The following is a 51,255-nucleotide window of genomic DNA, read 5'->3' on the forward strand; positions in this document are numbered from 1 at the left end:
CCCCCTCCCCCCCCCCCCCCCCCCCCCCCCCCCCCCCCCCCCCCCCCCCCCCCCCCCCCCCCCCCCCCCCCCCCCCCCCCCCCCCCCCCCCCCCCAGCACCATCTCAGCCAGCCGGAACGGTCAGCCGCACAACCCCGTCCGGCCCGGCCACCAACACTGGCGTCTCCGGCCCCCCAAGATCCCGCACAGCTGCCCGGTCCGCCTCGGACGCGGCCTCCGCCTCCGTCACGACCGCCGCCGCCTCCAGCGACTTCGCCCCGGAGGCCACGGCCATCGCCACCGCCGTCTGCAGCGCACTCAGCTTCAGCGATTCCAGGGCGACGGTGCCAGCCACATACGTACGTCCCGTCTCGTCCCGCACGGCGGCGCCCTCCGGCACACCGTTGCGGGCCCGGGCCGAGCGGGCCAGGGTGACGATCTTGCGGTCCTCGGGGTCGAGCGCACTGGTGTCGGTCATGACCTGAGCATACGAAGAAGCCCGGCCGCCCCCGCTCACACCCCCGGCGGCTTGGGGAACCCCTGCGGCCACACCTGGGCGCCGCCCGCCGTCGCACCGCCGTCCACCGCGATCTCCGTGCCCGTCTGGTACGGGAAGGCGTCGGACGCCAGCGCCAGCACCGCGCCGGCGATGTCATCGGCCGTGGCCATCCGCCGTAGACCAGGGACGTTCAACGGCCCCCACGCCTTCTTGAAGGCCTCCCAGTCCGCGTCCTCGACCCCCGCGGGCCGCACCAGCGGGGTGTCGGTGGTGCCGGGCCGGATCGCGTTGATCCGGATGCCCTGGTCGCCGTAGTCCATGGCGGCCGCCCGGACGATCCCCTCGACGCCCCGCTTGCCGGCCGCGTACGCCGCGTGCCCGGGGCGGACCCGTTCGGCGCCCGCCGACGAGGTGCACACGATCACTCCCCCGCCACGCCGCAGCAGATGCGGGATCTCGTACTTCACCGCGAGGAACACCCCGCGCTCGTTGGTGGCGAGCAGGTCGTCCCACTCGGCGACGCTCATCTCGTGGACCTTCCTGGAGATCTCGATCCCGGCGTTGTTGAAGGCGATGTCGAGCCCGCCGTACCGGCCCGCGACCCCGTCGACGAAGGCCTCGACCTGTTCCGCCGCACGGACGTCCGCGTGCAGGTAGAGGGCCTCGCCGCCCGCGCTCCGGATCTCCCGCTCGACCTCGCGGCCCAGCTCACGGCGGCGCCCGCAGAAGCCGACCTTGGCGCCCTCGGCGGCGAAGGCCCTCGCGGTGGCGCGGCCGATGCCCGAGGTGGCACCGGTGATGGCGACGACCTTCCCGGCGAAACGGCCACCGCCCCGCTCGGCGGCGCCCGCCCGGGGAGCCGAGGCGACCCCCACAGCGGCGGCGAGCGCTCCCGAGAGCGCGGTACGACGGTTGAACGAGGTTACGGACACGGCGGAACTCCTCCGGCATGAAGCAACGATCGGTACGCCCCCGACTCTCCGACGCCGGGGCGGGGCCGGGCATCTGTCACTTCGACCGGTGTCGGCCAGTGCCGCAACACCGCACGGGCAAACGGTGCCTGCCGGGGCACTAGCCTCAAGGCGTGGGAAAGACACGGACGTTGTACGGCCGGGAGGCTGAACAGGCCCTGATACGGGGTCTCCTGGCCGATGCGGCGGCAGGGCGCGGACGGGTGCTGCTGGTGCTCGGGGAGGCCGGGATCGGCAAGACCGCGCTCCTCGACGACGCGGTGGCCCATGCCGGACGGGAGGGCCGGGGCACGGCGGTGCTGCGGTGCGCGGGCGTCGAATCGGAGGGTGCCCCGGCCTTCTGCGGGCTGCTGTCGCTGCTGGCCGGGGTGCTGGACCGGCTGGAGGCGCTGCCGCAGTTCCAGCGGGCCGCGCTGGAGGGGGCGCTGGGGCTCGCGCCGGCCGCCGACGTGGGTGAACTGTCGGTGCGTACGGCCCTGCTGTCGCTGCTGCGGCTGCTCACCTCCGACGGGCCGGTGCTGCTCGCCGTCGACGACCTGCAGTGGCTGGATCCTCCTACACGGGCGGCGATCCTGTTCGCGGCCCGCCGCCCGTTGCCGCGACTGGCCGTGATGCTCGCTTCGCGCACCGGGCCCGACCTGGACCGGGCCGTACACGACCTGCCCGCCCTGGACCTGGCGGGCCTCGCGCCGGAGGCCGCCCGGGCGCTGCTCGCCGCACGCGGGGTGCGGGACATGGACACGGCCCCGCTGCTGGCCGCCGCCGAGGGCAACCCGCTCGCGTTGGCCGAACTGCCGGTGCCGGACGGGACGTCGACCGGTCCGCCCCTCGCTGCCCGGCTGCGAGAGGCGTTCACCCACCGGGCTCGCGCCCTGCCCGCCGAGACCCGGACGCTGCTGCTGGTGGCGGCCGCCGAGGAGCGGGGCCGTACGGACGCGGTGCTGACGGCAGCGGCCCGGCTGGGCGCCGGCGAGGAGGCGTTGGCCGCCGCCGAGCGTGCCGCACTGCTGGAGGTCACCGGCTCCGCCGTCCGCTTCCGTCACCCCCTCGTCCGTACGGCGGTCTACGCGGACGCCCCGTTCCCGGACCGGGCCCGCGCCCACCTCGCCCTCGCCGAGACGCAGACGGGGCACGACGCCCTGTGGCACCGGGCGCTGGCCCGCACGGGCCCCGACGAGGAACTGGCCGCCGCGCTGGAGCGGTACGCGGACGCCATCGCCGGGCGGGGCGGACTGGCCGCAGTGGCGTCGGTCCTCACCCGCGCGGCGGAGCTCGGCACGAACCCCGAGGCCCGGGCCCGGCGCCTGGCCGCGGCAGCACACGCCGCGTGGAAATCGGGCCACCCTGACACGGCCGGGTGCCTGGCGGCCCGCGCGGCGGCCCAGTGCCCTGAGAGGGGCGCCGGAGCCCTCGAACTCACCCGGCTCAAAGGCCTGATCGCCCACTCCGGCGGCGACCAGGAGGACGCCTTCCGGAAGCTGACCGAGGCCGCCGAGGCGCACGCCCCGTACCGTCCTCAGGCCGCGGCCGCCCTGCTCTTCATGGCCTGCGACGCCGCCGAGCACACGGGCCGCCACGAGGACCTGCGTCGAGCCGCGCTGGGCATCGGCGAGTTGGAGGTGGAGCCGCGTTACCGGACGTACGGGCGCCTGCTGGCGGCGGCGTACGACGCGAGCCCGCTCTCCCCGGAAGACCCCTGGTCGATCCTCCGGGCCGCCCCCGACGACCTCGGCACCAGCCGGGTCCACCGCTGGCTGTGGCCCCTGGCGATCACGCGGGACGGGCCCGACGCGCCCCGGGTCCGCGACTTCGCCGAGACCGCGTGCGAGCGGATGACGGAGGCGGGCAGCGCCGCGCTGCTCCCCCGGCCGCTGCTGTGGCTGGCCGACCTGGAGTGCCGTACCGGACGGCTGACGGAGGCCGCCGCGCACGCCGAGGAGGCGCTGCGGCTCGCCCGGGACCTCGCGCACCCGGTACCGGCCGCCGACGCCCTGGCTCTGCTGGCCCGCGTCGCCGCCCTGCACGGCGACGAGTCCCGCTGCCGTGCGTATGCCGAGGAGGCGTCCGCCACGGCGCTGCCGCTGCACAACCGTGCGGCGGCCGCCGAGGCAGCGTGGGCCGAGGCGCTGCTCGCGCTCGCCCGCGGTGACCACTCCGAGGTGTGCGAGCGGCTGCTGCCCGTGCACACCCCGGGCTCGGCCCGCGCGCACCGCCGCATCGCCCGCCTGAGCGCCGCCGACCTGGCGTGGGCGCTGCTGTCCGGCGGCGACCGGGCCGCGGCCGTCACGACGGCCAAGCACGCCACAGCCTGGGCCGAGCACAGCGGCCTGCCGTGGGCCCGCGCCCAGTCCGCCCTGTGCCGGCTGATGACGGCCGCGGAGGGCACGGACCCGCGCGACCTGCACGGCCACTGGGCCGCCGCGGACCGCGGTTTCGCCGACCAGCCGTTCTGGCGGGCCCGGGCCGCGCTCGCGTACGGGGAGCGGCTGCGCCGGGACCGGCAGGCGGTGGCCGCACGGGAGTCGCTGCGGCTCGCGGTCGACCTGTTCGACGGGATCGGCACGCCGGTGTGGCGGGATCGCGCCCGGGGCGAGCTGCGGGCCTCGGGCGGTTCCGCGCGCCGCGGCCACGGGGACGCGGCGGTCCGCCTCACGCCACAGGAACTGCGGGTGGCCCGGCTCGCCGCGCGGGGCCTGTCGAACCGGGAGATCGGCGCCCGCCTCAGCATGAGCCCGCGCACCGCCGGCTACCACCTCTACAAGGTCTTCCCCAAGCTGGGCGTCACGGGCCGGGCCGAGCTGCGCGACCTGGAGCTGTGAGGGTGCTCAGGGCCGGTCGAGGCGCAGGCGGTCGGCTCGTGGCAGGCCCGCCACCACCAGGTCGTAGGAGTCCTCGATCAGCTCCCTGACCATCTGGTCGGGGAGTCCGCCGTCCACCGTCACCGTGTTCCAGTGGCGCTTGTTCATGTGGTAGCCGGGGGCGATCAGGCCCGGGTGGTCGGTGCGCAGACGGACCGCGTCCTCGGGGTCGCACTTGAGGTTGACCTTGAGGGGCCGCTCGTCCGTCCAGCTCAGTGCGAACATCTTGCCCCGGACCTTGAACACCGAGATCTCCGGCCGGAAGGGAAAGTCCTCCGTCGCCGCGTTGAAGGACAGGCAGAAGGCGCGCAGGTCCTCAGGGGTCACTCGGGTTTCGCCTCCTCCTGGTCCGGCCGCTCGACCTTGCCGTCCGGCTCGACCAGGACCGTCACGATCTTGTTGCGGCGGCCGGCCGCGGCCTCCGCGGTCAGCCGCAGTCGGCGCCCGTCGGGAAGGTCGACGTGCGAGGACGCCCCGGCGATGGGGACACGGCCCAGGGCCTTCGCGAGGAGTCCACCGACGGTTTCCACGTCCTCGTCGTCGAACTCCTCCAGGCCGTACAGCTCGCCGAGGTCGGTGATGTCGAGGCGGGCGGTGACGCGGAAGCGGTCCTCGCTGAGGTCCTCGACGGGCGGGAGCTCACGGTCGTACTCGTCGGTGATCTCGCCGACGATCTCCTCGAGGATGTCCTCGATGGTGACGATGCCGGCGGTGCCGCCGTACTCGTCGATGACGACGGCGACGTGGTTGCGCTGCTGCTGCATCTCGCGCAGCAGGTCGCCCGCGTTCTTGGTGTCGGGCACGAAGGCGGCGGGCCGCATGGCCGTGGAGACGAGTTCGCTCTCCGCGTCGCGGCTGATGTGGGTCTTGCGGACCAGGTCCTTCAGGTACACGATCCCGACGATGTCGTCCTCGCTCTCCCCGGTGACGGGGATGCGCGAGAAGCCGGAGCGCAGGGCGAGGGTGAGGGCCTGACGGATCGTCTTGTAGCGCTCGATGACGACGAGGTCGGTGCGCGGGACCATGACCTCCCGTACGAGTGTGTCGCCCAGCTCGAAGACGGAGTGCACCATGCGGCGCTCCTCGTCCTCGATGAGGGACTCCTTCTCGGCGAGGTCGACCAGCGCACGCAGCTCCGCCTCGGAGGCGAACGGGCCGCGACGGAAGCCCTTGCCGGGGGTGAGCGCGTTGCCGATGAGGATCAGCAGCGGCGGGATGGGGCCCATGATCCTGGCGAGCGGCAGCAGGACGTACGCGGCCGCCGTCGCGGTGTTCAGCGGGTGTTGACGGCCGATGGTGCGCGGGGAGACCCCGACGGCGACGTACGACACCAGGACCATGACGCCGATCGCGACGAGGAGGGCCTCTGCGGTGCCGTCGAACTCCCTCAGACAGCCGTACGTGATCAGCGCGGCGGCGGCCATCTCGCAGGCCACGCGCACCAGCAGCGCCACGTTGAGGTAGCGGGTGGGGTCGGCGGCGACCTGGATCAGCTTGGCGCTGCCGCGCCGCCCGGACTTCACGGCCTCCTCGGCGCGGAAGCTGGAGACGCGCGCGAGGCCCGCCTCCGCGCAGGCGGCGAGCCAGGCGACGACGACCAGGGCGATCGCGCCGGTGACGAGGGCGAGGCTCATGACACGGTCGGGGCCGGGGACGGGCCGGTCAGGCCCTTCTCCGCACGCCAGCCGTCCACGATGGCCGCCTGCAGGCCGAACATCTCGGCCTTCTCGTCCGGTTCCTCGTGGTCGTAGCCGAGCAGGTGCAACACGCCGTGGACGGTGAGCAGCTGGAGCTCCTCGTCCATGGAGTGCTGCGTCTCCGCCTCGGCGCCCTGCTTGGCGGCCACCTCGGGACACAGCACGATGTCACCGAGGAGGCCCTGCGGGGGCTCGTCGTCGTCCTTCGACGGCGGACGCAGCTCGTCCATCGGGAAGGACATGACGTCGGTGGGCCCCGGCAGGTCCATCCACTGGATGTGCAGCTGCTCCATGGCGCCTTCGTCCACGACGATCACCGAGAGCTCGGAGAGCGGGTGGATGCGCATCCGTGCGAGCGCGTAGCGGGCGATGTCGAGGATCGCCTGCTCGTCGACCTCGGTTCCGGACTCGTTGTTGACGTCGATCGACATGGTGCGGTTTCTGTCTACTTCCCCTTGTGCCCGGACTGCCTGCCCCGGCCACCCTTGTGGGTGCCGTTCTCGGTGCCGTGCGTGGTGTCGTACTTCTCGTACGCGTCGACGATACGGCCGACGAGCTTGTGCCGTACGACGTCGTGGGACGTAAGGCGTGAGAAGTGGACGTCGTCCAGGCCTTCCAGGATCTCCTGCACCTGGCGCAGACCGGACTTGGTGCCGGTGGGGAGGTCGACCTGCGTCACGTCACCCGTGATCACGATCTTCGAGTCGAAGCCGAGCCGGGTGAGGAACATCTTCATCTGCTCGGGGCTCGTGTTCTGGGCCTCGTCCAGGATGATGAAGGCGTCGTTGAGCGTACGGCCACGCATGTACGCCAGTGGTGCGACCTCGATCGTTCCGGCGGCCATGAGGCGTGGGATCGAGTCGGGGTCGAGCATGTCGTGCAGCGCGTCGTACAGCGGGCGCAGGTAGGGGTCGATCTTCTCGTAGAGCGTGCCGGGCAGGAAGCCCAGGCGCTCCCCCGCCTCCACCGCCGGGCGGGTCAGGATGATGCGGTTGACCTGCTTGGACTGCAGGGCCTGCACCGCCTTGGCCATGGCGAGGTAGGTCTTGCCGGTACCGGCGGGGCCGATGCCGAAGACGATCGTGTGCTTGTCGATCGCGTCGACGTACCGCTTCTGGTTGAGGGTCTTGGGCCGGATGGTGCGGCCCCGCGAGGACAGGATGTTCTGCGTCAGTACCTCGGCCGGGGTCTCCTGGCCGTCGCTCTCCCCGTTCTCGCTCGCCCTGAGCATGGCGATCGAGCGTTCCACTGCGTCCTCCGTCATCGGCTGCCCGGTGCGGAGCACCAGCATCATCTCGTCGAACAGGCGCTGGATGAGGGCCACTTCAGCAGGGGCGCCGACCGCGCTGATCTCATTGCCCCGGACGTGGATGTCGGCCGCCGGGAAGGCCTTCTCGATCACGCGCAGAAGAGAGTCACCGGACCCCAGGACGGTCACCATGGGGTGCTGGGCGGGGACGGTGAACTGTGCTCTCGCCTGCCCCTGCGCGGGAGTGTGAGCTGTGGGTGTCTGAGTCATGGGCCGGCGCTGAAGGCCTGCGGTTCCTCCTCATCACGGCCGCGTAGCTGAGAGCGGCCTCGCGGTATCCAGAGTACGACGGTCCACTGACAACACCGTAGGGCTTTTCGGTGCCGATCCCTGTCACGGCCGCAAGCCTCACGCCGACCTGCGGAACCCGATCGTCGGCACCGCCCTGCGCAGCGGCCACGGCCGTACCGCCCCCTCGGGGACGAGGTCCGCCAGGAACGCGTACCGGCGCAGTGCGGTCGGGTCCTGGCCCTCGACCGACTGCACCCTGCTCCACCAGGCGGCGACCTCCGCCCACCCCGGTGCCGAGAGGGACCCCCCGAACTCCTGGACCGACAGGGCGGCGGTCAGGCCGGCGAAGGCGAGGCGGTCGGCCAGCGGCCAGTCGGCGAGTGTGCCGGTGACGAAGCCGGCCACGAAGACGTCGCCCGCGCCGGTCGGGTCGAGTGCCTCGACGGCGATCGCGGGGACCTCGGCCGTCTCCCCGGTCCGCCGGTCCACCGCGTACGCGCCCTCCGCACCGAGGGTGACGACGGCGAGCGGCACGTGCTCGGTGAGGGCGTGCGCGGCGGCCCGCGGGCAGGTAGCGCCCGTGTACCGCATGGCCTCCGCCGCGTTCGGCAGGAACGCCTCGCAGTGTTCGAGGTCGGCGAGACCCGCCAGGTCCCACGCCCCGGTGTCGTCCCAGCCGACGTCGGCGAAGACGCGGGTGCCGTGGTACGCGGCCTGGGCGATCCAGGGCGCCCGCTTGCCGGGGGTGAGGGAGGCGACGGCTGCGCGGGCGCGGGGCGGGTCCTCGGGGGCGGGCCCCTCGGGCGGCGGTTCGTGGCCGTGGGAGACCATGGTGCGCTCGCCCTCGTAGGCCATGGACACGGTGACCGGGGAGTGCCAGCCGGGGACCGTGCGGGACGGGGAGAGGTCGATGCCCTCGCCCTGCGCGAGCGCGTCCCAGCAGTAGTCGCCGTAGTGGTCGTCGCCGAAGGTGGCCGCGAGCGACGTGCGCAGGCCCAGGCGGGCCAGGGCGGTGGCCATGTTGGCGACGCCGCCGGGGCTCGACCCCATCCCGCGCGCCCAGGACTCGGTCCCGCGCACCGGGGCGGAGTCGAGCCCGGTGAAGATGATGTCGAGGAAGACGGTGCCGGTGAGATAGACGTCCCAGGGCGGGTCGTCCGGTGTGCGCAGGGCGACCAGGGGGTCGACCTGGGGCTGCTTACGGGGGTCCTCTCCGGCGGACGGGGTCACGATGCGCTCCCTGACGATGGTGCGGATCCAGCCAGTCTGCACCAGACGACCGACGGCGGGGTGGCAGTGGTGGCAGTCCCGCCTCTTCCGCCCCTTCGCGTCAGGCGGCCGCCGGTCCCGGACGGGCCGTTCGCGCCGCACCCGGTGTCGCCCGGGGTTCCGGTGTCACCGGGGCCTTCGCCGGCTTCGTACGGACGCGGTCGTTACGGCCGCCGCCGCGGGCCGGCAGGACGCTGAGCGCGGCGAGGAAGACAACGACGGTGAGGCCGACCAGGCCGCCCTTGGTGGAGCCGGTGGCGTCCTCGATGAGGCCGAAGGCGGTGGGGGTGACGACCCGCCGAGGTTGCCGATGGAGTTGACGAGCGCGATGCCGGGGCGGCGGCGCGGGCGTCGAGGTAGCTCTGCGGGATGGTCCAGAAGATCGGGGAGGCCGGTTCGAAGCCCATCGCGGCCAGGCACAGCGCGCCCACCCCCGCCCACGGCGACACGAACACGGCGAGCAGGGTGCCGCAGCCGTCGAGGACCAGCAGGGCGATCAGGATCGGGCGGCGCTTGCCGACGCGGTCGGAGACGCGGCCGCTGACGTGGACCGCGGCGATCGCGCACAGCCACGGCACCGAGGTGAGCAGGCCCACCTGGAAGGAGCTGAGCCCGCCGCCGTCCACGATCGACGGCAACCGTGCGTTTCGAGGAGCGCGCCGGAGACGGGGCCGACGATCACCGTGGCGGTACCGATCGATGGTTGCGGCCCCGAGGGGGTGCCAGCGGCCCGGCGCTCACCAGCGCGGCACGGTCGGTGTGACCCACTCGGGGTCGGCGATCCGCATCGCTGCCGCGTCGTCGCGGTCGCGCAGGGAGCCGTCGTCGTCGAGCCAGCGCTGGTGAAGGAACGCCAGGCGGGAACGGTCGAGTTCGACGCCGAGGCCGGGGGCGTCGGAGACGCGGACCTTGCCGTCTTCGAACGTCAGCCGCTGGGTGAGGACGTCCTCCGACTGCCAGGGGTAGTGGGAGTCGCAGGCGTGGTGGAGGTCGGGGACGGTGGACGCCACGTGGGTCATGGCGGCCAGGGAGATCCCGAGGTGGGTGTTGGAGTGCATGGAGATGCCGACGCCGAAGGTGCGGCAGATGGCGGCCAGCTGCTGGGTGTTGCGCAGGCCGCCCCAGTAGTGGTGGTCGGAGAGGACGACCTGGACGGCGTCGCGTGTGAAGGCCTCCTTGATCTCGGCGAAGGTCGTCACGCACATGTTGGTGGCGAGGGGTACGTCGGTGTGGGCGGCGACCTCGGCCATGGCGGGGGTGCCGAGGGCGGGGTCCTCCAGGTATTCGAGGACATCGCCGAGTTCCTTGGCCACTGTCAGTGAAGTTTCCACGGACCAGGCGCCGTTGGGGTCGAGGCGCAGGGGGTGGCCGGGGAAGGCCTCGGCGAGGGCGCGGATCGCGGCGATCTCCTTCTCGGGCGGGAAGACGCCGCCCTTGAGCTTGAAGGAGGTGAAGCCGTAGCGCTCGGTGAACCTGCGGGCCTGCTCGACGACTCCGGCGGGGTCGACGGCGGCACCCCAGTCGTCCTTCTCGGACTCCACGCTCTCGGGGTGGTCGGCCCACTTGTAGAACAGGTACGCGCTGTACTCGACGGCGTCGCGCACCTTGCCGCCGAGCAGGGCGTGCACGGGCAGGCCGAGGGCCTTGCCGAGGGCGTCGAGGCAGGCGACCTCGAAGGCGGAGATGACGGACAGCCGCAGCTTGTCGGCGGTCTGGACGCCGCGCAGTCCGCCGACGTCGACCTGGCCGGAGACGCGGGAGTTGTCCACGGCCACCTCCTCGGCGACGACGAACAGCCCGTTGAGGTCGCTGACCTGCCGGCCGACGAGTTTGTCGGCGAACGGCCGGGCCAGCTCCAGGTACTTGGTGTCGCCGTAGGTCTCCCCCACGCCCGTGGTCCCGTCGGCCGTCACGACCTCCACGATGAGGCGGGGGGTGTACGGCTGGTGCACGCCCTGCGTGTTCAGCAGGGGCGGGTCGGCGACCAGGATCGGCGTCAGCCGGACCTCGGCGATGGTCAGGTCGCGGGTCACAGGGCGGCTCCTACGAGGTCGAGTCCGGCGGTCAGCAGAGTCTTGAGGTCGGCGAGGTCGGTTGCCGAGGGGTCAGTGAGCGGGGCGCGCACCGGGCCCACCGGGCGGCCGCGCAGGCGGGCCGCCGCCTTCACCAACGACACGGCGTACCCGGGCATCCGGTCGCGGAGTTCGACGAGCGGGACGTAGAAGTCGCGCAGCAGCCGGTCGGTGGTCTTGTCGTCGCCCGTGTGCAGGGCGGTGAAGAAGGCGTTGGCGATCTCGGGGGCGAAGGCGTGCACGGCGGAGGAGTAGGCGGGGACGCCGACGGTGGCGTAGGCGCGGGCCTGGATCTCTGCGGTGGCGGCGCCGTTGAAGAAGAGGAAGTCCTCGGGGGCGGCGAGGGTGAGGCGCTGGAGGCGGTCGAGGTCGCTGTGGCCGTCCTTGAGGCCGATGACGTTCGGGATCTCGGTGATCCGGCTGAACGCCTTCACGCCGAAGGCGACCTGGCCGCGCTGGTAGGCGATGAGCGGCAGCCGGGTGCGGGCGGCGATGTGCTCCAGCTGAGCGACGAGGCCGTCCTGCGGGGCGGCGACGAGGTAGTGCGGCAGGACGAGGAGGGCGTCGGCGCCGGCATCCTCGGCGATGCGCGCGAAGCGGGCGGCCTGGGCCCAGCCGTAGCCGACGCCGGCGACGACGGGCACCCGGCCGGCCGACTCCTCGACGGCGATGGTGACGACCCGGCGGTACTCGTCCTCGTCGAGGGAGAAGAACTCGCCGGTGCCGCAGGCGGGGAAGACGGCGCCGGGGGCGGTGGCGATCTGGGCGGCGACATGGGTGCGGAAGCCGTCGGCGTCGAGTGAGCCGTCGGCGTGGAAGCTCGTCAGCGGGAACGACAGCACGCCGCCCGCCATGCCGTCCCGCAACCGCCGGGCCGTGTCCGGGTCGAGGGTCACCCTCGCTCATCTCCCTATGTAGACGTCATCTACGTATGAGGATGGAGGTTAGATACACGAACACCGGCCGTCAATGGGCGCGCCCGCGCCTCTACGATCGGCACATGTCGGAGACAGGAGGCGTCCGTGAGGTGAAGTCGGCGGCGCGCACGGTCGCGCTGCTGGAACTGCTCGCGGCGCGCGGCGACCGCCCGGCGCGGCTGCAGGAGCTGGCGGACGAGCTGGGCGTGCCGCGCAGCTCGATGTACGCGCTGCTGCAGACCCTGATCTCGCGCGGCTGGGTCCGCACCGACGTCACCGGCTCCCTCTACGGCATCGGCATTCACGCCCTGCTGACCGGCACCAGCTACCTCGACTCCGACCCGCGCGTACGGCTGGTGCGCCCCTATCTCGACGAGGCGTCCCAGGCGCTGGGCGAGACCATCCACCTGGGGCGGCTCGACGGGCGGAACGTGACATATCTGGCGACACGGGAGTCGCACGAGTACCTGCGGACCATCAGCCGGGTGGGGCGCAGGCTTCCGGCCCACGCGGGCGCGCTGGGCAAGGCGCTGCTGGCGGAGCACCCGGACGAGGAGCTGCCCGAGGAGCCGTACGAGGCGCTGACCCCGAACACCCACACCGCCCGCGCGCCCCTGACGGCTGACCTCGCGGCCGTACGGGCCCGTGGCTACTCCGTGGACCGCGAGGAGGGCGTCCTCGGCATCGTCGGCTTCGGGTTCGCGCTGCGCTACGACACTCCCGCGCAGGACGCCGTCAGTTGCTCGGTGCCGGTGGCCCGGCTGACGCCGGAGCACGAGGAGCGGATCGTCGCGGTGATGCGGGAGATCCGGGCGAAGATCGAGGCGGCGGCGCCGGGGGCGGGCGGGGCCGTGAACTGGCGCTAGGAAGCGCCCAGTTCACATGACAGGGGCCACTTCTACTACCCGGTCCCTCCCGCCCCAAACGTAAAGTGATCCACATCACCAGGCCCGGGTTTCTTTCCCGAACCATGTGCTTGATACAAATTGGCCGCGCGTTCCCGTCCATCGACGGCCGTCGCCATCCCCCCTCTTCTTGAGCCGCTTTCGCATGCCCTGGGAACGCCCGTGTTCGCCCCCCGCACCACCCCCTGGCCCCTCGTCGCCCTTTTCACGGCCGGGTACCTCGCCCCGTATCTGCTCCCGACAGTCGTCGGACGGCTGGACGCGGGACTTCCCCTGTCGGCCACCCAGGCCGGTGCCGTCGGCAGCGCGCTGCTGCTGAGTTCGGCCTCCGCCGGGTTCGTACTGGCCTCCCGCGTCGAGCGGATCGGGGCCCGCACCCTCGCCCGCGTCGGTCTGCTCCTCGCCGTCCTCGGATACGGCGGGGCCGCCCTCACCGGCAACGTCCCGGCCGTCGTCGCCGGTGCCATGGTCGGCGGCTTCGGGTCGGGTACGGCCACGACGGTCGCCGCGACCCGCATAGCCGCCCAGCGCGACCCGCACCGGGCCTCCACGCTGGGGCTGCTCGCGGTGTCCGCGCTCGCGGGCACCGTCTATCTGACGGTCCCCCACCTCGGGGCCGGACATGGGCAGCCCCTCGCCGCGATCGCGCTCACCTCGCTCGCCGTCTGGCCGCTGACGGGCGGTCTCCCCGGCCGCACGGCCGCGCCGCACGCCCGCCGCCGGCGCGAACGCCTCCCCCACCTGCGCTCCGGGCTGCTCCTGGCCGCCGCCATGCCGTGCTGGTCCCTCGCCCAGAACTCCCTGTGGGGCGTCAGCGGCCGGATAGGGCTCACGCAGGCGCACCTCACCGAGGCGACCGTCGGGGTGGTGTTCGCCGTGGCCCTGGGGGCCGGGCTGCTCGGTGTCCTCGGCGCGGGCGCGATGGGAGCGCGGTTCGGGCGGGCGCTGCCCATCGGGGGCGGTACGACCCTCATCGCCGGGTGCATCGTCGCCAGCGCGTCCGCGACCGGCCTGGCGAGCTTCGCGGCGGGCGAGATCGCCTGGAACGCCCTCTACCCGGTCGTCCTGTCGTACCTCATCGGCCTCGCCGCCTCGCTCGATGCGCGCGGCCGCTGGGCGGTGCTCGTCGGCTCCGCGTCCTCGCTGGGCACGGCGGCGGGGCCGCTGACCGGGAGCGTGTTGTCCGCGCAGGCCGGGTTCCCGGTGATGGGCGCGGTCCTCGCCGTCGGCCTGCTGGTCGTCGCCGTGCCCATGACCGCCGTCGCCCTCCACACCGGCGGACGCCCGCTGCTGCCCGGCACGGTCCGACGCCGCGGCGGCACCCCGGCCGCCGTGGTCGCCGCGGCCCCGGGCACCCCCACGGGCACGGTGCCACGGATCGGCGCGCCGGAGCAGCCGGTCGTCGAGATCCACGTCGAGCCGCCGGCCGTCGCCGCCCAGGGCGCCTACGACACGGCGGGCCCCCGACGGGCGGGTGCCGGGCCGAGCTAGGCATCCACCAGAGGTGGCCGGAGATCAGGAGAACTCGTACGCCTCCACCTCGGCCAGGTAGCGCGCCCGGCGTTCCTCGTCATGCTCCAGGAAGGAGGCGAGGAAGGAGTTGCGGGCCAGCTCGCGCAGCCGGTCCTCGCCCAGGCCCAGCGCCTGCCGTACGGCGTGGAAGTTGTCGTCGACGTAGCCGCCGAAGTAGGCCGGGTCGTCGGAGTTGACCGTGCAGACCAGGCCGGCGGCGAGCATGGCGGGCAGCGGGTGCTCGGCGAGGACGTCCACGGCCCGCAGCCGCACGTTGGACAGCGGGCACAGGGTGAGCGGGATCCGCTCCCGCACCAGCCGCGCGACGAGGGCGGGGTCCTCCATGCACCGCAGCCCGTGGTCGACGCGCTCGACGCCGAGCACGTCCAGGGCCTCGGTGATGTACTCCGGCGGCCCCTCCTCACCGGCGTGCGCCACGCGTCGCAGACCGAGGGCCGCGGCCGCCTCGTACACCTCGCGGAACTTCACGGGCGGGTGGCCGACCTCGGCCGAGTCGAGGCCGATGCCGGTGATCCGGTCGAGGTAGGGGCGGGCGGCCTGAAGGGTCTCCAGGGCCGACGCGGCGGACTCGTCGCGCAGGAAGCACAGGATCAGCTGGGTGGAGACCCCGTGGCCCGCCTCACTGGCACCGAGCGCGCGCCACAGCCCCTCGACGACCGTGCCCATCTCCACCCCGCGGGCGATGTGGGCCTGCGGGTCGAAGAAGATCTCCGCGTGCCGCACACCCTGCGCGGCGGCGCGGGCGAGGTAGGCGTTCGCGAGGTCCTCGAAGTCCCGCTCCGTGCGCAGGACCGCCATGAGCTCGTAGTACAGGTTCAGGAAGGACTGAAGGTCCTCGAACTGGTACGCCTTGCGCAGCTCTTCGGTGTCCGCGTACGGCAGCTCGACACCGTTGCGCGCGGCGAGCTCGAACGCCAGCTCCGGCTCCAGGGTGCCTTCGATGTGCAGGTGCAGTTCAGCTTTGGGGAGGGACATCCAGGCATGGTACGAGTGTTTTGACTGCGCTTCGTCATCGGCGCTTGGGGACCGGCACGCGCAGCAGATCGTGCGCCACGGTCAGCTCCCCCTCGAAGCCGGCGGCACGCGCCTGCCGTTCGAACTCGTCGGGCTCGGAGTAGCGCTGGCTGAAATGGGTCAGCACGAGATGCCGTACGCCGGCGTCCCGCGCCACGCGCGCCGCCTGACCGGCGGTCAGATGCCCGTGCTCGACGGCGAGTTCCACATCGTCGTCGAGGAAGGTGGACTCGATGACGAGCATGTCGCAGCCCTCGGCCAGCGCGTGTACGCCGTCACACAGCCGGGTGTCCATGACGAACGCGAACCGCTGCCCGCGCCGTACCTCGCTGACCTCTTCCAGCGTCACCCCGCCGACGGCGCCCTCCCGCTGGATGCGGCCGATGTCCGGCCCCTTGATCCCGCGCGCGGCGAGCCGCTCGGGCAGCATGCGGCGGCCGTCGGGTTCGACGAGCCGATAGCCGTACGACTCCACGGGGTGGGACAGCTTGCGGGCCTCCAGGGTGTAGCTCTGGGTCACGGCCATCACCCCGTCCGCGGCGACCGGCGCCTCGGCGAGCTCGACGCTCTCGCGGTAGGCGGTGGCGTACCGCAGCCGGTCGAAGAAGCGTTGGCCGGAGCGCGGGAAGTGGGCGGTGACCTGATGCGGGACCTTGTCGAGGTTGATGCGCTGGATGACCCCGGCGAGGCCCAGCGAGTGGTCGCCGTGGAAGTGCGTGACGCAGATCCGGTTCAGGTCGTGCGCGGCGACCCCGGCACGCAGCATCTGACGCTGCGTGCCCTCGCCCGGGTCGAACAGAATGCCGTCGCCGTCCCAGCGCAGCAGGTAGCCGTTGTGGTTGCGGTGCCGGGTCGGGACCTGGCTCGCGGTGCCGAGGACCACCAGTTCACGTACGGACACGACGCACTTACCCCGGGGGCCATTGCAGGCCACGACCACCCAGGACATGGGCGTGCGCGTGGAAGACGGTCTGCCCGGCGCCGCTGCCGGTGTTGAAGACGATCCGGTAGCTCTCCAGCTTCTCCTCGTCGGCGATCACCTGCGTCTCCCGCAGCAGGTCCGCGGCGAGCTCCGGCGCGCCGGCGGCGAGCGCCGCGGCGTCCGCGTAGTGCGCCTTCGGGATCACCAGCACATGCGTCGGCGCCTGCGGATTGATGTCCCTGAACGCGACGGTCGTCTCGGTCTCCCGCACGATCGTCGCCGGGACGGCCCCGGCCACGACCTTGCAGAACAGACAATCGTCCTGCGGCTCCCCTGCCATGCGGCCTCCTCACGCCGTTGATCGCCTACTGGTGCATGGTATCCATCCGCCCAGCCGCGGACAGTCGTGCCGCTGGGCGGCGCGGGCCTACGGCAGAACGGGTGGCACCTTTGCCGGGGTCTCCTCCAACGACGTCAACGCCAACCGGACCGCCTCGTCCAGCTGTACGTCCCTCCCGGCCCCCCAGTCCTGCGGCGCCTGCACCACCTCCACATCCGGATCCACCCCGTGGTTCTCCACCCCCCACTCATAACCCTCGAGCCAGAACGCGTACTTCGGCTGCGTCACCAACGTCCCGTCCACCAGCCGGTACCGGCTGTCGATCCCGACCACCCCGCCCCACGTCCGCGTCCCCACCACGGGCCCCAGCCCCAACGCCTTGATCGCCGCGTTCACGATGTCCCCGTCCGACCCGGAGAACTCGTTCGCCACGGCCACGACAGGCCCCCGCGGCGCGTCGCGCGGATAGCTCTCGGCCCGCATGCCGCGTGGCAGATCCCATCCCACGATGCGCCGTGCCAGCTTCTCGATCACCAGCTGGGACGTGTGTCCGCCCCGGTTCTCGCGGAGGTCGACGACGAGCCCCTCCCGTGCCACCTCCACCCGCAGGTCGCGGTGGATCTGCGCCCAGCCGGGCGCCTGCATGTCCGGCACGTGGAGATAGCCGAGCCGCCCACCGGACTTCTCGTGGACGTACGCCCGCCGGTCCGCGACCCACGCGTGGTACCGCAGCGATTCCTCGTCGGCGACCGGCACGACCACGGCGTGCCGCAGCTCGCCCCCGCCGGACGGTGACACCGTCAGCTCGATGGTCCGCCCCGCCGTGCCGACGAGCAGCGGTCCGGGCCCGGCCACCGGGTCCACCGGCACTCCGCCCACCGCGACGACCGCGTCCCCGGCCCGCACGGCGACGCCGGGTGCGGCGAGCGGGGAGCGGGCGTCGGGGTCGGAGGTCTCGGAGGGCAGGATGCGGTCGATGCGCCAGCTGCCGTCCTCGTGCCGGGAGATGTCGGCGCCGAGCAGGCCCTGGCGGGCCCCGTGGCCGTGTCCGCCGCGCGGAACGACGTACGCGTGCGAGGTGCCGAGCTCGCCCTGCACCTCCCAGAGGAGGTCCACGAGGTCGTCATGGGTGGCGACGCGCTCGACCACGGGCCGGTAGCGGTCGAGGACGGCGGCCCAGTCGACGCCGTTCATGTCGGGGTGCCAGAAGTGGTCCCGCATGATGCGGCCGGTCTCGTCGAACATCTGCCGCCACTCGGCCGCCGGGTCGACCGTCTGCCGGACGCGGCCGAGGTCGACGGTGATGTTCGAGTCGCTGTCGTCGTCGCCGGAGGCCCGCCGGTCGCTGGGTACGACCTTCAGCTTGCCGTCGGTCCACAGCAGCAGGCGTTTGCCGTCGCCGCTGACCTCGAAGTGGTCGGCGTCGGCGGCGAGGTGCTCCAGGCGCTGCTGGGCGAGGTCGTAGCGCTCCAGCTCGGTGTGGGGGTCCGGGTCGTCCGGGGTGGCCCGGGAGGCGCCGAGGACGCCCTGCACCGGGTGGCGCAGCCACAGCACGCCGTCCTTCGCCGCCCGCAGGTTGGTGTAGCGGGCGGCCTCGACGGGGAACGGCACGATCCGGTCGGCGAGGCCGTCGAGGTCGATGCGGGTGGCCGGGGTGCCCTCGCTGTCGGGTGTCTCGTCCTTGTCGGGGGCCTCGAAGGGCCGGCCGTGCCGCTGCGGCCCGAAGGGGGACGGGGTGGTCGCGGCGAGAGTGATCAGGTGGGGTCGGGTGCCGACGACGAACGCCAGGTCGAAGACGTGCTCGTCGTAGACGGGGTCGAAGGAGCGGCTCGACAGGAAGGCGAGGTGCTTGCCGTCGGGCGTGAACGCGGGGTCGTAGTCCTGGAAGCGCAGCGGGGTCGCCTCGGTGACCGACAGGTCGGTGGTGTTGGCGAGCTTGAGCTGGCTCAGGGGGCGGGGCCCGGGGTGCGACCATGCGAGCCAGGCCGAGTCGGGTGAGAAGACCAGGCCGGAGACGTCCCCGTCCTCGCTGCGATCGACCTCGCGGACCTCGCCGGTCTCCCGTTCGACGAGGAGGAGGCGTCCGTCATGGGCGGCGACGGCGGCGCGGCTGCCGTCGGGGGCCATGGCGAGCTCCAGGACCCGGCCGAGGCGCCCGGTGGCGAGACGGCGCGGGGTGGCGCCGGGGGCGAGCCCGGTGGCGGGCGCGAACTCCAGGGCGTCCTCGCCCTCGGCGTCCGTCACCCACACCACCCACTCCTCGCCGTCCGCGCGGAAGGTGCGGGGCGAGCGGGCCCGGACGCCGGGCTGGGCGGCGAGCGTACGGGTGGGGCCGGCGCGGTGGGTGACCCAGTGGACGGAGCCGCGCACGGAGACCGCGCTGCCGCGCGCGGTGTGGTCGGGGGCGGCGGACCCGAACCAGCGGGCGGCGTTCACCTGGAAGGGCCGCCGGTCGGTGCGCTGGCCGCCGAGCCGGATGTCGAGGCGGCGCGGCTCGGCGCCGTCGAGGTCGTCGAGGAGCCACAGTTCACCGGCGCTCGCGTACACCACCCGGGTCCCGTCGCCGGCCGCGTGCCGGGCGTAGAAACCGTCGAGTGGCGTGTGCCGGCGCAGGTCGGAGCCGTCGGCGAGGGAGGAGTACAGCGCGCCGGTGCCCTCGTGGTCGGAGAGGAAGGCGATACGGTCCCCCACCCATCCGGGGTATTCGAGGTTGCCGTCCAACTCCTCGTGCAGCCGCGTGAATACGCCGGTGTCCTCCCGGTCGATCCACAGCTTGCCCGCCGTACCGCCCCGGTAGCGCTTCCACCAGGCGGCCTCGCGGCCCATGAGCGCGGACAGCAGCACGGTGTGCGGGCCGTGGGCGACATCGCCGACGGGCCCGTACGGCAGGGTGGTGGCGGGGCCGCCGTCGAGCGGGAGGGCGCGGGCCCAGGTGCGGCGCATGCTGGCCTCGCCGTGGGCGGTGACCGCGAGGACCCGCCCGTCCGGGGTCCAGCCGCGCACCTGCGTCTTCGCGTTGCCCCAGTACGTCAGCCGGGTCGTGGGCCCGCCGTCGACGGGGGCGATGTGCACCTCGGGGGCGCCGTCGCGGGTCGAGGTCCAGGCGACGGTGGTGCCGTCGGGCGAGATGCGCGGATGGGTGACCGGCATGTTGTCGGCGCTGACCCGCCAGGCCCGCCCGCCGTCGAGGGGGGCGAGCCAGACGTCGTCCTCGGCGGTGAAGGCCACCAACCCGCCGTGCGGGTGCGGAAAGCGGAGATAAGCCGATGAGGCGGCGGATGCCGCGGTCGCGGACTGTGTCACACGGTCACCCTATGCAGCGCGGATGCGCGGGGACAGAGGTTTGGATCACTTGGCCGCCTGCTTCTCGCGCTCACTTGCCCTGGACGGGACGGCAGTTCGGATACTGGTCGCACCAGATGGTGGTGGTGACGGTCACGGTGACGGTGGCCCCGGGCCGCTGCCCGCCTCCGGGGCCCGGGTTGACGGGCGAGGGCGTTCCGTTGCAGTTGCCGAGGCCGCTGACGTGGAACCTGACCTTGCCGCCGACCTTGGCGGTGAGATCACCGCGCACACAGGCGCCGCTGACGGCACGCGTGACCTTGCCGGTGACGGTGATGTCCTTCCCGTCGCCGGTCTCGCCCTCGCAGTCCACGGAGGCGACGGTGTCCTCACTCGCCGAGGGCGCGGAGGGCGACTTGTTCCCGGCCTTGTCGCCGTAGTCGGCCGTGCAGGTCAGCCAGCGCACGTCGATCTTCTGCCGTTCGAGCTCCTTCGTCGCCGTCTCGTCGGTGGTGTACGCCACCGTCGCCGCGCTCAGTCCGCCCGGATCGCACGCCACGGCTCCCCCCACGGCCATCAGCGCGAGGCCGGCGACCGCGGCCGCCCGTGTTCCGCGCGGCCGGACCTGAATCCGCCTCAAAGCCCCCATGGTCGGACAGCGTGCCACTGTCCCGGCCGACGCGGAAGGGCGCATACGGCCACTCCTGCACCGGCGCGCGACGGTCAGCCGAGCAACAGCAGCCACTCCTGTAGTTCCACCAAGTTGCCCTCGGGGTCCCTGAGATGGGCGACCCGCATGCGGTCGGTCATGGGCGCGGGGCCGTGTACAAGGGTGGCACCGCGGGCGGTGATCTGCTCGCAGTAGGTGTCCAGGTCGTCAACGCGCAGCACGACCAGGGAGCGGTGGCCGGTCGCCGTGTCACCGAGCTCGTCGAGGACCTCGGCCATCATGGTCCGGTCCTGCAGCGCGACGCCCGCCGATCCGATGGCGGGGCTGAACTTCTCGTACGGCCCCTGTGTGGAGCCCGACTGAGGCTTGAGGCCGAGGACGTCGGCGTAGAAGCGGTAAGAGGCGGCGAAGTCGGTGACCAGCAGCCGTACTTGAGCCAGTTCCATCGTGGTGTCTCCCGGGTCTCCCGGTGTCTCCTGGTGTCAGGACCAGCGGCCGGTGCGGCCGAGGAGCAGGGCCGCGGCGGCGGTGCCCGCGGTGGAGGTGCGCAGGACGGTCCGGCCGAGCCGGTAGGGCCGTGCGCCGGCCTCCTCGAAGAGCGCCAACTCCTCGGGGGAGACGCCTCCTTCGGGGCCGACGACGAGCACGATCTCGCCCTGGGCGGGCAGTTCGGCCGTCGCGAGCGGGGTGTCGCCGCTCTCGTGGAGTACGGCGGCGAAGTCGGCGTCGGCGACCAGCGCCGCGACCTGCTTCGACGTCGCCGCGTCGGCGACCTCGGGGAAGCGGACCCGGCGGGACTGCTTGCCGGCCTCCCTGGCCGTGGCCCGCCACTTCGCGAGAGCCTTCAGCCCGCGCTCGCCCTTCCACTGCGTGATGCAGCGGGAGGCGGCCCACGGGACGATCGCGTCGACGCCGGTCTCGGTCATGGTCTCCACGGCGAGTTCCCCGCGGTCGCCCTTCGGCAGGGCCTGCACGACGGTGATCCGGGGGGCCTCGGCGGGCTCCTCGACGACGTCCTTCAGGCTCACGACCAGCCGGTCCTTGCCCTCGGCGACGACCACCTCGCCCTCCGCCCAGCGCCCGGCGCCGTCGGTGAGGACGACGGCCTCACCGGGCCGCAGCCGCTTCACGGAGACGGCGTGCCGCCCCTCGGGTCCGTCCAGGACGAACTCCCCGGCACCGGCCGCACCGAAGTCCTCGACGACGAACACGGGCGCCGTCATCGGCCCGCGTCCTCACCCGGGCACCCCGACAACGCCGCCCTGGCCGCGCCCAGTTCGTCGGCCAGCACCTCGACCAGCCGCCCGGCGGGCAGGTCCCGGGCCATCCGGTGCCCCTGCCCGGCCCACAGGGCCATGCCCTGCGCGTCCCCGGCCTTGGCTGCCGCCTTGCGCAGCGGGGAGGTGAGGTGGTGGACCTCGGGGTAGGCGGCGGGCGCGTACGGGCCGTGCTCGCGCAGGAAACGGTTCACCAGGCCGCGCGCCGGACGCCCCGAGAAGGCGCGGGTGAGTTCCGTCCGTACGAACAGCGGGTTGGTCAGCGCCTCCTTGTGCACGGCCTGCGCGCCGGACTCCGGCGTCGCGAGGAACGCCGTGCCGAGCTGCGCCGCGCTCGCGCCCGCGGCCAGCACGGCGGCGATCTGGCTGCCGCGCATGATGCCGCCGGCGGCGACGAGGGGAAGGCTCACGGCCTCCCGGACCTGGGCGAGCAGGGACAGCAGTCCGAGAGCGGAGCCGTCGGTCTCCGGGAGGTCCCGGTGGGTGCCCTGGTGGCCGCCGGCCTCCACACCCTGCACGATCACCGCGTCGGCGCCCGCCCGCTCCACGGCCACGGCCTCGTCGGGGGTGGTGGCGGTGACGAGGGTGAAGGTGCCGGCCCGGCGCAGGGACTGAAGCACCTCGGGGGTCGGCACGCCGAAGTGGAAGGACGCCACCGGCACCGGGTTGTCGAGGAGTACGGCGAGCTTGGCCTCGTATCCGTCGTCACGGCCGCTGTCCGGGTCGCCGAGCTCCGTCTCGTACCAGGCGGCCTCGCCGGCGAGCTGGTGGGCGTAGACGTCGACGGCGCCGGTCTCGGCATACTCCGGCTGCGGCATGAAGAGGTTCACGCCGAAGGGCCGGGAGGTGAGGCTCCGCAGCTGTTTGATCTCCTGGTACAGCCCGTCGGCGGTCTTGTACCCGGCGGCGAGGAACCCGAGCCCGCCCGCCTCACAGACGGCGGCGGCGAGCTGCGGCACGGAGACACCGCCCGCCATGGGGGCCTGCACGATCGGCTGGGGAAAGAGATCGGTCAGCGCGGAGGACATGACGGCATGTTGTCACGTCCTCCGGACGGGACCGAATCGGGCCGCCTCTCTGGCACAGGCCAAGTGAAGACAGCCCGTCCGGCTTTCGAGGACGAGGTCCGTTCAGGGCCGAACGGGGGTCTGGGGGCGCAGCCCCCAGCACCACGGTCACCGCCCGTTGAACGCGTCCTTCAGCCGTGAGAACAGGCCCTGCTGCCCCGGCTGACTGTGCCCACCCGGGGGCCGACCCCCGGCCCCCCCCAGCACCAACCACAGCCCGCGTCACCGCCCGTTGAACGCGTCCTTCAGCCGTGAGAACAGGCCCTGCTGCCCCGGCTGGAACTGCCCCTGCGGCCGCTCCTCGCCCCGCAGCTTGGCCAGCTCCCGCAGCAACCGCTCCTGCTCAGGATCCAGCTTCGTCGGCGTCGTGACCTCGACATGGACGATGAGATCGCCCCGGCCGCCACCCCGCAGGTGGGTGACGCCCCGGCCGTGCAGCGGGATCGACTGGCCGGACTGGGTGCCGGGCCGGATGTCGACCTCCTCGAGGCCGTCCAGCGTCTCCAGCGGCACCTTCGTGCCGAGAGACGCCGCCGTCATCGGGATCGTCACCGTGCAGTGCAGGTCGTCCCCGCGCCGCTGGAAGGTGGCATGCGGCAGCTCGTGGATCTCGACGTACAGGTCACCGGCGGGACCGCCACCGGGCCCGACCTCGCCCTCGCCCGCGAGCTGGATGCGCGTGCCGTTGTCGACACCGGCGGGGATCTTCACCGTCAGCGTGCGACGCGAACGCACGCGCCCGTCGCCCGCGCACTCCGGGCACGGCGTCGGGACGACCGTTCCGAAGCCCTGGCACTGCGGGCAGGGGCGGGAGGTCATGACCTGGCCCAGGAAGGACCGCGTCACCTGCGACACCTCACCGCGGCCGCGGCACATGTCACAGGTCTGCGCGGTCGTGCCCGGCGCCGCGCCCTCACCACTACAGGTGGCGCAGACGATCGCGGTGTCGACCTGGATGTCCTTGGTCGTGCCGAAGGCCGCCTCGTCAAGCTCGATCTCCAGCCGGATCATCGCGTCCTGGCCGCGCCGCGTACGCGAGCGCGGGCCGCGCTGGGACGCCGTACCGAAGAAGGCGTCCATGATGTCGGAGAAGTTGCCGAAGCCACCGGCGCCGAAGCCGCCCGAGCCACCGCCGCCCGCCTGTGACAGCGGGTCGCCGCCGAGGTCGTAGACCTGCTTCTTCTGCGGGTCCGACAACACCTCGTAAGCGGCGTTGATCTCCTTGAACCGCTCCTGGGTCTTCGGATCGGGGTTGACGTCCGGGTGCAGCTCGCGCGCGAGCCGCCGGAAGGCCTTCTTGATCTCTTCCTGCGACGCGTCGCGGCGCACGCCGAGAACGGCGTAGTAGTCCGTGGCCACTTACGACTCCGCCAGGATCTGTCCGACGTACCGTGCCACTGCGCGTACCGCTCCCATCGTTCCCGGGTAATCCATGCGGGTCGGTCCGACCACGCCGAGCTTGGCGACTGCCTCGCCGCCCGAACCGTAACCGACCGACACCACAGACGTGGAGTTGAGCCCCTCGTAGGCGTTCTCGTGACCGATGCGTACGGTCATGCCCGAATCTCCCGCCTCGCCCAGGAGTTTGAGGAGCACGACCTGCTCCTCCAGGGCCTCCAGGACGGGCCGGATGGTGAGGGGAAAGTCATGTCCGAAGCGGGTGAGATTGGCGGTGCCGCCGATCATCAGCCGCTCCTCGTTCTCCTCGACAAGCGTCTCCAGCAGGGTGGAGAGCACCGTCGTGACCGTACCGCGGTCCTCGACGTCGAACCCCTCCGGGAGGTCCTCGACCAGTCGCGGCACGTCGGTGAACCGGCGCCCCGCGACCCGGCTGTTCAGCCGCGCCCGCAGGTCCGCCAGGGACGCCTCGCCGAAGGGCGCCGGGCAGTCCACCATCCGCTGCTCGACCCGGCCGGTGTCCGTGATCAGCACGAGCATCACGCGCGCGGGGGCGAGCGAGAGCAGCTCCACGTGCCGCACGGTCGAACGGGTCAGCGACGGGTACTGCACGACGGCCACCTGCCGCGTCAGCTGCGCGAGCAGCCGCACCGTACGGGCGACGACGTCGTCGAGGTCGACAGCGCCCTCGAGGAAGTTCTGGATGGCGCGCCGCTCGGGCCCGGTCATCGGCTTCACGCCGGCCAGCTTGTCGACGAACAGCCGGTAGCCCTTGTCGGTGGGGATGCGCCCGGCGCTGGTGTGCGGCTGGGCGATGTACCCCTCGTCCTCCAGGGCCGCCATGTCGTTGCGGACCGTCGCCGGGGAGACGCCGAGGTTGTGCCGCTCGGTGAGCGCCTTCGAGCCCACCGGCTCCTCGGTGCCCACATAGTCCTGGACGATGGCGCGCAGCACCTGGAGCCTGCGTTCACTCAGCATCGCGCGCACCTCCCGTACTCGTCCCCTCGACATCCGCCTGGCACTCTGCGCGTGCGAGTGCCAGCGTTCCCCGGCCAGTGTACGGCTGGGGGGTACACCCGGGGCAAGGCTGGTACCCGGCACCGCACGCTGGAGAGTGCTCCGGGCTAGCGTCGCCGTATGACCGTGACTTGGGAAGAGCTGGGCTGGGAGCGGGTGGCGGCCGGGGTGGGGCGGTGTCGGCTGCCCGGGTGGGACTGCACGGCGGGGCTGGTCGTCGGGCCTCGCGCGGTCCTGGTGATCGACGCGGGGTCGAGTCTCGCGGAGGGGGCGCGGCTGCGGTACGCGGCCCAGGAGCTGGCCGGCCGACGTGTGACTCATCTCGCTCTCACCCATCCCCACTTCGACCATGTCTTCGGGGCGGCGGCGTTCGCGGGCGCGGAGGTCTTCGGCGCGGTGGGCCTCGACACGGTGTTGGCGCAGGGGCGTGCGGAGCTGCGCACGGACGCCCTGCGCAACGGCCTGGACCCGTCGGCGGCGGACGAGGCGGTGGAGACCCTCGTCCGGCCCCACCACCACGTCTCCGGCGAGTGGACCCTCGACCTCGGCGACGGCCGCCAGGCGCTGCTCGCGAACGTCGGTCCCGGGCACACCGCCCACGACCTCGCGGTGCTCGTCCCCGGCGCCCCGGAGGTCGTCTTCTGCGGTGACCTCGTCGAGGAGTCCGGCGAGCCCCAGGCCGGTCCCGACGCCGTACCGGCCCACTGGCCGGCCGCCCTCGACCGGCTCCTCGACCTCGGCGGTGAGGACGCGCTGTACGTGCCGGGTCACGGAGCGGTGGTGGACGCGGCGTTCGTGCGGGCGCAGCGGGACGCGTTGGCGGCGCGTTTCGGCGTGTCGCGGTGATCGTGGGGCGGGTTCTCCTATCGTCATCCGAATGCGCCAGTACTCGACGGATCTGACCCCGCCGTGGAAGAAGCCCCAGCCCGTGCCCGAGGTACCGGCGGACCCGGGCCTGGTGGTCGAGGAGCCCGGCACCGGCTTCTGCGGCGCGGTGATCCGCTGCGAGGCGGGCACCGTCACCCTGGAGGACCGCTTCGGCAAGCACCGGGTGTTCCCGCTGGAGCCGCGGGGGTTCCTGCTGGAGGGCAGGGTGGTGACGCTCGTGCGTCCGCCGTCATCGGCTCCGGTACGTCCCACCCGTACGGCATCCGGTTCGGTCGCCGTCCCCGGCGCACGCGCGCGGGTGGCTCGCGCCGGGCGGATCTACGTCGAGGGCCGGCACGACGCGGAACTCGTCGAGAAGGTCTGGGGCGACGACCTGCGCATCGAGGGCGTGGTCGTGGAGTACCTGGAGGGCGTGGACGACCTGCCCGCCATCGTGGCCGAATTCGGCCCGGGGCCGGACGCGCGACTGGGGGTGCTGGTGGACCACCTGGTGCCGGGTTCGAAGGAGTGGCGCATCGCCGAGTCGGTGACGAGTGAGCACGCGCTGGTGGTGGGACACCCGTACATCGACGTCTGGGAGGCGGTGAAGCCGTCGTCCCTGGGCATCGAGGCGTGGCCGCGCGTACCGCGCGGGCAGGACTGGAAGACGGGGGTGTGCCGGGCGCTGGGGTGGCCGGAAAACACCGGCGCGGCTTGGCAGGGGATTCTCGGGCGGGTGCGGTCTTACCGGGACCTGGAGCCGGAGTTGCTGGGGAGGGTGGAGGAACTGATCGACTTTGTCACGGGTAGCGGTGGGGCCTGACGTTGGGGAAGGTTCCGAACTCGGTGGTGTCCAATTCGAGCCCGAGTTCCTCCAGCGGTAGTGGTGCCCCGAACCTGGTGATCTGCTGCCGCTGGTAGTCGGCATCCTCTCCCTTCCCAACAGGCCTCGTCAGCAGGACGCACTGGGCCATGATCGGATCCACGATGAGGTAGGCGGGCACTTCGCCGGCGGCGTAGATCGACCGCTTGATTTCATAGTCTCGCTGGACGCTGGTCTTGGAGACGACCTCGACGACCATCGTGATCAGGTGGCACGGCAACAGCCGTCCCGAAGCGGGCATGACATCGCGCTCGACAACCACCAGGTCCGGTACCGGCTCACTGGCCTCATCGAGGATGTCGACGTCCTGGGTCTGCAGGCGGGACCAACGCTTCCGTGGGATCTGATCCAGCACGTCTTCCACGATCATGTTGTGCACCAGATCAGGGCTGGCCATCATCACGATTTCCCCCCGGAGAAGCTCGACCTTGACGCCCTCGGGAGGCTCAAGCTCCTCGAAGTACTTGGTCATCCCACGCTCGTCCACAGCGGTCATCTCCGTGGCCCTCCACATCCGCCGCGTACTTTTAACGGCAGCCTACGAACCAGGTTAGGGACCGAACCGGCGTTCCGCACCGATTCACTCCGCCGGGTGATCAGTCCACCAGATCCCGCACCACGGCGTCCGCCAACAGCCGCCCCCGCAAGGTGAGCACCGCACGCCCCTCCTTGTACGGCCTCTCCTTGAGCAACCCGTCGCCCAGCGCCCGACGTGAAGCCTTCAGCCCCTCCTCCCGCAGCAGCTCCAACGGCACGCCCTCCCGCAGCCGCAACTCCAGCAGGATTCGCTCCACTCTGCGGTCTTCCTCCGACAACAGCTCACGACCCGCACCTGGGGAACGGCCGGCGGCCAGCGCCGCCGCGTACGCCCCCGGATGCTTCACGTTCCACCAGCGCACCCCGCCCACGTGGGAGTGCGCCCCGGGGCCCGCGCCCCACCAGTCGGCGCCCCGCCAGTACAGCTCGTTGTGCAGGCACCGGCCGGCGTCCGACGTGGCCCAGTTCGACACCTCGTACCAGTCGAAACCGGCCGCCGACAGCATCTCGTCCGCCATCAGATACCGGTCGGCGTGCACGTCGTCGTCGGTCATCGGGACCTCGCCGCGGCGGATGCGGCGGGCGAGCTGCGTACCCTCCTCGACGATCAGCGCGTAGGCCGAGATGTGGTCCGGGCCGGCCCCGAGCGCCGCCTCGAGCGACGCCCGCCAGTCGTCGTCCGACTCCCCCGGCGTGCCGTAGATCAGATCAAGGTTCACGTGCTCGAAGCCCGCCGCCCGGGCCTCCGCCACGCACGCCTCCGGGCGACCCGGCGTGTGCGTGCGGTCCAGGATCTTCAGCACGTGCTGCCGGGCGCTCTGCATCCCGAAGGAGAGCCGGTTGAAGCCTCCGTCCCTGAGTCGCGCGAGGTACGCCGGGTCCACCGACTCGGGGTTCGCCTCCGTCGTGACCTCCGCGTCCGCCGCCAGCCCGAACTCGTCGCGGACCGCCTCCAGCATCCGTACGAGGTCGTCCGCGGCCAGCAGGGTCGGCGTACCGCCGCCGACGAAGACCGTACGGACCTCGCGCGGGTCGTCGCCGAGGACCTTGCGGGCCAGCCGGATCTCGTCGATCAGGGTGTCGGCGTAGTTGTCGCGGGAGGCGAGGACGCCGCCGGTGCCGCGCAGCTCGGTGGCGGTGTAGGTGTTGAAGTCGCAGTAGCCGCAGCGGGTCGCGCAGTACGGGACGTGCAGATAGAACCCGAGGGGGCGCGCGGCGGCGCCGGTGAGCGCGTGCGCGGGGAGTGCGCCGTCGTCGGGGACGGGCTCGCCGTCGGGGAGTGCGGAAGGCATGCCTTCCATTGTCCAGCACCCGGCCTGTCGCTCGTCCTACTCGGCCTGCAGCACCAGCAGCGCCAGGTCGTCCTCCGGCGGCTGCCCGCCGAACTCGTGCACCAGCCGCTTGATCCGGTCCGCGATCAGCTCCGCGTCCAGGCCCGCGCATCCGGCGAGCGCCGCGGCGAGGCCGTCGCCGTCGTCGAACTGGCGGGAGCCGCAGCGCCGCTCGGTCACCCCGTCGGTGACGCACAGCAGACTGTCGCCGGGCCGCAGCTCGACGGTGTCGCAGGTGTACGTGACCTCCTCGATGACCCCGAGCAGGGTCTGCGGCTGCGCGACCGTACGGACGCTGCCGTCCGGTCCGAGGAGTAACGGCAGGGGGTGCCCGGCGGAGGCGAGGGTGCAGCGGACGCCGCCCTCGAAGGGGGCCAGCTCGCCGTAGAGGAGGGAGAGGAACCGGGTCTGCGGGCCGTCGCCGGGCACGGCGGGGCCGACGAGCGCGCGGGCCGCCGCGTCGGCGGCCTCGGTGGCGTCGTCGAGGAGGAGCTGGTTGAGGCGGTCGAGGACGTCGGCGACGCCGTAGCCCTCGCGGGCCAGCAGCCGCAGCCAGGGGCGGGCCAGGCCGATGACGACGGCCGCCTCGGGCCCCTTGCCCTGGACGTCACCCACGGCGAAGCACCAGCGGCCGTCGCCGGCCGGGAACAGGTCGTAGAAGTCGCCGCTGGGCCCGCCCTTGTCGCAGGGCTCGTAGACGAGGGCGCTGCGCACCCCCGGTATCTCGGCGACGGCGCCGGGCAGCAGGCCGCGCTGGAGTACGGCGCTGATGGTGGCCTGGCGGGCGTACTGGCGGGCCGCGCCGATGGCGAGCGCCACCCGGCGGCCGAGGTCCTCGACGAGGCCGGTGACCTCGTCGGGGAAGCGCGGGGTCGCGGCCCGCCCGATGACCAGCGTGCCGAGCGGGCGGCCGCCCGCGACGAGGCGGTACGCGAGGGCCGCGCCGTCCTCTCCGGCCGCGCCGAGCGCCTCACCGGGCCAGGGGAACGGCACGGGCCCGGACCGTAACGCGTCGGGCCGGCGCGGCGGGTCCTTCTCCAGGGTCCGGCGCAGTTCCTCGATGCGGTTCTCGCTCCCGTGCCAGACCCGGGCGAGGCGCGGCCCCGGGCCCACGGTGCCGTCCCCCGTCCAGCCGCCGCGGCCGCTGAGCTCGTCCTCCAGCCACACCGCGCACCAGTCGGCGAGGCGCGGCACGATCAGCTGGGCGGTGAGCGCGGCCACGAGGTCCTCGTCGAGTTGCCCGGCGAGCAGGTCGGAGGCCTCGGCCAGGAAGGAGAGGGCGCCGCGGTTGAGCCAGTCGCGCTCGGGGGCTCGGCGGGGTGCGAAGGCGTCCCAGCCCGCTGGGGTTCCGAGGGCGTGGGGGGCATGGGAGGCATGGGGGCCATCGAAGGCCTGGGCAAGTTCGGGGGCTTGCGGGACATCGAAGTCCTGGTGAGCTTCGGGGGCGTGCACACCGGCGCCCCTCCCGGCGTACACCGGCGTGTGCGCGGCGCTGAACATCTCCACCGCACCGGACGTCTCCATCGCACCGGCGTACGCCCCGCTCAGCCCGCTCGCACCCTCCGCCACGTCCTCGGCGTGCGCCTCCCCCTCCGCCGGTACCCGCGCCCACACCGTCTTGGCGCCCTTGCGGAAGGTGACACCCCAGGTCTCGGAGAGCGCGGAGACGAGCCGCAGGCCGCGCCCGTACTCCGGGGTGTCGTAGGGCGTCTCGGGGGCGCCGTCGTGCGGGGCGCGCGAGGGGTGGTGGTCGGAGACCTCCACCACCACCGCGCCCGTCTCCTCCAGGCCGCACATCAGCTCGACGTCGGTGCCGGCGTGGACGACGGCGTTGGTGACGAGTTCGCTGACGACAAGCATCGCGTCCTCGACCAGACGTCCGCTGACGTGCTCGGTCCCGGGCAGGCCGAGGTCGGTCCACTCCTCCAGCGCGGCGCGCAGCAGTGCGCGGGCGTATCCGGGCGCGAGGGAGCTTCCGGACAGGGCCGTGCGCGCCTGCGCACGCGGGTGCGTGGGCGCCTCAGCGGCATGCGCAGGCACATCTGAAGCAAGGGAAACGGTCTCCCGTTGCGTCGGAATGGCCCTCATGGACAGCTCCCGAGCAGTTCGGAGGAATACGCCTCGGACGATGCGGACAGAGTTACAGACTGGCCGCGCCCATAAGCGCCGAGTTACCGAAGTGGGCTGTCATGAGTGAGAACAGTGCTACGCGTGTGCTCGAAGACGGACAGAAAGAGGACCGGATTCGAGCATCCGACCTGCGTCCACTGCTCACCGCGAAGGCGCGGCGTGTCAAGCACGAACCGGTGCGGTACGGCCGACTCGACGAGCGGCTCTCGGCCGGCCCGGGTCAGGGCGGCCTGTTTTCGGACTGGCGGCGCGCTGGGCGCTCCCGCTCACCGCGAAGGAACGGAGCAGGAGGCGACCCATGGGTGAGCGAGCGGGCGACGACCGCGCCGGCATTCTCCTTGTCGACGACATGGAGGACAACCTGATCGCCCTGGAGGCGGTCCTCGCCTCCCTCAACGAGCCCCTGGTCCGCGCCCGTTCCGGCGAGGAGGCCATGAAGGCCCTCCTCCGCCGCCGCTTCGCCCTCGTCCTCCTCGACGTCCACATGCCCGCATGGACGGCTTCGAGACCGCCGCCCACATCAAACGCCTCGACCAGACCAAGGACGTCCCGATCATCTTCCTCACCGGCGCCGCCGACGACGCCGGCTACGCCTTCCGCGGCTACGCCACGGGAGCGGCCGACTTCGTGAGAAAGCCGTTCGACCCGTGGGTGCTGAGAGCGAAGGTGAGGGTGTTCCTGGAACTGGAGGAGCTGCGCAACGAGGTGAGAGAGCTCCGCCGGCTCATGGGCAAGGGGCAAGGCAACTGACCCGCCCCCTACGCCTCGCGCGCGCCCGCGTACATCTCGTCGATCAGGTGCTTGTACTCCCGCTCCACGACCGGCCTCTTCAACTTCAGACTCGGCGTGATCTCCCCGTGCTCCACATCCAGATCCCGGGGAAGCAGCCGGAACTTCTTGATCGTCTGCCACTTCTGAAGCCCGGAGTTGAGTTCCTCGACGTATCCCTGGACGAGCGAGACGGTCGCCGGTGCGGCGACCACCTCCGCGTACGACTTTCCGCCCAGCCCGTTCTCCTCGGCCCACCCCAGGATGGACGGCTCGTCCAGAGCGATCAGCGCCGTGCAGAAGTTCCGGTCCGCGCCGTGCACGAGGATGTTGGAGACGTACGGGCACACCGCCTTGAACTGCCCCTCGACCTCCGCGGGCGCGATGTACTTGCCGCCGGACGTCTTGATGAGGTCCTTCTTGCGGTCGGTGATCCGCAGGTAGCCGTCGGGTGAGAGCTCACCGATGTCCCCGGTGTGGAACCAGCCGTCCGACTCCAGCACCTCGGCGGTCTTCTCGGGCAGCTTGTGGTAGCCCTCCATGATGCCGGGGCCCCGCAGCAGGATCTCCCCGTCGTCCGCGATGCGGACCTCGGTGCCGGGAAACGGCTTGCCGACCGTGCCGGTGCGGTAGGCCTCGCCGGGGTTGACGAAAGAGGCCGCCGACGACTCCGTGAGGCCGTACCCCTCGAGGATGTGGATCCCCGCGCCCGAGAAGAAGTACCCGATCTCCGGCGCGAGGGCGGCCGAGCCGGAGACGCACGCGCGGAGCCTGCCGCCGAAGGCCTCGCGGAGCTTGGCGTAGACGAGCGCGTCGGCGACCTTGTGCTTTGCCCCGAGTCCGAACGGCACGGAGGCCGTCCCGGTACGCCGGAAGTTGTCCTGCGCCGCCTTGGCGTACTCGCGAGCGACCTCCGCCGCCCACTGGAAGATCTTGTACTTGGCCCCGCCGCCCGCGCGCGCCTTGGCCGCGACGCCGTTGTAGACCTTCTCGAAAATGCGCGGCACAGCCGCCATGTACGTCGGCTGCACGACCGGAAGATTCTCGATGATCTTGTCCACACGGCCGTCGACGGCGGTGACGTGGCCGACCTCGATCTGGCCCGAGGTGAGCACCTTGCCGAAGACGTGCGCGAGAGGCAGCCACAGGTACTGCACGTCCTCGCCGCTGATCAGCCCGGTCGCGGCGATCGCCTTCGCCATGTACGACCAGTTGTCGTGCGGCAGGCGCACGCCCTTGGGGCGGCCGGTGGTGCCGGAGGTGTAGATGAGGGTGGCGAGCTGGTCGGGGGTGATCGCGCCGACCCGCTCCTTGATCAGCTCGGGGTCCTTCTCCAGGCGGGCCGCGCCGCGCTTCTCCAGCTCGTCGAGGGTGATGATCCAGTCGGCGGTCTCGACACCGGCCGGGTCGACCACCACGACGTGGGTGAGGTCGGGCAGCTCGGCGCGCTTCTCGACGGCCTTCGCGAGCTGGGCCGCGTTCTCGGCGATCAGCACCCGGCTCTCGGAGTCGGAGAGGATGAACGCCGACTCCTCGGCATTGGTCTGCGGGTAGACGGTGGTCGTGGCGGCGCCGGCGCACATGATGCCGAGGTCCGCGAGGATCCACTCGAGGCGGGTGGAGGAGGCGAGGGCGATGCGCTGCTCCGGCTGGACGCCCAGCTCGATCAGGCCGGCCGCGATGGCGTAGACGCGTTCGGCGGCCTGCGCCCAGGTCAGCGCCTTCCAGTCATCGGGGCCCTGACCTGCGGCGGGGGGTACGGGATAGCGGTATGCCTCGGCGTCCGGCGTGGCTGCCACGCGGTCCAGGAAGAGGCCCGCCACGGACGGCGGACGGTTCTCGATCAGTGTCTGTGTGTCGCTCACGACATCCTCCGGGCCCGCGGCAGTGCGGCTGGCTCAAATGCGGCTGGTTTCACTCACGCGCTAACACGGTCACGCGCTCTTGTTTAACTCGCGAGTAACTATCGAGCAGGCATCAGCGTAAAGCGCGACCGGCCGGTGCGTAAGTCTCCGCGCCCTGTCACTTTCTACAGAGAGCGACCACCCACACGCACAAGGGCCCGCCGCACTTTCGCACGACGAGCCCCTTTATGCCCATTTTGCCGGTGGTGCGATATGTAACCGCCGGTTACTTCTTGCCCTTGCCCGACCCCGCGCTGTCATCGCTGGAGAGCACGGCGATGAAGGCCTCCTGCGGAACTTCCACGGAACCCACCATCTTCATTCGCTTCTTGCCCTCCTTCTGCTTCTCCAGCAGCTTCCGCTTACGGGAGATGTCACCGCCGTAGCACTTGGCGAGCACGTCCTTGCGGATGGCGCGAATCGTCTCGCGGGCGATGACCCGGGAGCCGATGGCGGCCTGGATGGGCACCTCGAAGGCCTGCCGCGGGATGAGCTCGCGCAGCTTGGCGACGAGCCGCACACCGTACGCGTACGCCGCGTCCTTGTGGGTGATCGCCGAGAAGGCGTCCACCTTGTCGCCGTGCAGCAGGATGTCGACCTTCACCAGGCTGGAGGTCTGCTCGCCGGTGGGCTCGTAGTCCAGGGAGGCGTAGCCGCGGGTCTTGGACTTCAGCTGGTCGAAGAAGTCGAAGACGATCTCGGCGAGCGGGAGGGTGTAGCGGATCTCGACCCGGTCCTCGGAGAGGTAGTCCATGCCGAGCAGGGTGCCGCGCCGGGTCTGGCACAGCTCCATGATCGAACCGATGAACTCGGTCGGCGCCAGGATGGTGGCGCGCACGACCGGCTCGTACACCTCGTTGATCTTGCCCTCGGGGAACTCGCTCGGGTTGGTGACGGTGTGCTCGGTGCCGTCCTCCATGACCACGCGGTACACCACGTTGGGCGCGGTCGCGATCAGGTCGAGGCCGAACTCGCGCTCCAGCCGCTCGCGGATCACGTCGAGGTGCAGCAGGCCGAGGAAGCCGACGCGGAAGCCGAAGCCGAGGGCCGCGGAGGTCTCCGGCTCATAGACGAGCGCGGCATCGTTGAGCTGGAGCTTGTCGAGGGCCTCGCGCAGCTCGGGGTAGTCGGAGCCGTCCAGCGGATACAGGCCGGAGAAGACCATGGGCTTGGGGTCCTTGTATCCGCCCAGGGCCTCCGTGGCGCCCTTGGCCTGGCTGGTGACGGTGTCACCGACCTTGGACTGGCGGACGTCCTTCACACCCGTGATGAGGTAACCCACCTCGCCGACACCGAGGCCGTCGGCCGAGAGCATCTCGGGCGAGTTGGTGCCGATCTCCAGCAGCTCGTGCGTGGCGCCCGTGGACATCATCCGGATCCGCTCGCGCTTGTTGAGCTGACCGTCGATGACACGAACGTAGGTGACCACGCCCCGGTACGAGTCGTACACGGAGTCGAAGATCATGGCGCGCGCCGGGGCGTCCTTGACGCCGACCGGGGCCGGGATCTCGCGGACGACCTTGTCGAGCAGCGCGTCGACGCCCACGCCCGTCTTGGCGGAGACCTTGAGGACGTCCTCGGGGTCACAGCCGATGAGGTTGGCGAGCTCCTCGGAGAACTTCTCCGGCTGGGCGGCCGGCAGGTCGATCTTGTTCAGTACGGGGATGATCTTGAGGTCGTTCTCCATCGCCAGGTAGAGGTTGGCGAGAGTCTGGGCCTCGATGCCCTGGGCTGCGTCGACGAGGAGCACGGTCCCCTCGCACGCGGCGAGCGACCGCGAGACCTCGTACGTGAAGTCGACGTGCCCCGGGGTGTCGATCATGTTGAGGATGTGCGTGTTGCCCTGGTCCGGGCCCGTCGTCGGGGCCCAGGGCAGACGCACCGCCTGGGACTTGATCGTGATGCCGCGCTCACGCTCGATGTCCATGCGGTCGAGGTACTGAGCACGCATCTGCCGCTGCTCGACCACACCGGTCAGCTGGAGCATCCGGTCGGCGAGTGTGGACTTGCCGTGGTCGATGTGCGCGATGATGCAGAAGTTGCGGATCAGAGCCGGGTCGGTACGGCTCGGCTCGGGCACATTCATAGGGGTCGCGGGCACGCAGGGTCCTGATTCTTGAGGTATCCGCAGGGTCAGCGGCTCGGGTTCGGATCGATACGTAGCCTCCATGGTCCCACGGGCGGGGAGCTGCGACCGGTTTGGGCCATGGGATGGGCCACTGGTAGCCTGGGTGGCTGTGCCTCATGCCCTCTCAGCACGAGGCACTCCTCAAGAAAATCACCGGTACGGGACCCGTGCGGCCCCGTGCCTGAACCTGCAAAGGCTCATTCGTGGCGAACATCAAGTCCCAGATCAAGCGGATCAAGACCAACGAGAAGGCTCGGCTGCGCAACAAGGCCGTCAAGTCCTCCCTGAAGACCGCGATCCGCAAGGCCCGCGAGGCCGCTGCCGCGGGTGACGTCGAGAAGGCCACCGAGTACCAGCGCGCTGCCGCGCGTCAGCTCGACAAGGCTGTCTCGAAGGGCGTCATCCACAAGAACCAGGCCGCCAACAAGAAGTCGGCGCTTGCCACCAAGGTCGCGTCCCTCAAGGGCTGAACACCTTTCTGATCTGACCGCCGGAAGGACCCAGAGCGGGCCCTCTCTCATCCGCTCCCGACCGGCACCCTCGGACCTCGCGCGCGGCCTGCGTTCGCCACGCGGGCGCGAGAGTCCAACCAGTCCGAACCGAAGGCCCCGGCGCCTCGCCCTTCCCCAGGGCGGGCACCGGGGCCTTCGGCATGCCGGTGCGGGCCGTCGGCCGACGGGGGTTGTCCACCTGCCGTCACGACCAGAATTCGTTGCTCTTGTCGATGTCCTCGAGGCACTCGTCGAGGTCGGTGATCTTGTCTCCGACGATCCGGAAGACGATGCCGCCGTTCTCGTCGATGTGCTTGCCGCCCCGGTCAGCGGTGAACCGGTGCGTGGAGACGGCGTGCCCGCGGCCGTCGACGAACACGTTGAGCAGCGCGACACGGAACGATCCGCCCGTCTCCGAGGAGAGCCGGCCGTAGTACCCGTCGATGATCGAGTCGATGCCCTTGAAGTCGCCCGAGAGCGGGTGGGAGCCGGGTACATGGTGGGTGCAGTCCCCGGTCATCAGGCCGCGCAGAGTGTCCGTGTCTCCACGCTGGAAGGCGTCGTAGCCCTTGCGGACGAGCGCTGCGTGCGGGTGTTCAGCCATGACGATCGCCACCTTTCCGTGTTCGGCGAGGTACGGCTGATACGCACGATTCTCCTCCCCGAGGCTCCTATCCGCGTCCTCGGGAACGGGCCGCCCGCGCGATCGTGACGACCGCCTTTTCCAGCGCGTACTCGGGATCGTCGCCGCCGCCCTTGACTCCCGCGTCCGCCTCCGCCACCGCGCGCAGGGCGACGGCGACCCCGTCCGGTGTCCATCCGCGCATCTGCTGGCGCACCCGGTCGATCTTCCACGGCGGCATCCCCAGCTCCCGCGCCAGGTCGGCCGGTCGGCCGCCCCGCGCCGAGGACAGCTTGCCGATCGCACGCACGCCCTGCGCCAGCGCACTGGTGATCAGCACGGGTGCGACTCCGGTCGCGAGCGACCAGCGCAGCGCCTCCAGGGCCTCCGCCGCCCGCCCCTCGACGGCACGGTCGGCGACCGTGAAGCTCGACGCCTCGGCCCGGCCCGTGTAGTACCGCCCGACGACGGCCTCGTCGATGGTCCCCTCGACGTCGGCGACCAGTTGGGACACGGCCGACGCCAGCTCCCGCAGATCGCTGCCGATGGAATCGACGAGCGCCTGGCAGGCCTCGGGCGTGGCGGAGCGCCCGGTCACCCGGAATTCCTGTCTCACGAAGGCCAGCCGGTCGGCGGGCTTCGTCATCTTCGGGCAGGCCACCTCCCGCGCGCCCACCTTGCGGGCGGCGTCGAGCAGTCCCTTGCCCTTGGCTCCGCCCGCGTGCAGCAGCACGAGGGTGATCTCCTCGGCGGGCGCCCCCAGATACGCCTTCACGTCCTTGACCGTGTCGGCCGACAGGTCCTGCGCGTTGCGTACGACGACGACCTTGCGCTCGGAGAAGAGCGACGGACTCGTCAGCTCGGCGAGCGTCCCGGGCTGCAACTGGTCCGGGGTCAGGTCGCGTACGTCCGTGTCGGCGTCGGCGGCCCTGGCGGCGGCCACCACCTCCTGCACGGCACGGTCGAGCAGGAGGTCCTCCTGGCCCACGGCGAGCGTCACGGGGGCGAGAGGGTCGTCATTCGCAGTCTTCCTGGCCATCGCGACAAGCATCCCACGGGCCACTGACAACGAAGTGCGCGCGCCGGGCCCGCTGAGGCTACGGCTCCTCGCGCCAGCCGTCCCATTCCCCGGCGAACGCGTCCAGCCGCACGGGATCCAGCCGCTCCTCCTCGTCCCGCAGGACGACGAGCCACTGCGCGTCCTCGGCGTCGTCCTCACCGGCCAGCGCGTCCCGCACCAGCCGCGGCTCCTCCGCGATCCCGAACCGCTCACCGAGCGCCTCCGCCGCCTCCTGAGCGGCATCGCGGTCGGGCAGCACCAACACATGTCTCACATCACTCACCGGGCCATTGTCGGCCACGCCTCCCCTCGCCCTGTCACCCCCCTTCACCCCCGCCATCCCCGTAATCCCTGTGATCCCCGTAATCCCTGTCGTCCCCGTCATACGGTCCGTACGGTCGGCACCGAGGTCAGCTCGATCCCGAACCGGTCGCGATACGCCGTCAGCACCTCCTCGTCCGTGGCCAGCTCCCGCTCCTCACGCCTGCCGTCGGCGGCCGTCTCCGTGAGCCTGCGTCCGCTCAGCGTGACCCTCCCGCCCTCCTCGGTGACCCGCGAGCAGACCAGCGACCGTACGAAGTGCGAGGTCGGCGCGGTGCTGTGCCACCAGGCCCCGACGGCGAAGTCGCCGAGCACCCGAGGCCGCAGCTCCAGGCGGTACTCGGGCCTGCCGTCGCGGATGACGTCCAGATCGGCCGCCCCGGCCACCCCGGGTGCCCCTCCCAGCGCCCCCGCCGCGTCCGGCCCCGCCTCGACGATCCGGAACACACCGCCGGGATCCACTTGTTCGCCCCGCTCCTCGAACGCCAGCGGATAGTGGCTGTGCGCCCCGAAGCCGATGTCCGCCAGCCAGGCCCCCGCGTCCACCGTCCGCACCCGCAGCGCCATGTGGTCGTACGGGATCCCGAGCCGCCCCTCCTCCCCGTACACCCGCCCGGCAAGGAGCGTGACATCGAACCCCAGCGCGGTGAGCAGCCCCGCGAACGCCCCGTTCAGTTCGTAGCAGAACCCTCCCCTGCCCGTGCCCAGCACCTTGTCCAGCAGTCGCTTCTCCTCCAGCACGATCTCCTCGCCGAGGTGGATCGACAGGTTCTCGAAGGGCACGGTCTGCAGGTGGCGCAGGTGCAGTTCACGCAGGACGTCGATGGTGGGCCACGCCGGGTGGGCGACCCCGAGACGGCGGAGGTAGGCGTCAACCTGTGCGGAGTTCATGCCCTCAGTCTCGCGCCACCCTCAGCTCACCGCCCAGGGCGGCGACCGCCACCGCGCCGTCCTCGTCCGTGCGCAGCACCGTCGCACCCCCGGCCCGCAACGCGGCGACCGTGCTGGGCGCGGGATGCCCGTAGGGGTTGTCCTCACCGCACGAGATGAGCGCGAGCCGGGGAGCCGCCGTGCGTATGAGGTCGGGATCCTGGTAGGCGGAGCCGTGGTGAGCCACCTTGAGCACATCGACACCGCCCAGCAGCCCGGCCGCCGGTGACCGCAACAGGGCCCGCTGGGCCGGGGGCTCGAGGTCACCGAGCAGCAGCAGGCGCAGCCCCGCCGTGCGGGCCAGCAGGGTGACACTGGCGTCGTTGGGGCCCTCCGGCTCCGGCACCGGGTGAGGCGGAGGCCACAGCACCTGCCAGGACAGGGCGCCGATCCGGCGCTCTTCCCCGGCACCGGCCCGGGTGAGGGGAACGTGGTGTGCCGCCGCCTCCTTCCGTACGAACTCCGCCTGCTCGGCGGGCTCTTCAAAGCCCGTTGTCTCGATCGCGGCCACCGCGCGCCCCCGCAGCACGCCCGGCAGTCCGGCCACGTGGTCGGCGTGGAAGTGGGTCAGAAGGACGAGGGGGACCCTGGTGATGCCGAGGTCGCGCAGGCACCGGTCGACCAGCGTCGGATCGGGCCCGGCGTCCACCACCACCCCGGTGCCCTCGCCCGCCGCGAGCACCGTGGCGTCGCCCTGGCCCACATCGCACATCGCGAACCGCCAGCCGGGCGGCGGCCAGCCCGTGACCACCCGGGGCAGCGGCGGCGGCTGCACCACCACGAGCAGGAGCAGCAACCCGCACGCCCCGCACAACCACGGATGCCCCAGCAGCCGTCTGCCGACGAGCACGACCGTCGCCGTGGCGAGGGCCAGCAGGAGCGCCCCCGTCCAACTGTCCGGCCAGTCCACTCCCGCGCCGGGCAGCGCCGCCCCCGTCCGCGCCACGTCCGCGATCCAACCGGCGGGCCAACTCGCTCCCCACGCCAACGCCTTGGCCACCGGCATCGCCACCGGCGCCACCGCCAGCGCCGCGAACCCCAGCACCGTGGCCGGTGCCACCGCGAACTCGACCAGCAGGTTGCACGGCACCGCCACCAGGCTCACCCGAGCCGACAGCACCGCCACGACCGGCGCGCAGAGCGCCTGCGCGGCGCCCGCCGCGGCCAGCGCCTCCGCCAGCCGGGGCGGCACCCCGTGGCCCCGCAGCGCGGTGCTCCAGCGGGGCGCGAGCGTCAGCAGGGCGCCGGTGGCCAGGACGGAGAGCAGGAAGCCGTAGCTGCGGGCCAGCCACGGGTCGTACAGCACCAGCAGCAGGACGGCCGTCGCCAGCGCCGGGACCAGCGAGCGGCGGCGGCCCGTCGCGAGGGCGAGGAGGACGACCGCCCCGCAGGCCGCGGCCCGCAGGACGCTCGGGTCGGGCCGGCACACCACGACGAAGCCGAGCGTGAGCGCTCCGCCGAGCAGTGCGGTGGCCCGCAGGGGGATACCGAGACGCGGGGCGAGGCCGCGGCGCTCGACGTGCTGGGCGACGCCGGGCGGGCCCAGTAGCAGGGCGAGGATGATCGTGAGGTTGCTGCCGGACACGGCCAGGGTGTGCGCGAGGTCGGTCTCCTTGAAGGCCTCGTCCAGCTCGGGCGTGATACGCGCGGTGTCCCCGACGACCAGCCCCGGCAACAACGCCCTGGCGTCCGTCGGCAGCCCGTCGGTGGCCTCCCGCAGGCCGGCGCGCAGCCGACCTGCGAGCTGCTGGGCACCGGACGGCTCGCCCACCACGTCCGGCGCCGACTGTTGTCCCGTTGCTTCCGGCGCCGACCGCTCCCTGATCTCCGGGTTCGGCCGCTCCCGTGCCCGTACCCGCAGCACCGCCGCGATCCGGTCACCGCCGGCCAACGCCGGTGCGAGCCGCCCGCTCACCCGCACCCTCGTGGAGGGCAGCAGCGCGAGCCAGGGGGCACGCCGGGCATCGGTGGCCGACTCATCATCGTCCCGGCCGCCGTCCGTGCCCACGTCCACGATCATCAGCACCGGCGCGCGCGTGGCCACGTCCCCGACTCGAAGGACCTCCGCGCCGATCAGTACGGCGGGGCGAGCCGCGTGGTTGCCGGTGACGCGGGGCCGGCTGAGCCGCGGGTCCGCGGTGACCTCCACCTCCGCGGTCACCGTGGCGTACTGCCGGGCCGACACCGGCACCGGTCCACGCCGCAGGTCCGCCCCGTGCAGCCCGGCGGAGGCAGCCGCCGCGGCGACGCACAGCAGCACGGCGGCGACCGTCGTACGCGACCACGCGCCGCCTCGCCCGGCCTGCGAGGCACCGCCCCGTCCACGCCACCGCACCGCCAGCAGTACGACAGCCAGACCCAGGCACACCCCACCCACTCCGGCGACCACACCCGGCGACGCGTCCAACGCCAGGGCCGCCGTCACCCACGCCGCGAGCGCGGGCGGCACGAGGCGCAGATCCGTCGGCCCTTCTTGCCGGGGGTTCGCGGCCCCGAGCCGGTTCCCGGAGGCGGCGTGCACGGCGGGGCGGGCGGAGGGAGCGTCGCCGGGGTGGGGCGGCACGCCTCCGCCGGACGGCCCACCTTCCCCGAGCCGCACAACACGTCCCGCCCTCATGGCCGTACGAGGTTGCGCAAGTCGGCGAAGCGGCGTTCGCCGATGCCGTTGACCTCGCGCAGTTCGTCGGTCGAGCGGAAGCCGCCGTGCCGGGTGCGGTAGTCGACGATGTGCTGGGCCAGCACGGGTCCCACGCCCGGGAGGGTGTCGAGCTGGTCCACCGTGGCCGTGTTCAGGGACACCGGGCTCGCGGGTGCGGCTCCGCCCGGCGCGCCGCCGGCCGCGCCGGCACCTCCGGGGCCCGGAGCGACGCCCGGCGCCGCGGCGGGCCCGCCGACGAGCACCTGCTCCCCGTCCACGAGGAAGCGGGCGCGGTTGAGGCCGTCGGTGGTCGTGCCCGGCCGTACCCCGCCGGCCGCGCGCAACGCGTCGGCCACGCGTGAGCCGGCCGGGAGGCGATGGATCCCGGGGTCACGGACCTTGCCGCTGACGTCCACGACGATCTCCGCACCGGCCGTGCCCGTGGCCGTGGGCGCACCGGCCGAGGCACCGCCGGGCTCGTCCGCGGCCCTGCCGGGCTCCCGTGCTTCGTACGGTGCCGCCGCCCGCACCACCTCGGGTGCCCGGACGGGCTGGGGCCGCCCGGTCCAGAAGTGCTGGACGGCGAAGGCCGCGGCGGCGACGAGCAGTGCCGTGAGCGCCAGTACGCTCCGCAGCTCCAGCCCGCACCGCGCCTGCAGCCACACCGGCATCCGCTCCCGCAGTGCGAGCCCGACCCGCGTCCCCGGCCGAGCACGCGGCGCCTCTTCCGGGTTATCGGTGTCCCCCGGCCAAGGGGGCCCCGCATGGACCGCCTCGGCGTCCGCAGCCCCGACCACCGCCGCCCGGCCGGACGGACCGTCGAAGCCCTCGCCCACCTCCGCACCCAAACCCGAACCCGCACCCGCACCCGCACCCGCACCCGCAGGCACGCCACCTCGCACCTCCCCCCGCGGCCCACTCCCCGACTCCCCCCGCGGTCCCTCCCGTTGGGCGAAAAGCACCTCCGCGCGCCGACGGAGTTCCTCCGCCGAAGCATGCCGATGCCGGGCAGCGCCAGGTGTGGTGCGCGGGCGGCGGCGCAGGTGGCGGGTGCGGACGTCGGACGTGGCTCCACGGCCCGGTCCACTCGTCGCGGTCGCTGTGCGTGAGCGTGATCGAAGTGCCATGGGACGAGGGTCGACGAACACCACCGACCCGCGATGATCTTGCTCAATTCCCGGGGAGTACCCGTCGGTTGTGGACAACTCCGCCACCCACACGAGTGACCGGCAGCGGCCCCTCACCTCGGCGAGACGACAACTCCCAGCAGACCGGGCCCCGTGTGCGCCCCGATCACCGCGCCCACCTCGCTCACATGCAGGTCGGCCAGGCCGGGCACGCGTGCGCGGAGGCGGTCCGCGAGGGCCGATGCGCGGTCGGGGGCGGCGAGGTGGTGGACGGCGATGTCGACGGACGCGCTGCCCGCGCGGTCGGCGCCGAGTTCCTCGAGGCGGGCGATCGCCCTCGACGCCGTCCGTACCTTCTCCAGGAGATCGATGCGCCCGTCCTCGAGTTGGAGCAGCGGCTTCACGGCGAGCGCGGAGCCCAACAGGGCCTGGGCGGTGCCGATCCGGCCGCCGCGGCGCAGATAGTCGAGCGTGTCGACGTAGAAGTAGGCGGATGTGCTTGCGGCCCGTTTCTCGGCTGCCGTGACGGCCTCGTCCACGGTGCCGCCCGTCTCCGCGGCCTCGCACGCGGCGAGCGCGCAGAAGCCGAGGGCCATCGCGACCATGCCGGTGTCCACCACCCGCACCGGCACCGGCGCCTCGCGGGCCGCGACGACCGCGGCGTCGTAGGTTCCGGAGAGCTCGGCGGACAGGTGGAGGGAGACGATGCCGGTGGCGCCGGACTCGGCGACCTTGCGGTAGGTCTCCGCGAACAGTTGGGGGCTGGGGCGCGAGGTGGTGACGGGGCGTCGCTTCTGGAGTGCCTGGGCCAGGGAGCGGGTCGAGATCTCGGTGCCCTCTTCCAGCGCCCGGTCGCCGAGGACCACGGTCAGGGGTACCGCGGTGATGCCGTGGCGCTCCATCGTCCGCTGCGGCAGGTAGGCCGTTGAATCGGTGACGATCGCGACATGGCGGGACATGAGCTGGAGGTTACCTGGCGTAGTGCCCCCTCGGCAGCCCGGCCCCTCTGACCTGGGACGGGTGTGGCGGGATCAGGTGGTGCTCTCGGGGCGGGGCTTCTTCTGCCAGGGATAGGTGGGTCGGGCTCCCGGCGGGGTGATCGCGGGCCGGGTCGGCTCCGCCGCCTGACGCGAGCGCGGGTTGCCCTGCCAGGTCTGCTCGTCGGCGGCGGCGTCGGCAGCGGGCGCCTCGGGCCACGAGGGCGGCGGGGTCGAGGTGCTCGGCGAGGTCGCGGTCTCCGACGTCGTCCAGTGACGCAACGCGCCCGCCTCCACGTCGATCTGTGCGCTCAGGGTGTCGAGGTCGTCGCCGGCGAAGCGGTGGGCCCGGTCGCGGGCCGCCCAGCGCAGGGAGTCCGCGGAACCGGTGATGCGTTCCGTGCGCTCGCGCAGCTCGGGAAGCCGCGCGGCGAGGGTAGCGCGGTCCGGCTCGGACTCCAGTCGCTTCAGTTCGCCGTCCAGTTCGTGTCCGTGCGTGCTGAGCCGCTGGAAGAGGCCGAGGGACTCCCTGAGGGACTCGTCCTGGGACACGCCCGCGTACAGCGCGTCCTGGGTGGCGCGCATCGAGGTGCGCAATTTGATGCGGAGCTGGGCGATCTCGGCCGCCGGGCCGGTCTGGGCGAAGGACTTGGCCCGCAGGGTGTGGTCCTCGACCGTGCGGCGGGCCTGGTGGATCGTGCGGTCCACGCCGCGCTTGGCGGCGCCGACGACCCTCACCGTGGCGTAGACGCCGAGCACCACGAAGAGCACGAAGAGCAGGACGATGACGGCGATCACTGCTTCCACGGCGCTCCTCCTCCGAACGGGCGCGGCACGTCTCGTGCCGCTCCTCCACGGTAAACGCAAAGGGCAGGTCCGGAGTTCCTCAAGAACCCCGAACCTGCCCGTAAGGGACTACCCCCACCCAAAGATCACGCGTCCCGCAAACTACGCCGGAACGATGTTCACCAGCTTCGGCGCGCGCACGATCACCTTGCGGATGCCCGCCCCGTCCAGTGCCGCGACGACCTTCTCGTCGGACAGCGCGACCTTCTCCAGCTCCTCCTCGGAGATGGACGGCGAGACCTCCAGGCGTGCCTTGACCTTGCCCTTGATCTGCACGACGCAGGTCACGGTCTCGTCCACGACGTACGCCGGGTCGGCCACGGGGAAGTCCTGGTGGACGACCGAGTCGGTGTGGCCCAGCCTGCGCCACAGCTCCTCGGCGACGTGCGGGGCCAGCGGCGCGACCATCAGCACCAGTCGCTCGGCGACGGAGCGCGGCACCGCCCCGCCCGCCTTGGTCAGGTGGTTGTTCAGCTCGGTGACCTTGGCGATGGCGGTGTTGAAGCGCAGGCCCTCCAGGTCCTGGCGGACGCCGTCGATCGCCTTGTGCAGGGCCCGCAGGGTGTCCTCGTCGGGCTCCGCGTCCACCACCGTCACCTCACCGGTGGCCTCGTCGACGACGTTGCGCCACAGCCGCTGCAGCAGCCGGAACTGGCCCACCACCGCGCGCGTGTCCCACGGCCGGGAGACGTCCAGCGGGCCCATCGCCATCTCGTACAGGCGCAGCGTGTCGGCGCCGTACTCCGCGCAGATCGACTCCGGAGTGACGGCGTTCTTCAGGGACTTGCCCATCTTGCCCAGCAGGCGGGAGACCTTCTCGCCCTGGTAGTAGTGGGCGCCGTCGCGCTCCTCCACCTCGGCGGCCGGTACCGCGAAGCCACGGCTGTCGCGGTAGACGAAGGCCTGGATCATGCCCTGGTTGAACAGCTTGTGGAAGGGCTCGGCGGAGGAGACGTGCCCCAGGTCGTACAGGACCTTGGACCAGAAGCGGGCGTAGAGCAGATGCAGCACGGCGTGCTCGGCGCCGCCGACGTACAGGTCGACGCCGCCGTGCGGCTGGCCCTCGCGCGGGCCCATCCAGTACCGCTCGATCTCGGGGTCGACCAGCTTCTCGCTGTTGTGCGGGTCCAGGTAGCGCAGCTCGTACCAGCAGGAGCCGGCCCAGTTGGGCATGGTGTTGGTCTCACGCCGGTACCGCTTGGGTCCGTCGCCCAGGTCCAGGGTGACGTCGACCCAGTCCGCGTTGCGTGACAGCGGCGTCTCGGGCTGGGTGTCGGCGTCGTCCGGGTCGAAGGTGCGCGGCGAGTAGTCCTCGACCTCGGGCAGCTCCAGCGGCAGCATCGACTCGGGCAGGGCGTGGGCGATGCCGTCCTCGTCGTAGACGATGGGGAAGGGCTCGCCCCAGTAGCGCTGGCGGCTGAACAGCCAGTCGCGCAGCCGGAAGTTGACGGTGCCCTCGCCGATGCCCTTGCTTTCCAGCCACTCGGTGATGCGGGCCTTGGCCTCGGCGACGCCCAGGCCGTCCAGGGAGACGTCGTCGTTGGACGAGTTGATGATCTTCGCGTCGTACGCCGCGAAGGCGTCCTCCCACGTGGAGGTGTCGGTGCCCCGGCCGTCGGTCGGTTCGACGATGCAGGGGATCGGCAGTTCGAAGGCGCGCGCGAACTCGAAGTCGCGCTGGTCGCCCGCCGGGACGGCCATGATCGCGCCGGTGCCGTAGCCCATCAGGACGTAGTCGGCGATGAAGACGGGGACCTGGTTGCCGTTGACCGGGTTGGTCGCGTACGCGCCGATGAAGACACCGGTCTTGTCCTTGGCCTCGGCCTGGCGCTCCACGTCGGACTTGGAGGCGGCCTGGGCGCGGTAGGCGGCGACGGCTTCGGCGGGGGTGGCGTGACCGCCGGTCCACACGTCGTGGGTGCCCTCCGGCCAGGCGGCCGGGGTGAACTTCTCGACCAGCGGGTGCTCGGGGGCCAGCACCATGTAGGACGCGCCGAACAGGGTGTCCGGGCGGGTGGTGAAGACGGTGATGCGCTCGCCGTCGATCGGGAAATCGACACGGGCGCCCTCGGAGCGGCCGATCCAGTTGCGCTGCTGCAGCTTGATCGCCTCGGGCCAGTCCAGCGCGTCCAGGTCCTCCAGCAGCCGGTCGGCGTAGGCCGTGATACGCATGTTCCACTGGCGCAGCTTGGCCTTGAAGACCGGGAAGTTCCCGCGCTCGGAGCGGCCGTCGGCGGTGACCTCCTCGTTGGCCAGGACCGTGCCCAGGCCGGGGCACCAGTTGACGGGCGCGTCGGAGGCGTAGGCCAGGCGGTACTCGCCCAGGACGTCGGCGCGCTCGGCCTCGGTCAGCTCGCTCCAGGATCGGCCGCCGGGCACCGGGCGCTCACCGGACTCGAACCGGGCGACCAGTTCGGAGATCGGGCGGGCCCGCTTCGCCTCGTCGTCGTACCAGGAGTTGAAGATCTGCAGGAAGATCCACTGGGTCCACTTGTAGTAGTCCGGGTCGATCGTGGCGAACGAGCGGCGCTTGTCGTGGCCCAGGCCCAGCCGACGCAGCTGGGACTTCATGTTGCTGATGGCGGCCTCGGTGGTGACCCGGGGGTGCTCGCCGGTGGCCACGGCGTGCTGCTCGGCGGGCAGGCCGAAGGCGTCGAAGCCCAGGGTGTGCAGGACGTTGTGGCCGGTCATGCGCTGGAACCTGGCGTATACATCGGTGGCGATGTAGCCCAGGGGGTGGCCGACGTGCAGGCCCGCACCGGAGGGGTACGGGAACATGTCCATGATGAACTTCTTGGGGCGGGCCGCCACCGCGGGGTCGCCGGCCAGGTCGCCCTGGGGGTTCGGCGCCGCGTAGGTACCCTCGGCGTCCCAGAAGTCCTGCCAGCGTGCCTCGATGTCGGCGGCCACGGAGGCCGTGTAGCGGTGCGGCGCTGCCACCTCGGCGGTGGCAGCGGGGTTCGTCTCGCTCATGATCCTCAAAGCTCCATCGATCGTCTCTGCCAGCGGCTGTGTCTCTCGGGAAACGAAAAATCCCCTCGCACAGGAGGGGACGCCGCGCCGATTCCGACCCGCTCTCACCGGGGGTCTGGACTGATCAGCGCGGCCCGCTAAGCAGAAGGCGTACGGCACGCATGGCGCTAGGGTACCGCAGGCCCTGAGCAAGCCGCGACGCGCTTGCGTATGACTCCATGACACCGTAAGCATCCCGGCGAAAGCTGAACCAGGTTCAAAGATTACTTCGCGTAACAGCAACTAAGGGACATCACAACAGGCGCATTGTCCTTTGATAACAACGCAATAACTCAAACCTCGTACCCACCGGTATGGCGCCCGCTTAGAGTTCGGCATCGGGACCGCTTTCCCGAACTGCTCGGAGTTGCCCCCATGAACCCTCGTCGTAGTAACAGCTCGCTCCCCGCGACAGGCCGGTCGGCCTACGGGTTGGCGTCGGCTGTCGTCCTGCTCCTCATACCCGTGGTCGTGCTGGTCGGAGGTGACACGTTCCGCGACTTCCTGAACTTCGGCGCGGGCGTGCTCTCGCTCGTCTCGCTCAGCTGTTCGGTGATCTGGGGCCTGGTCGCCCAGGACCGGATCTTCCTCAACACGCGCCAGCGGATCGTCGGCCAGGCGGTGCACAGGACGACGGCCGTCGCCTCGATCGCGTTCCTGCTGCTGCACGTCACCACGAAGATCGCGTTGGACCACACCCAGCTGATCGCCGCGATCATCCCCTTCTCGCTCGGCGTCACCGGGATCGAGGGCCTGGTCGGCCTCGGCTCCCTGGCCGGCCTGCTGATGATCTTCGTGGGCGTCACCGGGGCGCTGCGCAGCCGCTTCGCCTCCCCGGCCCCCGTCGCGGCACGCTGGCGCGCGATGCACATGCTGGCCTACCCGGCCTGGTGTGCCGCTCTGGTCCACGGACTCTACGCGGGTCGAGCCGTGAAGAGCCCGCTGTTCACGTACCTGTACATGGCGTCCCTGCTCGTGGTGATGGGTGCCCTGGCCCTGCGCGCGGCGCCGCGCCCGATCAAGCGCCAGGTCGCCGACCGGATCGCCATGATCCTGGGCGTCGTCGAGCCGATGGGCCGCGAGGCACTGGAGGAGAGCCGGGCCCGTATGAGCGAGGGCGCCGGACGTAGGGGCGAGGATGCCGGACGTAGGGGCGAGACCATGTCGTCCTCCCTGCCGGGTTACGAGAACCGGGGCTCCTCACGCGAGTCGCGCACCTCGTCGTTCGAGGCGCCCGCTGCGCCCGCCCCGGAACCGGCGAACGGCTTCGCGGCCGCCTACCGGGCTGTCAACACGCCCCGCGGCCAGCAGTCCTACGGGGCGGCCGACCAGACCGCGCGCATGAACATGCCGTTCGACATGCAGGCCACGGAGGCGATGCCGCGCGTCGACAACGGGGGCAGCACCTCGGGCAGCTGGCCGATCCCGTCCCCGCCGCCGGTCGGCGAGGCGCCCCCGTCGGCGTACGACCCGCTCCAGGACACCGGATTCAACATCCCGCCCTACGGCGGCGCGGGCGCCGGTCAGTACGGCGGGAGTGATGTGTACAACACCGGTGAGACGAACGCCCCCTTCGGTACGTACAACACGAACGACACGTACAACAGCGGTCCCGCCACTGAAACACGCCCCGGTACGTCCTACGACTTCGACGCACCGGGTTCGGGCGAACCTTGGAACACGCCTTCCGGAGGCTTTAAGTGAACGAGGCCCTGCCCGACGTCCCAGAAGTCCGCGTGGTCGGCCTTCCCCAGCTCACGTCGGGCTTCGACCTTGTCGAACGACTCGATCTGCCCATGCACCTCAAGGTGCACGGGCCGCTCGAACCCATGGGCGGGGAGGCGCTCGCCAAGCTCTCGGAGAACATCAATCTCAAGGGCCGCGGCGGTGCGGGCTTCCCCTTCCACAAGAAGCTGCGCTCGGTCGCCGAAGCGGCGATCAAGCGCGGCGTACGGCCGGTCGTCGTCGTCAACGGCAGTGAGGACGAGCCGGCCTGCCGCAAGGACACGGTGCTGATCAACCGTGCCCCTCATCTGATCCTTGACGGCGCGCTGCTCGTCGCCGAGGCCCTGGGTGCCCGCACGCTCGTGGTGGGGGTCACCCGGGAGTCCACCCAGCGCTCCATGGAGGCGGCGCTGTCCGAGCGCGGCCTGAGCAACAGCCGCAGGTCGGCGCTGCGCGCGTTCGTGCAGCGCAACCCGGTCCGCATGGTCACCGGCGCCGCCGCCTCGCTGATCCGCTCCATCGACGGCGGCCCGGCGGTCCCGCCCGGCCGCAAGGTCAGCGCCTCGCAGAACGGCGTGGGCGGCGCACCGACCCTGCTGTCCAACGCCGAGACGTTCGCCCAGCTCGCGATCGCCGCCCGCATCGGCCCGGAGCGCTACGGCAACACCGGTCTGTACGACGAGCCGGGCACCGTCATGCTGACGGTCTCCGGCGCGGTCGCCCGCCCCATGGTGATCGAAGTCCCCACGGGCGTCCCGCTGCGCTACGTCCTGCAGCTGGCCGGCGCCCCGCCGGTGCCGCAGGGCGTGCTGACGGGCGGCTACCACGGCAAGTGGATCGACGCGGCGACGGTGAACGAGGCGGTCGTCTCGCGCAACTCGCTGGACGCCGTGGGCGGTGCGCTCGGCGCCGGCGCGATCCTGCCGATCACTCAGGACACCTGCCCGCTGGGCGAGTCGTTGCGGGTGGCGCAGTGGCTGGCGGAGGAGAGCGCGGGCCAGTGCGGTCCCTGCTACCTCGGTCTGCCGGCCGCCGCGCGCGGTATGGAGGACATCCTCAACGGCGGCGGCCCGGCCGCCCTGGAGGCGCTCAAGCAGGTCGCCAAGAACGTCAAGCGGCGCGGCGCGTGCTCGCACCCGGACGGCTCCGCGATGTTCCTGGAGTCGACCATCAAGGCGTTCACGGACGACCTCGCCGCGCACGTCCTCGGCAACGGCTGCGGACGGCGCGTGGAAGGCGTCCTGCCCCTGTTCGAGGGCGGCAGGGCCCCGACGGGCATCCCGGGCGGCGCGGCCGCGGAGGAGAGCGGCGGCAGCCGCCAGAAGATCTTCGTCGACTGGACGCTGTGCCGGGGCCACGGCCTGTGCGCGGACATCCTGCCGGAGGTCTTCCAACTGGGCGCCGACGGCTTCCCGACCGTCGCGCAGGCGAAGGTGCCCGAGTACGCCGAGGCGAAGGCGCTGCGGGCGGTGCGGCGCTGCCCGGCGCTGGCGCTGCGCATCGAGGAGGACACCCGCTCGCAGGCTCCGGCCCGCAACCTCCCGGTCGTGTCCCAGGGCCGCGGACGGCGTGCGCTGGGGCGCTGAGCGCGACACCGCCAACACCGAGGAGGGGGGGGGGGGGGGGGGGGGGGGCCCCACCCGTTTTTCCGTCGGAGGCAAAAAAAAGCGCGCGCGATGGGAGGTGGGCTTGGGGGGGTTGGTGTGGGGGGGAAGGAGGAGGAGAAACCT

Annotated in this window: 42 protein-coding genes and 1 pseudogene; 9 read left to right on the forward strand and 34 right to left on the reverse strand. The window is 72.1% G+C overall.

Annotated features, from left to right (window positions below; genetic code table 11):
• Positions 1–104 precede the first annotated feature (104 nt).
• Both AC067M_RS40405 and AC067M_RS40410 read right to left on the reverse strand, forming a co-directional pair.
• Positions 105–458 (reverse strand): cytidine deaminase, encoded by a 354-nt coding sequence (locus AC067M_RS40405; protein WP_478701994.1) that lies wholly within the window; start codon positions 456–458, stop codon positions 105–107.
• 35 nt (positions 459–493) lie between these two features.
• Positions 494–1,411, reverse strand: a complete 918-nt coding sequence (locus tag AC067M_RS40410; protein ID WP_478701995.1) for an SDR family NAD(P)-dependent oxidoreductase — start codon at positions 1,409–1,411, stop codon at positions 494–496.
• A gap of 152 nt (positions 1,412–1,563) precedes the next feature.
• On the opposite strand from AC067M_RS40410, the gene AC067M_RS40415 reads away from it, so the two are divergent.
• The gene (locus tag AC067M_RS40415; RefSeq protein ID WP_478701996.1) at positions 1,564–4,269 is read left to right on the forward strand and encodes a helix-turn-helix transcriptional regulator; all 2,706 of its coding nucleotides are present in this window, start codon (positions 1,564–1,566) and stop codon (positions 4,267–4,269) included.
• A 6-nt stretch (positions 4,270–4,275) separates the two neighbouring features.
• On the opposite strand, the gene AC067M_RS40420 is transcribed toward AC067M_RS40415, so the two are convergent.
• The 8 genes from AC067M_RS40420 to AC067M_RS40455 form a co-directional block, all read right to left on the reverse strand.
• Complete coding sequence (locus tag AC067M_RS40420; RefSeq protein ID WP_478701997.1) at positions 4,276–4,635, reverse strand: MmcQ/YjbR family DNA-binding protein; 360 nt, start codon at positions 4,633–4,635, stop codon at positions 4,276–4,278.
• A complete protein-coding gene (locus tag AC067M_RS40425) occupies positions 4,632–5,942 on the reverse strand; it encodes a hemolysin family protein (RefSeq protein ID WP_478701998.1) in 1,311 nt (436 codons plus the stop codon). The genes AC067M_RS40420 and AC067M_RS40425 overlap by 4 nt, the downstream gene beginning before the upstream one ends.
• Complete coding sequence (gene ybeY, locus AC067M_RS40430; RefSeq protein WP_133926373.1) at positions 5,939–6,436, reverse strand: rRNA maturation RNase YbeY; 498 nt, start codon at positions 6,434–6,436, stop codon at positions 5,939–5,941. Before ybeY ends, AC067M_RS40425 begins: the two co-directional genes overlap by 4 nt.
• A gap of 14 nt (positions 6,437–6,450) precedes the next feature.
• The gene (locus tag AC067M_RS40435; protein WP_478701999.1) at positions 6,451–7,524 is read right to left on the reverse strand and encodes a PhoH family protein; all 1,074 of its coding nucleotides are present in this window, start codon (positions 7,522–7,524) and stop codon (positions 6,451–6,453) included.
• Positions 7,525–7,662: 138 nt separating this feature from the next.
• Positions 7,663–8,775 carry a carbohydrate kinase family protein gene (locus AC067M_RS40440; protein ID WP_478702000.1) on the reverse strand — a complete coding sequence of 371 codons (1,113 nt, stop codon included), beginning with the start codon at positions 8,773–8,775 and terminating at the stop codon, positions 7,663–7,665.
• Between the two features lie 203 nt (positions 8,776–8,978).
• Positions 8,979–9,452 (reverse strand): MFS transporter, encoded by a 474-nt coding sequence (locus AC067M_RS40445; RefSeq protein ID WP_478702001.1) that lies wholly within the window; start codon positions 9,450–9,452, stop codon positions 8,979–8,981.
• A gap of 99 nt (positions 9,453–9,551) precedes the next feature.
• A complete protein-coding gene (locus AC067M_RS40450; protein ID WP_478702002.1) occupies positions 9,552–10,847 on the reverse strand; it encodes a glucarate dehydratase family protein in 1,296 nt (431 codons plus the stop codon).
• The gene (locus AC067M_RS40455; RefSeq protein WP_478702003.1) at positions 10,844–11,782 is read right to left on the reverse strand and encodes a 5-dehydro-4-deoxyglucarate dehydratase; all 939 of its coding nucleotides are present in this window, start codon (positions 11,780–11,782) and stop codon (positions 10,844–10,846) included. Before AC067M_RS40455 ends, AC067M_RS40450 begins: the two co-directional genes overlap by 4 nt.
• 104 nt (positions 11,783–11,886) lie before the next feature.
• Between AC067M_RS40455 and AC067M_RS40460 the strand changes: the two genes are divergently transcribed.
• Entirely contained in the window at positions 11,887–12,669 is a 783-nt protein-coding gene (locus AC067M_RS40460; RefSeq protein WP_478702004.1) for an IclR family transcriptional regulator, read from the forward strand.
• A gap of 201 nt (positions 12,670–12,870) precedes the next feature.
• Positions 12,871–14,199 (forward strand): MFS transporter, encoded by a 1,329-nt coding sequence (locus AC067M_RS40465; protein WP_478702005.1) that lies wholly within the window; start codon positions 12,871–12,873, stop codon positions 14,197–14,199.
• A gap of 24 nt (positions 14,200–14,223) precedes the next feature.
• Here the strand turns inward: AC067M_RS40465 and AC067M_RS40470 are convergent, their stop codons facing one another.
• The 10 genes from AC067M_RS40470 to hrcA all read right to left on the reverse strand — a co-directional run bounded on the left by AC067M_RS40470 (position 14,224) and on the right by hrcA (position 25,189).
• Positions 14,224–15,216 (reverse strand): adenosine deaminase, encoded by a 993-nt coding sequence (locus AC067M_RS40470; protein WP_478702006.1) that lies wholly within the window; start codon positions 15,214–15,216, stop codon positions 14,224–14,226.
• Between the two features lie 34 nt (positions 15,217–15,250).
• Positions 15,251–16,156, reverse strand: a complete 906-nt coding sequence (locus AC067M_RS40475) for a ribonuclease Z (RefSeq protein WP_478702007.1) — start codon at positions 16,154–16,156, stop codon at positions 15,251–15,253.
• Positions 16,157–16,163: 7 nt separating this feature from the next.
• Positions 16,164–16,517 (reverse strand): HIT domain-containing protein, encoded by a 354-nt coding sequence (locus AC067M_RS40480; protein WP_478702008.1) that lies wholly within the window; start codon positions 16,515–16,517, stop codon positions 16,164–16,166.
• 87 nt (positions 16,518–16,604) lie between these two features.
• Entirely contained in the window at positions 16,605–19,820 is a 3,216-nt protein-coding gene (locus AC067M_RS40485; protein ID WP_478702009.1) for a S41 family peptidase, read from the reverse strand.
• A gap of 70 nt (positions 19,821–19,890) precedes the next feature.
• Complete coding sequence (locus AC067M_RS40490) at positions 19,891–20,448, reverse strand: hypothetical protein (RefSeq protein WP_478702010.1); 558 nt, start codon at positions 20,446–20,448, stop codon at positions 19,891–19,893.
• A gap of 74 nt (positions 20,449–20,522) precedes the next feature.
• On the reverse strand, positions 20,523–20,915 hold the full coding sequence (locus AC067M_RS40495; RefSeq protein WP_478702011.1) for a VOC family protein: 393 nt from the start codon (positions 20,913–20,915) through the stop codon (positions 20,523–20,525).
• Between the two features lie 36 nt (positions 20,916–20,951).
• The gene (locus AC067M_RS40500) at positions 20,952–21,692 is read right to left on the reverse strand and encodes a 16S rRNA (uracil(1498)-N(3))-methyltransferase (protein WP_478702012.1); all 741 of its coding nucleotides are present in this window, start codon (positions 21,690–21,692) and stop codon (positions 20,952–20,954) included.
• The gene (locus AC067M_RS40505) at positions 21,689–22,774 is read right to left on the reverse strand and encodes a nitronate monooxygenase (RefSeq protein WP_478702013.1); all 1,086 of its coding nucleotides are present in this window, start codon (positions 22,772–22,774) and stop codon (positions 21,689–21,691) included. The genes AC067M_RS40500 and AC067M_RS40505 overlap by 4 nt, the downstream gene beginning before the upstream one ends.
• Before the next feature lie 261 nt (positions 22,775–23,035).
• On the reverse strand, positions 23,036–24,172 hold the full coding sequence (gene dnaJ, locus AC067M_RS40510; protein WP_478702014.1) for a molecular chaperone DnaJ: 1,137 nt from the start codon (positions 24,170–24,172) through the stop codon (positions 23,036–23,038).
• A complete protein-coding gene (hrcA, locus tag AC067M_RS40515) occupies positions 24,173–25,189 on the reverse strand; it encodes a heat-inducible transcriptional repressor HrcA (RefSeq protein WP_393630496.1) in 1,017 nt (338 codons plus the stop codon).
• Positions 25,190–25,348: 159 nt separating this feature from the next.
• Between hrcA and AC067M_RS40520 the strand changes: the two genes are divergently transcribed.
• Both AC067M_RS40520 and AC067M_RS40525 read left to right on the forward strand, forming a co-directional pair.
• Positions 25,349–26,074, forward strand: coding sequence for an MBL fold metallo-hydrolase (locus AC067M_RS40520; protein ID WP_478702015.1), 726 nt, complete (start codon positions 25,349–25,351; stop codon positions 26,072–26,074).
• A 31-nt stretch (positions 26,075–26,105) separates the two neighbouring features.
• Positions 26,106–26,918 (forward strand): DUF3097 domain-containing protein, encoded by an 813-nt coding sequence (locus tag AC067M_RS40525; RefSeq protein ID WP_478702016.1) that lies wholly within the window; start codon positions 26,106–26,108, stop codon positions 26,916–26,918.
• On the opposite strand, the gene AC067M_RS40530 is transcribed toward AC067M_RS40525, so the two are convergent.
• The 3 genes from AC067M_RS40530 to AC067M_RS40540 all read right to left on the reverse strand — a co-directional run bounded on the left by AC067M_RS40530 (position 26,896) and on the right by AC067M_RS40540 (position 30,934).
• Positions 26,896–27,474, reverse strand: a complete 579-nt coding sequence (locus AC067M_RS40530) for a Uma2 family endonuclease (RefSeq protein ID WP_478702017.1) — start codon at positions 27,472–27,474, stop codon at positions 26,896–26,898. The genes AC067M_RS40525 and AC067M_RS40530 overlap by 23 nt on opposite strands.
• Before the next feature lie 100 nt (positions 27,475–27,574).
• On the reverse strand, positions 27,575–28,807 hold the full coding sequence (hemW, locus tag AC067M_RS40535) for a radical SAM family heme chaperone HemW (protein WP_478702018.1): 1,233 nt from the start codon (positions 28,805–28,807) through the stop codon (positions 27,575–27,577).
• Positions 28,808–28,843: 36 nt separating this feature from the next.
• The gene (locus AC067M_RS40540) at positions 28,844–30,934 is read right to left on the reverse strand and encodes a SpoIIE family protein phosphatase (RefSeq protein ID WP_478702019.1); all 2,091 of its coding nucleotides are present in this window, start codon (positions 30,932–30,934) and stop codon (positions 28,844–28,846) included.
• A 340-nt stretch (positions 30,935–31,274) separates the two neighbouring features.
• Here AC067M_RS40540 and AC067M_RS40545 point away from each other — a divergent pair.
• A pseudogene (locus AC067M_RS40545) lies at positions 31,275–31,693 on the forward strand (response regulator); the annotation flags it as partial.
• Between the two features lie 41 nt (positions 31,694–31,734).
• Here AC067M_RS40545 and AC067M_RS40550 read toward each other — a convergent pair.
• Together AC067M_RS40550 and lepA are read right to left on the reverse strand one after the other, a co-directional pair.
• Entirely contained in the window at positions 31,735–33,609 is a 1,875-nt protein-coding gene (locus AC067M_RS40550) for an AMP-dependent synthetase/ligase (RefSeq protein ID WP_478702020.1), read from the reverse strand.
• Positions 33,610–33,874: 265 nt separating this feature from the next.
• A complete protein-coding gene (gene lepA, locus AC067M_RS40555) occupies positions 33,875–35,749 on the reverse strand; it encodes a translation elongation factor 4 (protein ID WP_478702021.1) in 1,875 nt (624 codons plus the stop codon).
• Between the two features lie 230 nt (positions 35,750–35,979).
• On the opposite strand from lepA, the gene rpsT reads away from it, so the two are divergent.
• Complete coding sequence (gene rpsT / locus AC067M_RS40560) at positions 35,980–36,246, forward strand: 30S ribosomal protein S20 (RefSeq protein ID WP_030172934.1); 267 nt, start codon at positions 35,980–35,982, stop codon at positions 36,244–36,246.
• Positions 36,247–36,472: 226 nt separating this feature from the next.
• Here rpsT and AC067M_RS40565 read toward each other — a convergent pair whose 3' ends face one another.
• The 9 genes from AC067M_RS40565 to leuS all read right to left on the reverse strand — a co-directional run bounded on the left by AC067M_RS40565 (position 36,473) and on the right by leuS (position 47,761).
• Positions 36,473–36,871, reverse strand: coding sequence for a nuclear transport factor 2 family protein (locus AC067M_RS40565; RefSeq protein WP_478702022.1), 399 nt, complete (start codon positions 36,869–36,871; stop codon positions 36,473–36,475).
• A gap of 67 nt (positions 36,872–36,938) precedes the next feature.
• Positions 36,939–37,928, reverse strand: coding sequence for a DNA polymerase III subunit delta (gene holA / locus AC067M_RS40570; RefSeq protein ID WP_478702023.1), 990 nt, complete (start codon positions 37,926–37,928; stop codon positions 36,939–36,941).
• A 58-nt stretch (positions 37,929–37,986) separates the two neighbouring features.
• Positions 37,987–38,232, reverse strand: a complete 246-nt coding sequence (locus AC067M_RS40575; RefSeq protein ID WP_478702024.1) for a hypothetical protein — start codon at positions 38,230–38,232, stop codon at positions 37,987–37,989.
• A gap of 98 nt (positions 38,233–38,330) precedes the next feature.
• The gene (locus AC067M_RS40580; protein WP_478702025.1) at positions 38,331–39,161 is read right to left on the reverse strand and encodes an arylamine N-acetyltransferase family protein; all 831 of its coding nucleotides are present in this window, start codon (positions 39,159–39,161) and stop codon (positions 38,331–38,333) included.
• 4 nt (positions 39,162–39,165) lie between these two features.
• The gene (locus AC067M_RS40585; protein WP_478702026.1) at positions 39,166–41,817 is read right to left on the reverse strand and encodes a ComEC/Rec2 family competence protein; all 2,652 of its coding nucleotides are present in this window, start codon (positions 41,815–41,817) and stop codon (positions 39,166–39,168) included.
• Entirely contained in the window at positions 41,814–42,965 is a 1,152-nt protein-coding gene (locus AC067M_RS40590) for a ComEA family DNA-binding protein (RefSeq protein WP_478702027.1), read from the reverse strand. The genes AC067M_RS40585 and AC067M_RS40590 overlap by 4 nt, the downstream gene beginning before the upstream one ends.
• 113 nt (positions 42,966–43,078) lie before the next feature.
• The gene (locus AC067M_RS40595; protein ID WP_478702028.1) at positions 43,079–43,924 is read right to left on the reverse strand and encodes a DegV family protein; all 846 of its coding nucleotides are present in this window, start codon (positions 43,922–43,924) and stop codon (positions 43,079–43,081) included.
• 72 nt (positions 43,925–43,996) lie between these two features.
• On the reverse strand, positions 43,997–44,749 hold the full coding sequence (locus AC067M_RS40600) for a hypothetical protein (RefSeq protein ID WP_478702029.1): 753 nt from the start codon (positions 44,747–44,749) through the stop codon (positions 43,997–43,999).
• 141 nt (positions 44,750–44,890) lie between these two features.
• Positions 44,891–47,761, reverse strand: a complete 2,871-nt coding sequence (leuS, locus tag AC067M_RS40605; RefSeq protein ID WP_478702030.1) for a leucine--tRNA ligase — start codon at positions 47,759–47,761, stop codon at positions 44,891–44,893.
• 414 nt (positions 47,762–48,175) lie between these two features.
• Here leuS and AC067M_RS40610 point away from each other — a divergent pair, with 414 nt between their 5' ends.
• Together AC067M_RS40610 and AC067M_RS40615 are read left to right on the forward strand one after the other, a co-directional pair.
• Positions 48,176–49,504 (forward strand): cytochrome b/b6 domain-containing protein, encoded by a 1,329-nt coding sequence (locus tag AC067M_RS40610; protein WP_478702031.1) that lies wholly within the window; start codon positions 48,176–48,178, stop codon positions 49,502–49,504.
• The gene (locus AC067M_RS40615; RefSeq protein WP_478702032.1) at positions 49,501–51,111 is read left to right on the forward strand and encodes an NADH-ubiquinone oxidoreductase-F iron-sulfur binding region domain-containing protein; all 1,611 of its coding nucleotides are present in this window, start codon (positions 49,501–49,503) and stop codon (positions 51,109–51,111) included. Before AC067M_RS40610 ends, AC067M_RS40615 begins: the two co-directional genes overlap by 4 nt.
• Positions 51,112–51,255: the final 144 nt, after the last annotated feature.

The sequence above is a fragment of the Streptomyces sp. NPDC043427 genome (genome assembly GCF_056436655.1).

What these genes read in the sequence shown, in the direction of transcription:
- leuS (WP_478702030.1), bottom strand. Translation starts at nt 47,761, where the DNA reads ATGAGCGAGACGAACCCCGCTGCCACCGCCGAGGTGGCAGCGCCGCAC.
- AC067M_RS40470 (WP_478702006.1), bottom strand. Translation starts at nt 15,216, where the DNA reads ATGTCCCTCCCCAAAGCTGAACTGCACCTGCACATCGAAGGCACCCTG.
- AC067M_RS40530 (WP_478702017.1), bottom strand. Translation starts at nt 27,474, where the DNA reads ATGACCGCTGTGGACGAGCGTGGGATGACCAAGTACTTCGAGGAGCTT.
- AC067M_RS40580 (WP_478702025.1), bottom strand. Translation starts at nt 39,161, where the DNA reads ATGAACTCCGCACAGGTTGACGCCTACCTCCGCCGTCTCGGGGTCGCC.
- holA (WP_478702023.1), bottom strand. Translation starts at nt 37,928, where the DNA reads ATGGCCAGGAAGACTGCGAATGACGACCCTCTCGCCCCCGTGACGCTC.
- AC067M_RS40565 (WP_478702022.1), bottom strand. Translation starts at nt 36,871, where the DNA reads ATGGCTGAACACCCGCACGCAGCGCTCGTCCGCAAGGGCTACGACGCC.
- AC067M_RS40495 (WP_478702011.1), bottom strand. Translation starts at nt 20,915, where the DNA reads ATGGAACTGGCTCAAGTACGGCTGCTGGTCACCGACTTCGCCGCCTCT.
- AC067M_RS40435 (WP_478701999.1), bottom strand. Translation starts at nt 7,524, where the DNA reads ATGACTCAGACACCCACAGCTCACACTCCCGCGCAGGGGCAGGCGAGA.
- AC067M_RS40585 (WP_478702026.1), bottom strand. Translation starts at nt 41,817, where the DNA reads ATGAGGGCGGGACGTGTTGTGCGGCTCGGGGAAGGTGGGCCGTCCGGC.
- AC067M_RS40610 (WP_478702031.1), top strand. Translation starts at nt 48,176, where the DNA reads ATGAACCCTCGTCGTAGTAACAGCTCGCTCCCCGCGACAGGCCGGTCG.
- AC067M_RS40460 (WP_478702004.1), top strand. Translation starts at nt 11,887, where the DNA reads ATGTCGGAGACAGGAGGCGTCCGTGAGGTGAAGTCGGCGGCGCGCACG.
- AC067M_RS40490 (WP_478702010.1), bottom strand. Translation starts at nt 20,448, where the DNA reads ATGGGGGCTTTGAGGCGGATTCAGGTCCGGCCGCGCGGAACACGGGCG.
- hemW (WP_478702018.1), bottom strand. Translation starts at nt 28,807, where the DNA reads ATGCCTTCCGCACTCCCCGACGGCGAGCCCGTCCCCGACGACGGCGCA.
- ybeY (WP_133926373.1), bottom strand. Translation starts at nt 6,436, where the DNA reads ATGTCGATCGACGTCAACAACGAGTCCGGAACCGAGGTCGACGAGCAG.
- AC067M_RS40520 (WP_478702015.1), top strand. Translation starts at nt 25,349, where the DNA reads ATGACCGTGACTTGGGAAGAGCTGGGCTGGGAGCGGGTGGCGGCCGGG.
- AC067M_RS40525 (WP_478702016.1), top strand. Translation starts at nt 26,106, where the DNA reads ATGCGCCAGTACTCGACGGATCTGACCCCGCCGTGGAAGAAGCCCCAG.
- AC067M_RS40480 (WP_478702008.1), bottom strand. Translation starts at nt 16,517, where the DNA reads ATGGCAGGGGAGCCGCAGGACGATTGTCTGTTCTGCAAGGTCGTGGCC.
- AC067M_RS40595 (WP_478702028.1), bottom strand. Translation starts at nt 43,924, where the DNA reads ATGTCCCGCCATGTCGCGATCGTCACCGATTCAACGGCCTACCTGCCG.
- hrcA (WP_393630496.1), bottom strand. Translation starts at nt 25,189, where the DNA reads ATGCTGAGTGAACGCAGGCTCCAGGTGCTGCGCGCCATCGTCCAGGAC.
- AC067M_RS40505 (WP_478702013.1), bottom strand. Translation starts at nt 22,774, where the DNA reads ATGTCCTCCGCGCTGACCGATCTCTTTCCCCAGCCGATCGTGCAGGCC.
- AC067M_RS40405 (WP_478701994.1), bottom strand. Translation starts at nt 458, where the DNA reads ATGACCGACACCAGTGCGCTCGACCCCGAGGACCGCAAGATCGTCACC.
- AC067M_RS40500 (WP_478702012.1), bottom strand. Translation starts at nt 21,692, where the DNA reads ATGACGGCGCCCGTGTTCGTCGTCGAGGACTTCGGTGCGGCCGGTGCC.
- AC067M_RS40590 (WP_478702027.1), bottom strand. Translation starts at nt 42,965, where the DNA reads ATGGCACTTCGATCACGCTCACGCACAGCGACCGCGACGAGTGGACCG.
- AC067M_RS40425 (WP_478701998.1), bottom strand. Translation starts at nt 5,942, where the DNA reads ATGAGCCTCGCCCTCGTCACCGGCGCGATCGCCCTGGTCGTCGTCGCC.
- AC067M_RS40540 (WP_478702019.1), bottom strand. Translation starts at nt 30,934, where the DNA reads ATGAGGGCCATTCCGACGCAACGGGAGACCGTTTCCCTTGCTTCAGAT.